Source organism: Roseateles chitinivorans (genome assembly GCF_050632235.1).
Taxonomy (GTDB): Bacteria; Pseudomonadota; Gammaproteobacteria; order Burkholderiales; family Burkholderiaceae_C; genus Roseateles; species Roseateles chitinivorans_A.
Genome location: NZ_CP192584.1, coordinates 1,644,960 through 1,701,079, shown reverse-complemented (window position 1 = coordinate 1,701,079; position 56,120 = coordinate 1,644,960). Strand labels below are relative to the sequence as shown.

The window sequence follows — 56,120 nt, the reverse complement described above, 5'->3', positions numbered from 1 at the left end:
AGTACCGCGGCGTCGGCCTGAACCTGGGCAGCGGCAACCGCTCCGGCTTCGTCGACACGACGTCCAACGTCGGCCTGTCGACCGACGTCAATCCGAAGACGGCGCCAGTCTGGCGCAACTGACGGGCTGATCGACTGAAGGGCCGGTCGGCCCTGTGCCCGCGACGGCGTCCTCGGGGGCGCCGTTGCCATGTCCGATCTGCCGTTTCTGCTGTCGGAGCGTTCCCCACTGGCTTGCGCTGCGCGGATAGGCGGCTTGGATGCGCTCGGGATCCGAGGCGCCAGCCACATGAACAATGATCAATTCGTTCAGTGGCGCAGCGGGATGACTGGCGCACCGAATGGCGAAGTCGAAAACCTCGCTCAGCGTCTCATCGTCATGCCAGGTCGTCAGGACGAGAGCACCTTCCGAGACCTGCGCGAAATCGGTCTTGGCGATGGCGGCCCAGTCGATCGCATCGTCCCAGCTGCTCGCGTTCACCCCCCATGCCATGGCGTAGAGACAGCCTTGCGCAACGAGCCAGTCGCTGATGCGATTCTGTTGGCTGTTGGTGACGGGAAGTTCTGCCACGATCACCGCGCGGAACGGTGCGGTCATCCCGAGCACGGGCAGCGCCGCGTCAGGATCGACATGCTGGTAGATCGGCGATCGGCCATCCATCGGAGAATCACGCATGTGTCGCAGTGTCGTGTCGTTGCATCCCGTCCGCGGAGCGATGACCTTCGACAGCAGTCGATCGCTTCGCGCGGCGGTCCAATGGTGACATGTCCCTGCTCAAGCCCGCTGTCGCCCTGTGCCTTGCCTTGACCGGCCATCAGATCCAGGCCTCGCCTGAGCCCTTCAGTTGCCCTGCCGGGTGGGCCGCCACCAGGCAGGAGGCCTCAGAGGTGCCGGAAGGCTTCGCCGTCGCCCGCGAGGCGCCCCAGGTCAGGCATGCGCTCGGCGGCTTCCAGATCACCCAAGGGGCCATCGACGAGCATCAAGGCGCGATCTACGACGACATGAAGACCCAGCGCGACGCCAAGGGTGGCGTCACCGAGACGCTGGTCTGGAACGTGACCGCGCTCGATCGACCGCTCGCGATCTGCAGCTACGCCGGCACCCGACTCGTGTTGACACGGCCGCTGGCCGGCTACGCCCGGTGCACGGCCATCATGCGCAGGGAACCCGGCGCGATGATGACCCTCCGATCGGTCGACTGCCGCTGAACGGCACGTCGACCGGGATCACGGCAGGCGCGCCAGCGCCTCCAGGTAACGCGGCGCCAGCATCAGCTCATCCCAGGTCAGCGGCGCCGACTGCGGCACCAGCGCCGCGCGGCGGGCCTCGCTGTCGATCGCGGGCGTCCACGCGCCCTTCGCCTGCGCGTCGGCCAGGCCGTCGAGCAGCTCGTCGATTGCGCGGCCACCCTGCTCCTGGCTCTGGTTGCAGAGCAGCACCAGGTCGCAGCCCGCGCCCAGCGCGGCGAGCGCCGCCTCGGTGTATCCCACCGGCCGGCCCTCGATCACACGCGCCGCGGCCATGCCGAGGTCGTCGCTGAACACCGCTCCGGCGAAGCCCAGGCGGTCGCGCAGGATGTCCTGCAGCCAGCGCTGGCTGAAACCCGCCGGCCGGCTGTCCACCTTGCGGTAGACCACGTGCGCGGGCATCACCGCCGACAGGCTCAGGCTCAGCCATTCGAACGGCCGCACGTCCTCCGCCAGGATCGCCTTCAGCGAACGCGTGTCCACCGGCACGCCAACGTGCGAATCGACGCTCACCGCGCCGTGTCCCGGGAAGTGCTTGCCGCAGCTCGCCATGCCCGCGAGCGCCAGGCCCTGCATCAGGCTCTGCGCCAGCAGGCTCACCACGCGCGGGTCGCTGTGGAAGCTGCGCGATCCGATCACCGCGCTGATCGACTGGCGGCCGGCATCCTGATGGTCCAGGTCCAGCACCGGCGCGAAGCTCATGTCGACGCCGCAGGCGCGCAGTTCCAGCGCCAGCACCAGGCCGGTCGCCGTCGCGGCCTGGACCGCGCGCATCGCGTCGTCCATCCACAGTTCGCCGAGCGCGCGCATCGCCGGCAGCGCCGTGAAACCGTCCGTGCGGAAACGCTGGACACGACCGCCTTCCTGGTCGACCGCGATCAGCAGGTCGGGACGGATGGCCTTGGCCTCGGCGCACAGCGAGGTCAGCTGCGCGCGGTTCTCGAAGTGGCGCGCGAACAGGATCATCCCGCCCGTCAGCGGATGCGCCAGCCGGCGGCGGTCGTCCGCCGTCAGCGTCGTGCCGGCGATGTCCAGGATCACGGGCGAATGCAGATGCTCGGTCATTGACTGTCTCTCTCGTTGGTCGCGCGCCTTTGCACGGTCGGGCACATTCAGGCGCGTTCAGATGTCGTTGGAATCATTCCCGGGTCTCGACGACGACGAACGCCGTCGCATAGTCGGTCTCGTCGCTCACGCTGACATGCGCGCTCAAGCCCTTGGCCTCGAACCACTCGGCCAGCGCGCCGTGCAGCTGGATGCCCGGCTTGCCGCTGCGCGCCTTGACGATCTCGCAGTCGCGCCAGGTCATCGGCATCCGCATGCCCATGCCGATCGCCTTCGAGAACGCCTCCTTGGCCGAGAAGCGCGTCGCCAGGTAGGCGATGCCCCGCGCCTCGACCTTGGCATGCCGCTCGCGGAACACCTCGAGCTCGTGCGGACCCAGCACCTTCTCGGCGAAGCGCTCGCCGCGCCGTTCGAACGTCTTGCGGATGCGCCGGATGTCGCAGACGTCCGTGCCGATGCCGTAGATCATCGCGACCCTTTCATGCGCCTGGCGTGCGCGTTTCGTGCCCGCCGTGTGGGCGTCCTGCGGGCGTCGTGTGGGTGTCTGGTGCGGAAATGCAATCAGACGTACGCGCGCTGGATGCAGCGCTGGTAGTCGCGCACCGCCTCGGTGTAGCCGAGCTCCAGCGCATCAGCGATCAGCGCGTGGCCGATCGAGACCTCAGCCACCCCCGGCACCTCGCGCAGGAAGCGCGTCAGGTTGTCGCGGTTCAGGTCGTGGCCGGCGTTGATGCCCAGGCCTTGTGCCAGCGCGGCGCGCGCCGTGGCCGCGAAGGCCGCGGCCACCTCGGCCTCGCGCGGCGTGCCGAAGGCGCTCGCCCAGGTCTCGGTGTAGAGCTCGATGCGGTCCGCGCCGACGGCGGCCACGTGCGCCATCGCCTCCGGCAGCGGATCCATGAACAGGCTCACCCGCACGCCCAGCGACTTGCACTCGGCGATCATCGGGCGCAGGCGTTCGGCATCCGCCGGCAGGTTCCAGCCGTGGTCGGAGGTGAACTGGTCCTCGCCGTCCGGCACGAAGGTCGCCTGATGCGGCTTCGTCTCGCGGATGAAGTCCATCAGGTTCTGCGTCGGGTTGCCCTCGATGTTGTACTCGGCCTGCGGCCACGACTTCATCAGCGCGGCGAGCTCGCGCACATCGTCGGCGCGGATGTGGCGCGCGTCGGGCCGCGGGTGCACCGTGATCCCCTGCGCGCCGGCCTCCAGGCACAGCTGCGCCGCGCGCGTCACGCTGGGGATGCCCAGGTGCCGGGTGTTGCGCAGCAGCGCGACCTTGTTGACGTTGACCGAGAGCGCGCATCGCGCATCGTGGCGGCCGGATTCGGGAGCGATCAGCGGATTCATGTGAGCAGCTTCTGGACGTCGAGCAGCACTTGCCGCGTCCGCAATGGACGATGCCCCAGATGATAGTGAAGCAATGCGCGCGACAGCGGCTTCAGCGCCGGCCCCGCGAGTTCGCAGGCCTGTTGCAGCGCCGCCTGGCTGCCGTGCAGCAGGGCAGCCTGGAGCTGGACGAACGCCTGGCCTGTCAGTTGCGGCGCATCGTGTGTCGGCACGATGACGCCGGACTCCGGCGCGAGCATGTACAGCCGCTCCGGATCCAGCGGCGCCTGCGTCGTCGAGAGGACACTCAGGTCCGGCAGCAGGCCGCAGATCGACAGCATCTTGAGTTCGAAGGCCCGCAGCGCCGCCTGCGCGTCGTCCACCGAGCGCAGTTGCGGCAGCAGGGCCGCGTAGGCGTCGAAGAGTTCCGGCTGAGCCTCCTGCCGGGGCAGGAACTTCAGCAGCAGCTCGTTGACGTAGTAGCCGCTGAACAGCGCCGCGCCGCTGGGCAGCGTCTGCCCGCCGACCCACTCCGCGCCGCGCAGCGACTGCACCTCGGCCGCGCCGTCCTCGTTCATCTTCGACGGCTTGGACAGCGTCACCTGCAGCCGCAGGAACGGCAGCAGCACCGATCTCAGCTGCGAATAGGGCCGCTTCGCCCCCTTGGCGATCACCGCCAGCCGGCCGTGCTCCCGGCTGAACAGGTCCAGCACGAGGCTGGTCTCGCTCCAGTCGTAGTGGTGCAAAACAAAAGCCGCCTGCGTGGCGGGCGGCTTCGGGGCGCGGGTGGCCATGGGCCTCACTCGTAGCCGTAGCTTCTCAGATGCTCTTCGGAATCGGCCCAGCCCGACCGCACCTTCACCCAGAGCTCCAGGAACACGCGCGCGTCCCACAGCTTCTCCAGCTCCTGGCGGGTCTCGGAACCGATGCGCTTCAGGCGCTCGCCGCCCTGGCCGATGATCATGCCCTTCTGCGCGTCGCGCTCGACCACGATGGTCGCGGCGATGCGGCGCAGGTTACCCTCCTCTTCCCAGCGATCGATGATCACCGTGGCTTCGTAGGGCAGCTCGTCGCCGGTCAGGCGGAAGAGCTTCTCGCGGATCATCTCCGCGGCCATGAACTTCTCGCTGCGGTCGGTCAGCGCGTCTTCCTCGTAGAACCATTCCTGGTTCGGCAGGTAGGGCTTCAGGATCTGGAACAGGCGCTGCACGTCGGAGTCCTTCTTGGCCGACAGCGGCACGAACTCGGTGAAGTTGCGTCGCTCCTGCATGCTCTTGAGCCAGGGCATCATCTCGGCGCGCCGGGTCACCGCGTCCAGCTTGTTGGCGACCAGCACGACCGGCTTGTTCTGCGGCAGCAGCGACAGCACCTTGGCGTCGTCCAGGCCGAAGCGGCCCGCCTCGACGACGAACAGCACCAGGTCCACGTCCGCCAGCACGCCCTGGACCGTGCGGTTCAGGTTGCGGTTCAGCGCGCTGCTGTGCTTGGTCTGGAAGCCGGGCGTGTCGACGAAGACGAACTGCGCCTCGTCGACGGTGCGCACGCCGGTGATGCGGTGGCGCGTGGTCTGCGCCTTCTTCGACGTGATCGAGACCTTCTGGCCGACCAGCGCGTTCAGCAGCGTCGACTTGCCGACGTTGGGCCGGCCCACGATCGCGATCAGGCCGCAGCGCAGGTCGCCCTCGTACGGCATCGCGCCGATGCCACCCTGAACCTCAGGCAGGTCCTCGCCTTCGTCGTCCTCGCCCTCGTCGAGCTCATCGTTCTCGACGTCGGCATTGGTGTCGGCGTCGGCGTCGTGGTCCAGCGACGTATCGGGGTCGTGCGGGGTGGCGGGGTCGTGCGGGGTGTTCAGATCGGGGTCCTCGGAAACAGGGGAAGGAGATTCAGAAAGGGAATCAGAAATGGCATCGGACGGGGACGTCGGTTTCGGCGTCCTCGGCGTTCTGGGTGCGTTCATCGCGGGCTCCGCGTCAGTCGCGCAGGCCGGTGCCGGGTCGATCGCCGGCGAGCAGTTCGTCCAGCACCTGTCGGGCTGCCTCCTGCTCCGCAATCCGGCGCGAGCGTCCTTCGCCGCGGCGCGACAGCGTCAGCGAGGCCACTTCGCATTCGACGGTGAACGTCTGCGCGTGGGCCTGGCCCCGCGTCTCGGCGATGCGGTAGGACGGCACCGGCAGCTTGCGCGCCTGGAGCCATTCCTGCAGCGCCGTCTTCGAATCCTTGGCCCACTGCTCGATGCCGCTCGCGGCGATCGTCTCGCCCAGCAGCCCGCGCACGATCTCGCGCGCGGCCTCGTAGCCGCCGTCCATGAACGCGGCGCCGATCACAGCCTCCAGCGCGTCCGCCAGGATCGACGGCCGCTGGCCGCCGCCGCCGCGGGCCTCGCCCTCGCTCATGCGCAGCGCCTCGGGCATCTGCAGCACCAGCGCCAGGCGGTGCAGGCTGTCTTCACGCACCAGGTGCGCGCGGATGCGGGTCAGGTCGCCCTCATCGGAACCGGCGAACCGGTCGAACAGCAGCGCCGACACCGTCAGGTTGAGCACCGCGTCGCCGAGGAACTCCAGACGCTCATTGTGCTGCTGACCGAAGCTGCGATGCGTCAGCGCGCGCTGCAGCAGTCCCGGCTGCTTGAAGCGGTAGCCGAGGCGTTGCTGGAGGGCGTCGAGCGCTTGCGGTGTCATGGACGGTCGGGCGGTGGTCAGTGCGACTCGCCTTTGTACTTGATCACCAGGAACACCGGGTTGAACATGGGCACTTCCTTGTCGTAGGAGAAGCTGATCTTCACCTTGTCATCGACCTTGGTGATGATCAAGTCCTTCGCCTCGACGCTGACGATCGAGTATTCGATGTCCTTGGTCCGCTGGAAGGCGTCGCGCGCCGCGGATACCGTCGGGGGTTGTCCCGGGCGATCCTGTCGACCGCCTTCTGGATCGTGTAGTACTCCATCACCGTCGGCACCACGCGCAGCAGGATCACCGACCCGCCGCCGATGATCACCCCCAGAACAGCAGTCCGAGCAGGCTGATGCCCCGTTGAATCTTCCGTGCCCTCATCACGTATCGCTCCGATGGTTGTCTTTGGAACAGAGTAGCCGATGGCGGACCGACCGTCGGTCAGCCAGTGTGTCGACCCGTATTACTGGATGCCGCCGATGCGCTTCAGGCTGCCGAAGTTCATCCAGACCACGAAGGCGCGGCCCACGATGTTCTCATCCGGCACGAAGCCCCAGAAACGCGAGTCCAGCGAATTGTCCCGGTTGTCGCCCATCATGAAGTAATGACCGGCCGGCACCTTGCAGGTCACGCCTTCCAGCGTGTACTTGCAGTTCTCGTTGTACGGGAAGTCGTATTGCTTCTGGATGCGCCCCTGCGGCTGCGCGTCCACGAGGATCTGGTGCTCGACCGCGCCCAGCTTCTCCGTGTAGCGGCTGCGGAAACGCATCGAGTTGGGATCCTCGTCGAAGAACTCGCCCTGCGACACCGTCTCCAGCAGCTTGCCGTTCACGTACAGCTTCTGGTTGAGGTAGGCGATCTCGTCGCCCGGCAGGCCGACGGCGCGCTTGATGTAGTCCACGCTCGTGTCGCGCGGGAAGCGGAACACGACCACGTCGCCGCGCTGGACGTCGTTGTTGCTGATGATCTTCTTGTTGATCACCGGCAGCCGCACGCCGTAGTGGTACTTGTTCACCAGGATCAGGTCGCCGATCAGCAGCGTCGGCACCATCGAGCCGGACGGGATCTTGAACGGCTCGAACATGAACGAGCGCAGCAGGAAGACGATCAGGATCACCGGGAACAGCCCGGCGGTCCAGTCCAGCCACCAGGGCTGGCGCAGGATCTCCTCACGGGCGCTTTCGACATCGCCGTCGACGCGCTGGATGCCTTGCGCGGCCAGCGCGGCGCGGCGCTGCGTGTCGGACTCGGTCAGCCGCGCGGCGGCGCGTTCACGCGAAGGCTGGAAGTGGAAGCGCTCGGCCAGCCAGTACGCCAGCGTCACCGTGGCCAGGATCAGCAGCAGCAGCGAGAAATTGCCGCTCCAGTAGCCCCGGTACCAGCCGCCCAGGTAGGCGATCAGGGTCACGTACAGCAACCCGGTCAATGCGCTCATGGCTTTCATGCGGAGACTTATTCTTCGACTTGGAGGATGGCCAGGAAGGCTTCTTGCGGCACCTCCACCGAACCGATTTGCTTCATGCGCTTCTTGCCGGCCTTCTGCTTCTCCAGCAGCTTGCGCTTGCGGCTGATGTCGCCGCCGTAGCATTTTGCCAGCACGTTCTTGCGCAGCGCCTTGATGTTCTCGCGCGAGATGATGTTGGCGCCGATGGCCGCCTGGATGGCCACGTCGTACATCTGGCGCGGGATGATCTCGCGCATCTTGGCCGCCACCTGGCGGCCGCGGAACTGCGACTGCGCCCGGTGCACGATCAGCGACAGCGCGTCGATGCGGTCGCCGTTGATCAGCATGTCGACCTTGACGACGTCGGAGGCGCGGTATTCCTTGAACTCGTAGTCCATCGAGGCGTAGCCGCGCGAGACCGACTTCAGCTTGTCGAAGAAGTCCAGCACGATCTCCGCCAGCGGGATCTCGTAGGTCAGCATCACCTGGCGGCCGTGGTAGGCCATGTTCAGCTGCACGCCGCGCTTCTGGTTGGCCAGCGTCATGACCGCGCCGACATACTCCTGCGGCATGTACAGGTGGACCGTCACGATCGGCTCGCGGATCTCGGCGATCTTGCTCTGCTCCGGCATCTTCGAGGGGTTCTCGACCTCGATCACCTCGCCGTCGCCGAGCTGGACCTCGTAGACCACGCTGGGCGCGGTCGTGATGAGATCCTGGTCGAATTCGCGCTCCAGGCGCTCCTGCACGATCTCCATGTGCAGCAGGCCGAGGAAGCCGCAGCGGAAGCCGAAGCCCAGCGCCTGCGAGACTTCCGGTTCGAAACGCAGCGACGCGTCGTTCAGCTTGAGCTTCTCCAGCGCGTCGCGCAGCTGGTCGTACTCGCTGGCCTCGGTCGGGTACAGGCCCGCGAAGACCTGCGGCTGGATCTCCTTGAAACCGGGCAGCGCCTCGGTGGCCGGACCCAGGTTGTTCGGGAGCTTCTTCTCCAGCGTGATGGTGTCGCCCACCTTCGCCGCGGACAGCTCCTTGATGCCGGCGATGATGAAGCCCACCTCGCCCGCGTTGAGCTGGTCGCGCTTCTCCGACTTGGGCGTGAACACGCCCAGGTGCTCCGCCGGATAGATGGCGTTGGTCGCCATCATGCGGATGCGTTCGTTCTTCTTCAGCGTGCCGTCCACCACGCGGACCAGCATCACGACGCCGACGTAGTTGTCGAACCAGGAGTCGATGATCATCGCGCGCAGCGGCGCCTCGACCGTGCCCTGCGGCGGCGGCATGCGGCTGATGACGGCCTCGAGGATCTCGTCGATGCCCATGCCGGTCTTGGCCGAGCACGGGATCGCGTCGGTGGCGTCGATGCCGATGACTTCCTCGATCTCCGCCTTCGCGCCATCGGGATTGGCCGAGGGGAGGTCCATCTTGTTCAGCACCGGGACGACTTCGACGCCGAGTTCCAGCGCGGTGTAGCAGTTGGCCACCGTCTGCGCCTCGACGCCCTGGCTGGCGTCGACCACCAGCAGCGCGCCTTCGCAGGCGGACAGCGATCTGCTCACCTCATACGAGAAGTCCACGTGTCCCGGCGTGTCGATCAGGTTCAGGTTGTAGACCTGCCCGTCCGCGGCCTTGTACTGCAGCGCGGCGGTCTGCGCCTTGATCGTGATGCCGCGCTCGCGCTCGATGTCCATCGAGTCCAGCACCTGCGCTTCCATCTCCCGGTCCGACAGCCCGCCGCAGCGCTGGATGATCCGGTCGGCCAACGTGCTCTTGCCGTGGTCGATGTGGGCAATGATGGAGAAATTGCGGATGTGGTTCATGGACTCGGACGGAGACCGCGCGCTTCGTCCGCCACTTCAACGGTGCTCGAGCGGAGCACGCGGAGACACGCTGGGGACGTCGGTCGGGGCGGTGATGCAGGGCCCTTCGCAGGACCTGAACGGGACATAAAAAAAGGCACGTCTAAACGGTGACGCGCCTTCCAACAAAACGTATGGCAACTGCTTGTTGGGCTTTCATTGTAGCCAAAAGCCCCGCCCTGGAAACCGCATGGATGCGAGCTTCTCGCGCGTTGCCCTTCGCCAACAGCGATTTTGTACACAGGTTATCCACAAAACGCGGGGACATCCTGTGGATCGCTGAGCCCATCAAAATGATGCCTTCCGATTCACCGTCGGAACAGCGACAAAGCTGCCCGAACGCGGCTTGATTGTAGCGGAGCGGGGCACCAATACCCCGCCTTGGTCACATCCGTTAGCAAGCACCAACCGACGTTGAGTTGTGCACCGGATCACGCGCCGCCGGCCAGATTTTCCGCATTACGGAAAGCCCCAGGCCGGCGGTGGGTTGACGTCGCCCGGCTCAGCCCTTGCCAGGCTTCAGCACGACGTAGGTCGCGACTTCGCCTCGGCGCACCAGCATCTGGAGCGACTTGCCCTTCTCGAGCTTGGCCAGCGCGGCCTGGAACTGCTTGACCGTCTTCACCTCGGCGTTGTTGGCCGAGAGGATCACGTCGCCGGTCTTCAGCCCGGCACGCGCGGCCGGACCGTCGACGGTGTCGATGCGCAGACCGCCGTCGACCTTGAGGTCCTTGCGTTGCGCGTCGGTCAGCTCGCTGACCGTCAGGCCCCAGGCCGACGCCCCGGTCGCGGCCGGCGCCTCGGCTTCCGGCGTCGCCGCGGCGCGGTCGTCCGGCAGCGCATCCAGCGTCGCGGTCAGGTCCTTGTAGGCGCCGCGGCGGAACACCTGCAGCGGCACCTTGGTGCCCGGCTTGGTCGCCGCGGCCAGACGACGCAGGTCGACGGCCTTCTCGACGGTCTTGCCATCGAACTTCGTGATCACGTCGCCGAGTTGCAGCCCGGCCTTCTCGCCAGGGCCCGCCGGCGTGATGCGGCTGATCAGCGCCCCTTGCGGCTTGCCCAGGCCGATGGCCTCGGCGACTTCCTTGCTGACGTCGTCCGGATAGACGCCCAGCATGCCGCGCGTCACGCGGCCGCCGGCGCGCAACTGATCGGCCACGCGCATCGCTTCGTCGATCGGGATCGCGAACGAGATGCCCATGAACCCGCCCGACTGGCTGTAGATCTGCGAGTTGATGCCCACCACCTCGCCGCGCAGGTTCAGCAGCGGACCGCCGGAATTGCCCGGGTTGATGGCGACGTCGGTCTGGATCAGCGGCAGCAGGTCGCCGGTGTCGCGCGCCTTGGCGCTGACGATGCCGGCCGTCACGGTGTTGTCGAAGCCGAACGGCGAGCCGATGGCCATCACCCACTCGCCGACCTTGAGCCGGCTCACATCGCCCATGCGCAGCATCGGCAGATTGTTCGCTTCGATCTTGAGCACCGCCACGTCGGTGCGACGGTCCAGGCCGACCACCTTGGCCTTGAACTCGCGCTTGTCGGTCAGCGTGACGGTCACCTCGTCGGCATCGTCGACGACGTGCGCGTTGGTCATCACGAAACCGTCCGCGCCGATCACGAAGCCGGAACCCAGTCCTCGACGCTGCGGCGCGTCCTCGTCGTCATCGTCGTCCGGGGTCGGCGCGGGTGCGGGCGCCGCGCCCGGAGGCGTGCGGCGCTGCTGCGGCACGGGGATGCCGAAGCGGCGCAGCAGTTCCCGCATCTGGTCGTCGATCTGCGCGTTGGCGACCTTCACCTTCTCCGAGGTCCGGATGTTGACGACGGCCGGACCGGCCTGTTCGACCAGGGCGCTGAAGTCGGGCAGCGCGCGCGCCAGATCGGGCGCAGCGACCGGCACCGCCGCCGGAGCGGCCGGCGCCGCGGTCGCGGCAGGCGTCGCGGGCTTGGTGGCAGCCTGAGCGGCCGCGCCCAGCGAGGCGCTCAGCAAGGTGGCACCGGCGAGCGCCAGGGCGAGACGTCGAGGGGAACAGGTGCGGTCGGAATTGAGCATGAACACTCGCAGGTGGCGATGCAAAAACGAAAGGCCCACATCATGCCCGGAATTCAGAAACGACATGGTGTCAGGCTGCAGCGAGAAAGAGGTGGAGCCGGAGCGACGCCCACTGCGCTTCGTGCGCGCGTCGCGACAGCGCGATCCAGCGCTCGGGCGGCGCGCGACCACGAACTCCGTCCGCATCCGTGGCGGCGTTCAGCCGCAGCAGCATCCATTGTTCGAGGTCGATGACGACGCCTGGCGTGACGGCAAGCGGCTCTCCCGCGCGCTGCCACCACCACTGCGCGCCGTCCCATCGCAGCAGGGCCCTCGCCGGCGTGCGCACGGGCAGTGCGGCACCCACGACAGCGGCGAGCGCGGTCGCTGCCCATATGCCGATGCCATCGGCGACACCGGCCTGGCGCAACGCCGCGACGATCGCCGCGGCCACGCCGCCGGACAGCGCCGCGCGCTGCACGCGCACCCAGCGCGCATCGTCCACCAATGAAAAACGCCGGGCAGTGGCCCGGCGTGATGTCGATCGGACCGGCGTCATGAGTCGCCGTCCGGATCGTGCTTCAAAAGCTTGCTGCGATCAGCAGATCAGATCCGCTTGAAGATCAGCGTGCCGTTCGTGCCGCCGAAACCGAAGTTGTTCTTCGCGGCGTACTCGATCGGCATCTTCCGCGCCTCGTTGGCGCAGTAGTCCAGGTCGCACTCGGGATCCTGGTTGAAGAGGTTGATCGTCGGCGGAGCGACCTGGTCGTGCAGCGACTTGACGGTGAAGACGGACTCGATGCCGCCCGCGCCGCCCAGCAGGTGGCCGGTCATCGACTTGGTCGACGACACCACCAGGCCGTTCTTCGCATGATCGCCGAAGGCCTTCTTGATCGCGTTGGTCTCGTTCGCATCGCCCAGGGGCGTGGACGTGCCATGCGCGTTCATGTACTGGATCTGGTCCGCATTCAATCCGGCGTTGCGCAGCGCATTGCGCATCGAGCGCGTCGGGCCGTCCACGTCGGGCGCGGTCATGTGGTACGCGTCCGCGCTCATGCCGAAGCCGACCAGCTCCGCATAGATCTTGGCGCCGCGCTTCTTGGCGTGTTCGTACTCTTCGAGCACCAGCACGCCGGCGCCCTCGCCCAGCACGAAGCCGTCGCGATCCTTGTCCCAGGGGCGGGACGCGGTCTTGGGGTCGTCGTTGCGGGTGGACAGCGCGCGGGCCGCGGCGAAACCGCCGACGCCCAGCGGCGACACCGTCGATTCCGAACCGCCGGCGACCATGACGTCGGCGTCGCCCGCCTCGATCATGCGTCCGGCGGTGCCGATGCTGTGCAGACCCGTCGTGCACGCCGTCACGATGGCCAGGTTCGGGCCCTTGAACCCGCACTTGATCGAGACGTGGCCCGAGATCATGTTGATGATCGAGGCCGGCACGAAGAACGGACTGACGCGGCGCGGGCCGCGGCTGGTCAGTTCCGCATGGGTCTCCTCGATCATCGGCAGGCCGCCGATGCCGGAGCCGACGAGCACGCCGATGCGCTCCGCCAGTTCCGGATCGAGCGCGTCGCCGGTGGGCAGACCCGCGTCGCGGATCGCCTGCAGCGAGGCCGCCAGCCCGTAATGGATGAAGGTATCCATGTGGCGGGCTTCCTTCGCGGGGATGTACTCATCCACCTTGAAGTCCTTGACCTCTCCCGCGAAATGGCAGGCGAGGATCGAGGCATCGAAACGGGTGATGGTGTCGATGCCGGACTTGCCAGCCACGATGTTGGCCCAGCCTTCCTCGACCGTGTTGCCCACGGGCGAGATCAGGCCGAGACCGGTGACGACGACGCGACGACGGCTCATGCTGCTTGCTTACGCCTTCTGGTGCTTGACCGCGTAGTCGATGGCCAGTTGCACGGTGGTGATCTTCTCGGCCTCTTCGTCCGGGATCTCGATGCCGAACTCGTCTTCGAGGGCCATCACCAGTTCCACGGTGTCCAGAGAATCAGCGCCCAGATCGGCGACGAAGGCCTTTTCATTGGTCACATCGGCTTCGGGCACGCCGAGCTGCTCGGCGATGATTTTCTTGACACGTGCTTCGATATCGCTCATGACTCCTCCAGGAGGGGGTGGTTTGCTAGAACAACCCGGGATTCTAAGGCCTTAGAGTGGCGCCCCTAGTCGGACCTCCCGAGGCGCGCCTTCCACGATGGCAACGGCGCGCGCTCGCACTCTATCAGCCCTACACCGGCCGGGTGAATCCGGTGGGTGGGCCGTCCACGCTGGCGGCGCGGGACGGGATCCACCTCAATTCATGTACATGCCGCCGTTGACGTGCAGTTCCACGCCCGTGATGTAGCCGGCTTCCGGGGAAGCCAGGAACGCCACGGCATGGGCGATCTCGGCGGGATCACCCAGGCGGCCCGCGGGGATCTGGGCGAGCAGCGCGGTCTTCTGCGCCTCCGGCAGCACCTCGGTCATGTCGGTGGCGATGAAGCCGGGCGCGACGCAGTTGACGGTGACCGAGCGGCTGCCGAGCTCCCGGGCCAGGGCACGCGTCATGCCCGCGACGCCGGCCTTGGCGGCCGCGTAGTTGGCCTGGCCGGCGTTGCCGGACGCCCCCACCACCGAGGTGATGTTGATGATGCGGCCGTAGCGCTGCTTCATCATCGGGCGCATCACGGCGCGGCTGGCGCGGAACACGGCCTTCAGGTTGGTGTCCAGGACGGCGTCCCAGTCCTCGTCCTTCATCCGCATGGACAGCTGGTCCTTGGTGATGCCGGCATTGTTGACCAGCACCTGGATGCCGCCGTCCTGGCCGACGATCGCGTCGATCAGCGCGTTGACGGCCGCGCCGTCGTTGACGTTCAGGACCGCGCCACGACCACCGTGCGGCGCGAGCGCTTCGGTGATGGCCTGCGCGCCGGACTCGCTGGTCGCGGTGCCGATCACGACGAAGCCCTTCTGGGCCAGCGTCAGCGCGATTGCACGGCCGATGCCACGGCTGGCGCCGGTCACGAGCGCCACTTGCTTGTTGTCGGACATGAAGAACCTCGGGATTCGGGATGAAGGGGGCGGTGGATCAGGCCAGCAGGGCCTTGGCCTCGGCCAGCGACGCCGGGTCCAGCACCGTGGCGCTGACCAGGTCCGCATCGATGCGCTTGGCCATGCCGGCCAGCACCTTGCCGGGGCCGCACTCGATGACGGTCGTCAGGCCCCGGGCCTTGAGCGCCTGCATGACCTCCACCCAGCGCACCGGGCCGAAGGCCTGGCGGAACAGTGCGTCGCGCAGCGCTTGGGCGTCGTCGGTCACGGCGACGTCGATGTTGTTGATCACCGGGAAGGCTGCCGCCTGGAACGACACCGCGGCGAGCTTCTCGCGCAGCCGTTCGGCGGCCGGCTTCATCAGGCTGGAGTGGAACGGCGCCGACACCGGCAGCGGCAGCGCGCGTTTCGCGCCGGCCGCCTTGAGCGCCTCGTTGGCCTTCTCGACGCCCGCCTTCGAGCCGGCGATCACCGTCTGCTTCGGATCGTTGAAGTTCACGGCCTCGACGACCTCGCCCGACTCGGCGGCGATCGTCTGGCAGATCTCGCGAACCACGGCGGCGTCCAGACCCAGGATGGCGGACATCGCACCGGTACCCACCGGCACGGCCTCCTGCATCGCCTGGGCGCGGAAGCGCACCAGCGGCAGCGCGTCGGCCAGGCTCAGCGCGCCAGCGGCCACCAGCGCGGTGTATTCGCCCAGCGAGTGGCCGGCCGCGGCGGACGGGACCAGGCCGGTCTCGGCGATCCACGCGCGGTAGTTGGCGATCCCGGCGGTCAGCATCACCGGCTGGGTGTTGGTGGTCAGGTCCAGCTGTTCCTTCGGGCCGTTCTTGATCAGCGCGCCGATGTCCTCGCCGAGCGCGGCCGAGGCTTCCGCCAGCGTGCGCACCACTTCCGGGTGATCGCCCCAGGCGTCCAGCATGCCGACCGACTGCGAGCCCTGTCCGGGGAAGACGATTGCGAAGTTCTTGCTCATGGTTCGAGTCCGAGACTATCTATGAGGAGGGAGAAGCGCGCGTGACAGCGGCGCGGCACTTCGAGTGCCGCCGCTGCGCGCGCGGGTCCGGCGGCCAGGATCAGGCACCGGACGGCGTCGGCCATCAGAAGTCCAGCAGCACCGCGCCCCAGGTGAAGCCGCCGCCGACGCCTTCCAGCATCACCGTGTCGCCGCGCTTGATCTTGCCGGCGCGCACCGCGACGTCGAAGGCCAGCGGGATCGAGGCGGCGGAGGTGTTGCCGTGCTCGTCGACGGTGGCGATCAGCTTGTCCAGCGGCATCTTCAGCTTCTTGGCCGTGCCCTGCATGATGCGGATGTTGGCCTGGTGCGGGATCAGCCAGTCGATGTCGGCATCGGTGCGGCCGGCCTTGTCGAGGACCGAACGCGCGACCTTCTCCAGCACGCCCACCGCCAGCTTGAACACCGCCTGGCCGTCCATCTTCAGCAGCGGATGGCCCAGGACCTCGCCGCCGGACACGGTGCCCGGGGTGCAGAGGATGTCGACATGGCGGCCGTCGGCATGCAGTTCGCTGGCGAGGATGCCGGGTTCGTCGCTGGCACCGACCACCACGGCGCCGGCGCCGTCGCCGAACAGCACGCAGGTCGTGCGGTCCTTGAAGTCGAGGATGCGCGAGAACACCTCGGCCCCCACCACCAGCGCCTTGGTCGCGGCACCGGTCTTGATCATCGAGTCGGCGACCGTCAGCGCGTAGACGAAGCCCGAGCACACGGCCTGCACATCGAAGGCGGCGCAGCCATGGATGCCGAGTTTCTGCTGCAGCAGGCAGGCGGTCGAGGGGAACACCATGTCCGGCGTGGACGTGGCGACGATGATCAGGTCGATCTCGTCGGCGCGCACGCCGGCGGATTCGAGCGCGGCCAGCGAGGCCGGCAGCGCCAGGTCGCTGGACGTGACGTGCGGGTCGGCGAAGTGGCGGGCATGGATGCCGGTCCGTTCGACGATCCAGTCGTGCGAGGTTTCAATCCCGTCGCGGGCGAGGCGTTCCGCCAGGGCCGAATTGGTGACGCGGTTCGCGGGCAGATGGCTGCCCGTACCGAGGATGCGGGCGTGGCGCGTGGAAGCAGTGGTCATGCAGCGTGGGCGGCGGTGGCCGCCGTGTCTCCTGCATCGCCGCCCTCCTCATTGGCAGACGCGGGAAGCGCCTGCAGCGTCGCGACGATGCGATCGTGAACCCGGTCTAGGAGCCGGTTGCGGGCCGCATCATACGCCCGGTTCAACGCCTGCTCGAAAGCGAAGGCATCGGCCGAACCGTGGCTCTTGAACACGAGACCGCGCAGGCCCAGCAGCGCCGCGCCGTTGAACCGGCGATGGTCGACGCGGTCCTTGAAACGCTGCAGCACCGGCATCGCCAGCAGCGCGATCGCCTTCGTCCACCAGTTGCGGGTGAACTCCGCACGGATGAAGCTGGAGATCATGCTGGCCAGCCCTTCGGCCGTCTTCAGCGCCACGTTGCCGACGAAACCGTCGCACACGACGATGTCCGTCGTGCCCTTGAAGATGTCGTTGCCTTCGACGTTGCCGTGGAAGTTCAGCTGGTCGTGCGAAGCGGCCTCGCGCAGCAGCTCGCCGGCGCGCTTGATCGTCTCGTTGCCCTTGATCATCTCTTCGCCGATGTTCAGCAGGCCGACCGTCGGGTTCTCCTTGCCGTCCACCGCCGACACCAGCGCGCTGCCCATCACGGCGAACTGCAGCAGGTGCTCCGGGCCGCAGTCGACGTTGGCGCCCAGGTCCAGCACCGTCGTGAAACCGCCGATCTGGTTGGGCATCACGGTGGCGATGGCGGGGCGGTCGATGCCCTCGAGCGTCTTCAGCAGGTACTTGGCGACCGCCATCAGCGCCCCGGTATTGCCCGCCGAGACACAGGCATGCGCCTGCGCCGGTGTGCCGTCCTTGGCCGCCTTCAACTGCGAGATCGCCACCCGCATCGACGAATCCTTCTTGCGCCGCAGGGCGATCTCGATCGGATCGTCCATGCTGACGACCTCGCTGGCCGCGACGATGCGCGCACGAGGCCAGTGTTCAGCGGTCTTGAGCGCGTCGGGCAGCCCGACCAGCAGGAGCTCCGCCTGCGGATGCGCGGCCAGGAAGGCCTTGCAAGCCGGGAGGGTGACGGCGGGGCCGTGGTCGCCGCCCATGCAGTCCACCGCCAGGCGGAGTGGCTCGGCGGAAGGCGATGAGCGGGTGGCGGGAATTGCGGTCATCGAAACCTGAGAAGAGCACCGGTCGAAGGTGCGACTGTAGCGACCCCGCAAGAAGCGTGCGCGACAGGGGAAGCCTTCCGGAAGAAGGGGGAAGCCTTCCAGGGGAAGGATCGGAAATGCGAAAGCCCGGCGACGCGTGATGCGGAACCGGGCTCTTCTTGCTTGTGCGACCAGGCGGAGGCTCCTGAGAGCGCTCCGGACCGGCTGATCGAATCGATCAGGCGGCGTCAGCCTTGGTCTTCAGCACCTTGCGGCCACGATAGAAGCCGTTGGGGCTGATGTGGTGACGCAGATGCACTTCACCGGTGGTCGGCTCGATCGCGGTACCCGGGGTGACCAGGGCGTTGTGCGAACGGTGCATGCCGCGCTTCGAGGGGGACTTCTTGTTTTGCTGAACGGCCATGGTTGATTCTCCTAAAGGCTTCGGCTGGCTGGTGATTCGAGGTTGCTCGGGCTCTCGAGAGAACTCGAGCTGTACCGCGGATCCGACAAGGATGTTCCGCTACCGACGCCTCGGTCCCGGCGCCGCATGCCCACACTGAACCCATTCAGGTGGACGCACTTCGATCCGGGAAAGCCGGAAACTATAGCACAGCACCTGGCAGGTGTCACGCCTTGCCGCCGGAGCCCTTCTTCAGCGCCGCCAGCGCCGCGAACGGGTTGGGGCGCTCTTCCGCCGGCAGCTCCTCCTCCTCGACGTTGGCGTGCGGCAGCGGCTCCGGGCACACCTCGTGGCGCGGCACGACCGGCAAGGTCAGCAGGAGCTCGTCCTCGACCAGTTCGCGCAGGTCCAGATGGCGCGGCAGCGCCAGGACATCGTCGTCGGAGTCCATGTCCATCTCCGCCGCCATGTCCTCGTCCTTGACGAAGCGGAACCAGCGCGACACCGCCAGGTCCTCGCGCACCGGCTGCAGGCAGCGCTGGCAGGTCACCGCGACCTGCGCCTCGGCGGTCAGCTCGAGCCACGCCTGCGGCTCGCCGCCCTTGGGCGTCCTCAGCTCGCCCCGGGTGGACCAGGACACGGGCGGCCACTGGGCCGGGTCGGACTCCGGCGCGGCAGCTTCGGCCAGGCGCGTCAGGCTGGTCGCGGGCCACTCGCCCTCCAGCGTGCCGCCCTCCCGGGCAAAGACTCCGACATCGAGCTTCAATGGATCGAACGAACGCGGTTTCATGGGTCGCAAGTGTACGAGCCGCCTCCGGCCCGATGGGAGAATCCGCCCCATGACCGATGCTTCCACGGCCTCCCGCCCGCTCATCCTGGGCTCCACCTCCCGCTACCGGCGCGAGCTGCTGGAACGCCTGCGGCTGCCGTTCGAGACGGCGGCACCCGAGGTCGACGAGACGCCGTTTGCGGGCGAAACGCCCGAGGCCCTCGCGCGCCGACTGGCCCTGGCCAAGGCCCGCGCGGTGGCGACGCGCTTCCCGCAGGCGCTGGTGATCGGATCGGACCAGGTCGCGGACCTGGACGGCCAGCCGATCGGCAAGCCGGGCACGCATGAGCGCGCCGTCGAGCAGCTGCGCGCGATGCGCGGCCACACCGTCGTGTTCCAGACGGCGCTGGCCGTGGTCTGCGAGGCGACCGGCTTCGTCGCGCAAGACCTGGCCCCGGTGCGCGTGCGCTTCCGCGACCTGAGCGACGCCGAGATCGAGCGTTACCTGCGCGCCGAGCAGCCCTACGACTGCGCGGGCAGCGCCAAGGCCGAAGGCCTGGGCATCGCGCTGCTGGACGCGATCGAGTCCGACGATCCGACGGCGCTGATCGGCCTGCCGCTGATCCGCACCGCCGCGTTGCTGCGCCAGGGCGGGCTGGACGTGCTGAGCCAGCTTCCTTGAACCAGCCTTCTTGAATCTGCTTTCTTGAACCCGTCCTTCCGAGAACAACAATGACCCGCGGCCGCCTCTTCCTCGTTCCCAACACCCTCGATTTCGGCATGAACGGCCAGGAGGTCGACCTGCGCGAGGTCCTGCCGGACGCGGTACTCACGCGCGCCGCCTCGATCACGCATTGGGCCGCCGAGAACGCCAAGACCACGCGCGCCTTCCTGAAACGCGTCGGGGTGATCCATCCATTGGCGGTGCCGCTGCAGGAACAGCACATCGAGGAACTTCCGCGCCCCGCCAAGGGACGCGGACCGTCGGCCGGCGCCGTCACGGCGTCGTCGAGCGAAGAGAAGCTCTGGCTGGCGCTGCTGGAGCCGGCGATGGCCGGTCACGACATCGGCCTGATCTCCGAGGCCGGCATGCCCGCCGTCGCGGACCCGGGCGCGAAGCTGGTCGCGGCGGCGCACGCGGCGAAGGTGCAGGTCGTGCCGCTGACCGGTCCGAGCTCGCTGCTGATGGCGCTCGCCGCCAGCGGACTGAACGGCCAGAGCTTCGCGTTCGTCGGCTACCTCCCGCTGGAGGCGGTCGAGCGCACTGCGCGCATCAAGGCGCTCGACAATTTCTCGGCCCGCGAGCAGCAGACGCAACTGATGATCGAGACACCCTATCGCAACGGCGCGCTGCTGCAGGCGCTGCTGGCCGCGCTGAAGCCGGGCTCGCTGCTGTCGGTCAGTTGTGGACTGAGCCTGAAGGACGCATGGACGCACACGGCCACGGTCGAACAATGGCGTCAGGCGCCGAAGACGCTGCCGGACAAGGTGCCGGCCGTGTTCGCGATCCTCGGCACCCGCTGATCAGGACTGATTGATCAGGACTGATTGATCAGGACTCGCTGTCCGCCGTCACCGGCGGGCGCTTGGCGCCGAACAGCGCCGCGACCTTCTTCTTCGGCTTGATGTTGGACGACAGGCCGCCGCGCGGCGCGTTCGCCGGGCCCTTCTCCCAGGCCGGCACGTCGCCGCCCTGCGTCGCCTCATACGGCTTGTCGAACAGCGGGTCGTAGGCCTGGCGCGGCGCGCGCGCTGGCGCATGCGAGTGCGAGCCGTGCGAGCCGTAGGCCTCGTCGCGACGGTCCTCGCGCTCACGACGGAAGTCGCGACGCTCGCCACCGCCCTCGCCTTGCGGCGCGCGGTCCGAGCGCTCACCGCGCTCCGGACGCTCGCCGCGCGGGGACGATCACCCCGCTCGCCGCGATCGCCATCGAAGCGACGACGTTCACCCTCGAGCTCGATCGGCTCCAGGTCCAGCTTCTTCTTGATCAGCTTCTCGATCTCGCCGACCAGGCGCGCGTCGCCCTTGGTCACCAGCGTGAAGGCCAGGCCCGACGCGCCCGCGCGGCCGGTACGGCCGATGCGGTGCACATAGTCCTCGGCGTTGAACGGCACGTCGAAGTTGAAGACGGCCGGCAGGTCGGCGATGTCCAGGCCGCGCGCGGCCACGTCGGTCGCGACCAGCAGGTCCACCTCGCCGCGCTTGAACGCTTCCAGCGACTTCAGGCGCTCGTCCTGGGACTTGTCGCCGTGCAGGGCGGCGGTGCGCAGGCCGTCGCGCTCGAAGGCGCGGGCCAGGCGCGCCGCGCCCAGCTTGGAATTCACGAACACGATCGCCTGGCGGATCTCGCGCTGGCGCAGCAGCTGCTTGACCGCGGCGCGCTTGTCGTCGTCGTCGACGCTGAAGAAGCGCTGCTCGACGGTCGAGGCCGTCGCGTTCGGGCGGGCGACTTCCACCAGCTCAGGTTCCTGCAGATAGCTCTGCGCCAGGCGCTTGATCTCGGGCGAGAAGGTCGCCGAGAACAGCAGCGTCTGCCGCGTCTTGGGCAGGTAGCTCAGGATGCGCTGCAGGTCGGGCAGGAAGCCGATGTCCAGCATCCGGTCGGCCTCGTCGAGCACGACGTACTCGACGTGGTTGAGCACGGCGTTCTTGGCTTCGATGTGGTCGAGCAGCCGGCCCGGCGTGGCGATCAGCACCTCGACGCCGGCCTTGAGCTGCAGCGTCTGGGGCTTCATGTCGATGCCGCCGAACACGCAGGCCACGCGCAGGTTGGTGTGCTTGGCGTAGGCCTTGACGTTGTTGGCGACCTGGTCGGCCAGTTCGCGGGTCGGGGCCAGCACCAGCGCGCGCACCGGGTGGCGGGCCGGGGACATCGAGGCGTTCTCGTGCTTGAGCATGCGCTGCAGCAGCGGGATGGAGAACGCGGCGGTCTTGCCGGTGCCGGTCTGGGCGGCGCCCATCACATCGCGGCCGGCGAGGACGATCGGGATCGCCTTGGCCTGGATGGGCGTCATCGTCGCGTAGCCCTGATCGGACACGGCGCGCAGCAGCTTGGGGTCCAGCGGCAGCGTGTCGAAGAGAGGGTTCGGCGTCGGGGTGGTGTCGGTCATGGGCGCGGATTATCCTCCAAGCCCTCGAAAGCCCCGGGAAACCACCGATCCGCGCCCGCGGACCGTTGTGGGATCACTGCGCGGAATGGTCCGTGAGCTTGCGCTGGTCGCCGCGGAAGACCATCCACTTCGGCGTCCGGAACCGCACGATGCGCCAGTACAGCGCGACGTAGGCGACCCCGAACAGCACCATGCAGGCGCCGATCATCAGGGTCGAGTCCCAGAACAGCAGCGCCGGTGCCAGCGACGACAGGCACAGCGTCCACAGGTACGGCGCGGTCATCGAGTTGCGGCGGGTCATCAGGCGCGCATCGCGTGCGCCAATCGCCCATCGCATCAGCCGGCGGTAGATCAGCGAATGCAGGTGGATGCCGTCCGGATCGCCCGGGCTGGTATTGCGCAGGAACCGGCGGCGGTAGATGGAGAACACCGTCTCGAACACCGGATAGATGCACACCATCAGCGCGAACAGCGGCGACACCTCCGGATGGCGGTGGATCAGCAGGATGGCGATCTCCGCCAGGTAGAAGCCCATGAAATACGCGCCGCCGTCGCCCAGGAAGATCAGGCCGGCGGGGTAATTCCAGACGAAGAAACCGAGGATGGCGCCGACGCCCGCGAGCGCCCAGAGCGCGAGCTCGGTGTCGCCGACCTGGTAGGCCACGTAGGCGAGGGTCAGCAGCATCAGGCTGACGCACATCGACGAGAGGCCGTTGAAGCCGTCGATGATGTTGACCGAGTTGGCCACGCCGGCCACCACGAAGATGGTGATGATGACCGCGCCGACCGTCGTCCCGACGACGAGGTCCAGGCCGGGAATGTCGGTGCGCGTGATCATGGCCTGGAGCAGCCAGCAGCCCAGGCCGGCGGAGATCGCGGTGGCGATGAGGCGTTCGCGCGGGGAGACCTTCTTGGTGAAGTCCTCGATCAGGCCGGCGCCGAAGGCGGGCAGCCCGCAGAGCAGCAGCAGCAGGCCGGTCTTGGCCTGCGGGTGCTTGAGGAAATAGGCGAGCGCGACCATGCCGCACAGGCCCGCGAAGATCCCGACGCCGCCGATGCGCGGGACGGGACGCGCATGGAACTTCTGCGGACCGGACAGGTCGTGGTCCGAGGACAGGTGACCGTGCACCGTCGACGAGTGCACGACGTAGAGCGTGATCGCCGCCGCCAGCGCGAACGGGATGAGCAAATACAACATGGGCGGCAGTGTAACGACCGGCTTCCGGACCGAGGCGGTTTTGGCGCAACAGTGCTGCCATAGAATGCGCCGCTGGTCGCTCCGACGCCCTGGTCATCAGGCCCGTCGCGGGCGGCCTCGTTCATCTGAGACGAGATCACGCATGGAATATCGCGCCCAACGCGCCCTTTCGCCGGCCGCCGCCACTCCGACGCTCCACTCCCGGACCTCCGCGCGCCTCGCGCTGGCGGTGCTGTCGGGCTGCCTGATGGCCACCCCGCTCTGGGCGCAGACCTCGACCTCGCAACCCCAGTCGATGTTCGATTCGACGGATGCGAGCGGCCCCGTGCGTCTGAACTCGACCAACCGGCAGACGACGCAGGACGCGTCCACGCAGAACGCTTCCCAGCAGGCCGAATCGCGGGTCAAGAAGAACAAGTACGTGCCGGGCGAGTTCGAGCTCTACGTCAACAAGCTGCTCGGCATCGACCTGAAGGATCCGGAGGTCGTCGACCAGTTGAAGCGGGCCGAGTTCGATGCGTACGACCCGACGCAGCGCTCCCAGCAACCGTCTTCGAGCTTCACGCAGGCCAAGACGTTCACGCCCGACATGGTCATCCGCCGCGTCGGCGCCGATCTGATGCTGGACGAGCAACGCGGCCCCAACGGTGAGGCCGACGGTCCCCGCCAGGCGCCGGCCGACTACCTGATCGGCGTCGGAGACGAGATCCAGGTCACCGCCTGGGGTTCGGTCGATGCCGACCTGCGCCTCACGGTGGACCGCGCCGGCCGCGTCACCATCCCGCGCGTTGGCCCGGTCCTGGTCGCCGGCGTCCGTTACGGCGACCTGAACGAGGTGGTCCGCGCCCGCATCGCGCAGGTCTTCAAGAACTTCCAGGTCAGCACCACGCTGGGCAAGCTGCGCACGATCCGCGTCTACGTCACCGGCTTCACCGCGAAGCCCGGCGCCTACACCGTCAGCAGCCTAGCCACGATCGTCAACGGCCTGATCCGCGCCGGCGGTCCGTCGGCGGCAGGCAGCTTCCGCCAGATCGAACTGCGCCGCAACGGCCAGGTCGTCGCCACCTTCGACGCCTACGACCTGCTGCTCAAGGGCGACAAGGCCAGTGACCGCGCGCTGCAGGCCGAGGACGTGATCCACATCGGCCCGATCGGCCCGCAGGTGGCTGTGCTGGGTAGCGTGAACAAGCAGTCCATCGTCGAGCTCAAGCCCGGCGAGACGGTGGACGACGTGCTGGCGATGGCCGGCGGCTTCAGCGCCGTCGCCGACCGCTCGCGCGTGTCGATCGAGCAGTTGAGCGAGCGCAACGACCGCCGCGTGCGTGAACTGGAACTGCCGGCACAGCAGAAGACCGTGGCCAGCAACGGGGACGTGATCCGCGTGTTCAGCAGCGTCAACGCGCTGCTGCCCCTGGGCAAGCAATACAAGCGCGTGACGGTCGAGGGCGAAGTCGCCCGACCCGGCGAATACGTGCTGCCCCCGACCAGCACGCTGCAGGACGCCATTGCGGCGGCCGGCGGGCTGACCTCGCAGGCCTACGTGTTCGGCACGGACTTCTCGCGGGAGAGCGTCCGCCAGTCCCAGCAGGAGAACTACGACCGGGCGCTGCGGGACCTGGAGACGGAATTCACCAAGAACAGCAGTACGCAGCGCGCGACGACGGCAGACGAGGCCGCCGGCAATGCCCAGCGCGCCGCCGGTACGGAACGCCTCGTGGCGCGGCTGCGCGCGGTACGTCCGACGGGTCGCGTGGTGCTGCAGCTCGAGTCCGATGCGCGGCAACTGCCCACCCTGACTGTCGAGGACGGCGATCGGCTGCTGATCCCGTCGAAGCCGACCACCGTCGGTGTCTTCGGCAGCGTGTTCAATGCGGGCAGCTTCCTGCTCCAGAACAGCGCCTCCGTCGATGACGTCATGAAGCTGGCCGGCGGCCCGACCCGCGGCGCGGATGCGAGTGGCGCCTTCGTGATCCGCGCCAATGGAACGGTCGTCAGCGCGCGCCAGTCCAGCAGCGGCTGGCTGGGCTTCGGCTCCAACCTCGCCGGTCTGCCGGCACTTCCGGGCGACACGGTGTTCGTGCCGGAGCAGATGAACAAGTCGACCTTCATCCAGGACGCCAAGGACTGGACGCAGATCCTGGCCAACTTCGGTCTGGGCATCGCCGCGCTGCAGACGATCAAGAACTGACGCCATGTCGACGAGCAATACTTCCGCCCACATCATCGCCACGGGTTCGCAGGACGACATGGATCAGGACGGAATCAGCGTCTCCGAGTTTGTCGCGATCATTCGCCCGCACTTTCGCAAAATCGCCGCGCTGGCCCTGGCCGGCGGAGCGATCGCCTACGGCATCTCGCACCTGATCGCCCCCACCTTCACTGCCCGCGCAGTCATCGTCAGTCCGCAGCAGCAACAGAATGCTGCCGCCGCCGCGCTCGCCTCGTTGGGCAACCTGGCCGGACTCGCAGGCGGATCCTCGGCGCTCAAGAGCCCCGCGGACCAGTACGTCTCGATCATGCAGAGCGTCACCGTCGGCAATCGGATCATCGACCGCTTCAAGCTGATGGATCTCTACGCCGCGAAGTTTCGCGTCGATGCGCTGAACGGCCTTTCAGACAACGTCCGGATCAGCACAGGAAAAAAGACAACCTGATCACGATCGAGGTCGACGACAAGGATCCCACGCGCGCGGCGCAGATGGCCAACGCCTATGTGGAAGAGCTACGCTGGGTGACCAACAACCTGGCGCTGACGGAAGCGCAACAGCGTCGGGCGTTTTTCCAGCAGCAGCTGCAGGAGACAAAGGGCGCGCTGCAGACTGCTCAACTGGCGGTGCAGAAGACCGGTTTCACGGCCGGGGCACTGAAGAGCGAGCCCAAGGCCGCGGCCGAGGCCTACGCGCGAACGAAGGCGGACATTGCAGCAGCGGAAGTCCGGCTGGGTGTCCTTCGCAAGAGCCTGGCAGACAGTGCGCCGGAAGTGCAACAGCAGGCGACCCTGCTGTCGGGCTTGCGCGCCCAGTTGGCCGCATCCGAACGTCCGCTGGATGCGGGCAGCAACCAGGACTACGTCTCCGCATACCGGGAGTTCAAGTATCAGGAAGCGCTGTTCGAGATCTACGCCAAGCAACTTGAACTTGCAAAGATGGATGAGGCGCGTGAGGGCACATTGATCCAGGTGTTGGACGCAGCGACGCCGCCTGAACGCAAGAGCAAACCTCGGCGTGCCGCGATTGCCGTCACAAGCACAATCGTGGTCGGACTTCTGCTCACGGCAATCTTCGGTATTCGCGGCCTGCGTCGCCGCTACTCATCCGTCTGAGGCGCTGTCGGCCTTCGCGCCGAGCGTGTTAGAGTGCCACCCGTTCAACGCCTGAACGGGTACTTTTTGACCGATCCCACGCCCTCCGAAAACGAGCTGGACTACGCCCTGCTGCGACAGCTCGAGACCAAGACCGACAGCAGTCAGCGCGACCTCGCCAAGCGGTTGGGCGTGAGCGTCGGCAAGGTCAATTTCTGCATGCGGGCGGTGATCGACCGCGGTTGGGTGAAGGTCAACAACTTCCGCCGCGCGGACAACAAGCTGGCCTATGCCTACTTGCTGACCCCGAGCGGCGCGGCCGCAAAGATGCGCATGGCCCGCAAGTTCCTGGCCATCAAGGAGCAGGAGTTCGAGCAGCTCCAACGGGAAATCGATGCGCTCCGGCACGAGGTGTCGGATGGCGATGGCGGCCAGGCCGCCTGAGCCCGCGACCAGAAGAATCACAGGCAGGAATCAGGGATGCACACCGTCACCATCAGCAGTGGCAAGTCGTACGAGGTCCAGGCGGGGAAGCCCTGCTGGACGCCGCGCTGCGTCAGGGCGTCGTGCTCGATTACAGCTGCCGCACGGGCCGGTGCAGTTCCTGCAAGGGGCGCGTGCGCTCCGGTGAAACGCGCGCCCTGCATGACGAACTCGGATTGAGCGCCGAGGACAAGTCCCACGGCTTCATCCTGACCTGCGTGCGCGAGGCCTGCGGCCCGGTCGAGCTGGAAATCGACGACCTCGGCGACATCGTCCTGCCCGAGGCCAAGACCCTGCCTTGCCGCATCCAGTCCATCGAGCGCCTGGCCCCGGACGTGGTCCGGGTCATGCTGCGCCTGCCGCCGACCGCCGCGCTCGACTTCCTGCCCGGCCAGTACATCGACGTCATCGGTGCCGAAGGCCTGCGCCGCAGCTACTCGGTCGCCAATGCGCCGCGCGCCGACAAGCAGATCGAACTCCACATCCGCGAGGTATCGGACGGCGCGATGAGCCGCTACTGGTTCCAGCACGCCAAGGTCAACGACCTGCTGCGCCTGCGCGGTCCGCTGGGCACCTTCTTCCTGCGCGGCCAGGCCGGCAAGGATCTGGTGCTGCTTGCCACGGGCACCGGCATCGCGCCGGTCAAGGCGATCCTCGAAGGACTGGCGACGCTGTCCGCCGACCTCCAGCCGCGCAGCGTCACCGTCTACTGGGGAGGCCGCCGTGCCGGGGATCTCTACTGGCCGGCACCGACCTATCCGGCGCTGCCCGCATTCCGCTTTGTTCCGGTCCTGTCACGCGCTGCGGAGGACTGGGCCGGCGCACGTGGTCATGTGCAGGACGTGATGCTGAGCGATCACGCCTATCTCGCCGACACGCTGGTCTACGCCTGCGGGTCGGACGCCATGATCCACGGTGCCCAAGCCAAGCTCCACGCCGCCGGGCTCCCGGACCGGCAATTCCATTCCGACGCCTTCGTGTGCTCGGCCGCGACCTGAGCGTCGACCTCCACGATCTAGCGATCCCGATCCGATAGGACCCCTTTCCATGAAAGCAGTGATTCTGGCCGGCGGCCTGGGCACCCGACTCAGCGAAGAGACCTCCACCCGTCCGAAGCCGATGGTCGAGATCGGCGGCAAGCCGATCCTGTGGCACATCCTCAAGATGTACTCGCAACACGGCGTGAACGACTTCGTGATCTGCTGCGGCTACAAGGGCTACGTGATCAAGGAGTACTTCGCCAACTACTTCCTGCACATGTCCGACGTCACCTTCGACATGCGCAACAACCGGATGGAAGTGCATCACAAGCGCGCCGAACCCTGGAACGTCACGCTGGTGGACACCGGCGACGAGTCGATGACCGGCGGCCGCCTGCGCCGCGTGGCGGACTACGTCCGCGACGAAGAGGCTTTCTGCTTCACCTACGGCGACGGGGTGGGCGACATCGACATCGGTGCCACGATCGAGTTCCACAAGTCGCACGGCAAAGCCGCCACACTGACCGCCACCTACCCGCCGGGCCGCTTCGGCGCGCTGGACATCCAGGGCCATCAGATCCGGCAGTTCATGGAGAAGCCCAAGGGCGACGGCGCCATGATCAACGGGGGCTTCTTCGTGCTGACGCCGCGCGTGCTGGACTACCTCGAGGACGACGCAACGGTCTGGGAACAGCAGCCGCTGCAACGTCTGGCCGCGGACGGTCAGCTGATGGCCTACGAGCATCACGGCTTCTGGCAACCGATGGACACGCTGCGCGACAAGCATCTGCTTGAAGACCTGTGGACCTCGGGCAAGGCGCCCTGGAAGACCTGGGCATGAGCCACCTCGCGCAGACCGATCCGGCGTTCTGGCAGGGCAAGCGCGTCCTGCTGACCGGCCACACCGGCTTCAAGGGCAGCTGGCTGAGCCTGTGGCTGCAGGCCATGGGCGCGACGCTGCGTGGCGTGTCGCTGACGCCGCCGACCGAACCCGCGCTGTTCGATGTCGCCCGCGTGGCCGAGGGCATGGAACACCGCATCGCCGACATCCGCGACTTCGCCGCGGTGAAGGCGCAGATGGACGAATTCCAGCCCGAGATCATCATTCACATGGCGGCGCAGCCGCTGGTGCGCCTGTCCTATCACCAGCCGATCGAGACTTACGCGACCAATGTGATGGGCACGGTGCATGTGCTCGAGGCCGCGCGCCACGCCGGCTCGGTCAAGGCCATCGTGAACATCACGACGGACAAGTGCTACGAGAACCGCGAATGGGTCTGGGGCTACCGTGAAGACGAGCCCATGGGCGGCCACGACCCCTACTCCAACAGCAAGGGCTGCGCGGAGCTGGTGAGCTCGGCCTATCGCAAATCCTTCCTGAAGGATGCCGGCATCGCGATGGCGACGGCCCGTGCGGGCAACGTCATCGGCGGCGGCGATTGGGCGCTGGACCGGCTGATCCCCGACATCCTGCGCGCGCTGCAGGACAAGCAGCCGGTGCTGATCCGCAACCCGCATGCGATCCGCCCGTGGCAGCACGTGCTGGAGCCGCTGTCGGGCTACCTGCTGCTGGCCGAGCGCCTCTACACGCACGGCCAGACCGACGCCGAAGGCTGGAACTTCGGTCCGCGCGACGAGGACGCCCGTCCCGTGCAGTGGATCGTCGAGCACCTGTGCGAGTCCTGGGGCGACGGCGCCTCCTGGACCCTGCAGCCGGGGAACCATCCCCATGAGGCCAGCTTCCTGAAGCTGGATATCTCCAAGGCGCGGCAGCGCCTGCGCTGGGCCCCGCGCTGGTCGCTCGAGACCACGCTGACCCGCATCACCGACTGGCATCACGCCTGGCTTGACGGCCAGGACATGCGTGCCGCCTGCCTGAATCAAATCTCTCAATACCGAGCCGACGCATGACCACTCCCATCAATTTCCAGCCGCAGCTCGACAAGCTTCGCAGCCAGATCAGCGAGCTGGTCCAGCAATACGCCGACATCGCGTACGCCCCCAAGCCTTTCGTGCCCGGTCAGACCCAGGTCCCGGTCTCCGGCAAGGTCATCGGCGCCGGCGAGCTCAAGATGATGGTCGACGCCTCGCTGGACGGCTGGCTGACCACTGGCCGCTTCAACGCCATGTTCGAGCAGCGTCTGGCGCAGTTCCTGGGCGTGAAGTACCTGATCACGGTGAACTCCGGCTCCTCGGCCAACCTGGTGGCGTTCTCGGCGCTGACCAGCCCGAAGCTGGGCGACCGCGCGATCAAGCAAGGTGACGAGGTCATCGGCGTGGCCGCCGGCTTCCCGACGACGGTGAACCCGATCGTGCAGTTCGGAGCGGTGCCGGTGTTCGTCGACGTCGACCTGGCCACGCACAACATCGACGCCTCGAAGATCGAAGCGGCGATCTCGCCCAAGACCAAGGCCATCATGCTGGCCCACAGCCTGGGCAACCCGTTCAACCTCGAGGTGGTCACGGCGCTGTGCAAGAAGCACAACCTCTGGCTGGTCGAGGACTGCTGCGACGCGCTGGGCGCGACCTACAACGGCCAGATGGTCGGCACCTTCGGCGACATCGGCACGCTGAGCTTCTACCCGGCGCACCACATCACGATGGGCGAAGGCGGCGCGGTGTTCACCAACAACGCCGAGCTGAAGCTGATCGCCGAGTCCTTCCGCGACTGGGGCCGCGACTGCTACTGCCCGCCCGGCAAGGACAACACCTGCGACAAGCGCTTCTGCTGGACCAAGGAGCAACTGGGCGGCGACCTGCCGGATGGTTACGACCACAAGTACACCTACAGCCACCTGGGCTACAACCTGAAGATCTCCGACATGCAGGCCGCCTGCGCGCTGGCGCAGATGGACCGGGTGGAGGAGTTCATCGCCAAGCGCCGCGCCAACTTCGCCTACCTGAAGGCCAAGCTGGCCAGCGTGGCCGACTTCCTGCACCTGCCGGAAGCGACGCCGAACTCCGAGCCGTCGTGGTTCGGCTTCCCGCTGATCGTCAAGGACACGGCGGGCGTGAAGCGCGCGGACCTGATCAACTTCCTCGAAGAGAACAAGATCGCCACGCGCCTGCTGTTCGCCGGCAACCTGACGAAGCAGCCCTACATGGCCGGTCGCAACTACCGCGTCAGCGGCGATCTGACCAACACCGACGTGGTGATGAACCAGACCTTCTGGCTGGGCACCTTCCCGGCGCTGGGCGAAGAGCAGTTGGACTACATCGCCGGCAAGCTGGAAGAGTTCTTCGGAGTGAACTTCTGATGTCTCCCCTCGCGTCCCCCCGCGCGGAGTCCGGTGCCGAACGCAAGTTCGCGCCGGCCCGCATGCGCCGCACCGTGCTCGAGATGGCCTACGCCGGCTCGACGGTGCACATCGCCTGCGCGTTCTCGATCATCGAGCTGGTCACGGTCCTGTATCGCGACCACCTGCGATATCCGGGCAACGATCCGCGCGCCGAGGGGCGCGACTACCTGGTCCTGAGCAAGGGCCACGGCGTGATGGCGCAGTACGCCTGCATGCGCGAACTGGGCTGGCTGCAGGACGCGCACGTCCAGGGCTACTTCAAGGACGGCAGCGAACTGAAGGGCCTGTCCGATTCACGCGTTCCCGGTCTGGAAGTGACCTCGGGCTCGCTAGGGCACGGCTTCTCGGTCGGCGTCGGCATCGCGATGGGCTTGCAGCGCAAAGGCACGGACCAGAAGGTCTATGCCATCGTCGGCGACGGCGAACTCAACGAAGGCCCGATCTGGGAAGGCGCGCTGGTCGCCGCGCACCACCGGATGGACAACCTGATGCTGATCGTCGACAAGAACGGCTTCCAGGCCATGGGCACGACTGACGACGTGCTGGCGCTGGGCGACCTGTCGGCCAAGTTCGCGAGCTTCGGCTTCGACACGCTGGAGGTCGACGGTCATGACGAGGCGGCGATCGACGCCGCCATCCGTCAGCTCTGGGCCACCGGCAGCGGCAAGCCCAAGGCCCTGATCGCGCGCACGGTCAAGGGCCAGGGCGTGCCCTTCATGGCATCCGACAACCGCTGGCACTACACGCGCCTGAACGCACAGACCTTCGCCGAAGCGATCGACGCCCTCGGCCTTCCCGGAGCATCGACGTGAGAGACGCCTTTTCGAACGCACTGGTCCGGCTGGCGCTCGCCGACCCGAAGGTGCTGCTGCTGACCGGCGATCACGGCTACGCGCTGTTCGACGAGTTCCGCAAGCGCTGCCCGGACCAGTACATCAACGCCGGCATCGCCGAACAGAACATGGTGGGCATGGCCGCGGGCCTGGCCCGCGTCGGATTCCGGCCGTTCGTCTACGGTCTGGCGGCCTTCGTGCCGATCCGCACCGTGGAGCAGATCAAGCTCGACATCGCACATGACGGCTTGCCGGTCGTGCTGCTCGGCGACGGCGCGGGCTTCGTCTACAGCCATCTGGGCACCAGTCACCAGTCGACCGAGGACATCGCCTGCACGCGGGCGATTCCGGGGCTAGAGGTGCTGTCGCCGTCGGACCGCTTCGAGATGACCGCCAGCATGGATTACGCCTATGCGGCCAACGGTCCGGTGTATCTGCGCATGGGAAAGTCCGACCGCGGCGACGTGCATGCGGGGCCGATCGACGCCCTGCGGGCGGGCGGCCTGGTGAAGGTCCGCGCCGGCCGTACTGATCGTCCCGGATTGATCGCCACCGGCTCGATGGTGCGCGCCGCCGTGGACATCGCGCAGGATCTGGACCTCGCGGTCTGGAGCGCGCCGGTGCTCAAGCCGCTGTCGATCGAGGACGTGTGCGCCGCGGCGCGCGTGACGGCGGGGTTCGTGACGCTGGAAGAGCATTCGGTGCTGGGCGGCCTGGGAGCCGCGGTGACCGAGATCACCAGCGAGCACGGACCCGTGCGCGTGCTGCGCATCGGGGTGCCGGACCGGTTCTCGGAGCATTGCGGCACCCATGCCTACCTGTTGCGCGAGCACGGCCTGGACACCGACAGCGTACGGGCCAAGGTGCAAGGATTCATTCGATGACGGCCAGCGCGGGCATCCGCGTGATCGAGGAGGACCTGCGCGCCGTCCTCGCCCGGGACCTGCCGTGGCAGGCACTGAGCGGGCGGCGGATCGTCGTCACCGGCGCGGGCGGATTCCTCGGCGGCTACTTGGTGCGGACCCTGCTGGCACTGCATCGCGCGGGCAAGGTCGACGTGCCGCTGCAGGTCGTCGCGCCGGTGCGCGACGTCGAACGGGCGAAGGCCAAGCTGGCCGACTGCGTGGACGATGCGCAGCTCACGCTGATGCGCTGGGACCTCAACGAGATCGCCGTGCCCGACCTGGGCGACGTGCACTACGTGATCCACAACGCGAGTCAGGCCAGCCCGAAGTACTACGGCTCGGACCCGATGGGCACGATGCTGCCGAACACCGTGGGCACCGCCGCGTTGCTGGAGGCGCTGCGCCGCGGCGGTGATCCGAAGGGCCTGCTGTTCGTCAGCAGCAGCGAGATCTACGGCGCGGTGTCCAGCGAGCACGGCCTGCGCGAGCAGGACTACGGCGTCGTCGACCCCATGGGGCTGCGCGCCTGTTACGCCGAGAGCAAGCGCGCGGGCGAGGCGCTGTGCGTCGCCTTCCACCACCAGCACCGGATCCCGACCTGGGTGGTCCGCCCGTTCCACACCTACGGTCCCGGCCTGACGCCGGACGATGGCCGGGTGTTCTCGGATTTCGCCTACAACGTGGCGCGAAACGAGCATATCGTCATGAACAGCGACGGTTCGGCCCGCCGCGCGTTCTGCTATGCCAGCGACGCGATCGCCGGATTCTTCACCGTGATGCTGCTCGGCAAGGCCGCGCAGGCCTACAACGTGGCCAACGAGGCCGCCGAGCTGTCGGTGATGGAGTTCGCCGACATGCTGGTGGGCCTGTTCCCCGACAAGGCGCTGCACGTGGAACGCCGCGTCGCCGTCGATCCGGCGGGCTATCTGCGCAGCACGGTGAACCGCATCGTGCCGGATACCGCCCGGCTTCAAGGTCTGGGCTGGCGCGCCGAGGTGACGCCGGAGCAAGGGTTCCGACGGATGATCGAGACCCTGGCATGAGTCGCCTGCTGACCATCATCGTCCCCACCTACAACCGCGCCGCCTGCCTGCGGATGCTGCTGGACGCGCTGAGCGTGGAACTCCGGGGCCTGGAAGACCGCGTCGACGTGGTCATCGGGGACAACGCGTCGGCGGACGACACGCCGGCGGCGACCGCCGCGTTCGCAGGCCGCTGGCCGGCGACACGCGTGCTGCGGCACCCCCAGAACCTGGGCCCGGACGAAAACTTCTGCCGATGCGTCGAGGCCGTGCGAACGTCCTATTTCTGGATCATCGGCGACGACGACCTGCCGCGAGCGGGCGCCATCCCCGCGCTGCTCGCGATGCTGGACACACACCAGCCCGATCTGGTCTACCTGAGCAGCCGCTGGACCCAGACGCTGACCAGCCACGACGAGGCCGGGTCGCTGGGCGCCCTGGGCGCGACGCGACTGGACCGGCGTGACTTCGCCCGTCGCGTCCACGTCTGGACCACCTTCATCTCCGGATCCATCGTCAAGCGCAGCCTGGCTCCCGACGCCTCGCTCCGCCAGTTCACCGGCTCGCTGCTGGTGCAGCTGGGATGGATCCTCGGCGCCCTGCGCCAGGGGCGACACTTCATCCACGTGGCGTCGCCCTGCGTGCTCGCGACCTCGGGCAACTCCGGCGGTTACGGCGTACTCAAGGTTTTCGGCAACAACTTCCAGCGCGTGACGCGCGAGGCGCTGTCCGCGGACGACGATCAACGCGCCATGGCCGAAGACATCATCCGTCGCGCCTCGATCGCCTTCCTGCCCGACTTGGTGTGGGGTTTCCGCCAAGCCAAGGCGGGGAACTTCGATCAGAAGGAAGGCATCGCGGCCAGTCTCGAGCCACAACTGGGCTCGACCTTCGCCTACCGCTGCCTGATTCGCCCCCTGAGCACGGCGACGCCGCGCACGGCGAGACTGCTGCTGAGGGCGGCTCATGCGATCACGCGCCTCACCGCGATCGGTGACCGTCTTCGCGCGCGGCTGGGCGCCGGCGTGACAACCCTATGACCGTGGTGACAAGCCCGTCCGTGATCGCACGCCTGAAGACGCTGGCCGGGCTGGACTTCCACGTCTTCCTGACGCTGCTCCTGCGCGGCTGGGGCATCCTGGCGGGTGGCGCCACGACCCTGCTGCTGCCCTTCTGGCTCACGCCTGGGCAGCAGGGCTTCTATTACACCTTCGGCAGCCTGCTGGCGCTGCAGGTCTTCTTCGAGCTCGGCCTCAACCAGGTGATCATCCAACTGGTCAGCCACGAAGCCGCCCACCTGCAACTGCACGACGACGGCACGATCACCGGTGACGCGGAACGCATCCACCGGCTCAGCGCGATCCGCCGACTGGTCCAGCGCTGGTACCTGATCGCTGCGGCGCTGTTCGCGGTGATCACCGGCCTGGCCGGCCATGTCTTCTTCGAACGCAGGGGTGGCCTGCCGACCGAGGACTGGCTGCCAGTCTGGGCCTGCCTGGTGGCATTCACCGCTGTCAATCTCTACATGAGCCCGCGGCTCGCGATCGTCGAGGGCACCGGCCACATCGGCCAGGTCGCGCGGCTGCGCCTGATCCAGTCCGTGCTCGGTTACGGCACGCTCTGGGCGCTGCTGCTCGCGGGCGCAGGCCTGTGGGTGGCGGCGGTGGTTCCCGCAGTCTCGGCACTGACAACCTGGGTCTGGATCCGCATCCGGGCGGACGGGCTGCGACACGCCCCGTCCACCGCCTCCGGTCCGGGCTTCAGTTGGCGACGCGACATCTTTCCGCTGCAATGGCGCCTGGCGGTCAGTTGGGCAAGCGGGTATTTCATCTTCAATCTCTTCACGCCCATCATCTTCGCCCACCACGGTGCGAAGGAAGCGGGCCGTTTCGGCATGGCGATGGCCATCTTCAATGCCGTCACGACCGTCGGGCTAAGCTGGATCAACGCCAAGGCCCCGACCTTGACGATGCACATCTCGCGCGGCGAGTCCACCGATCTGAACCGCGTGTTCCGTGGCGTACTGATCCGTTCAGTCGCGTTCACGGGCATTCTGTCGACCGCTGTCGTCGCGACGGCCGCCGTCGCGACCCAGATCGGGTGGTCGGCCATCGGGCGCATCGCCGACCTGAAGTCGCTCCTCGCGATCGCCGTGGCCACGACGATCAACGTGCTCGTCTACGCTTGTGCCAGCTACATGCGAGCACATCGGGAAGAACCGATGGTGCCTGTGTCGGTGGTCTCCGCCGGATGCACGATCGCGGCGGTCGTGCTCACCGCCACGATGCCGGTGGCCTGGATGATGGCTCTGTACGCGGCAATCGGGGGACTGGTCACGCTGCCGTGGACCGTTGCGCTGCTGCGCGGCTACCAGGCGCGACACGCCACACTGTCTGCAAAGCATCTCGCCGCATGAGGATGCCCGAATGACCGACATCATCTTCAAGCTCGTCGACCGCCTGGGGCGCATCGGACTGCGGATCATGAGCCGCTGGCACGCCGCGCGCTTCGCCGGGGGTGCGTCGGGCGCATTGATCCGATCGCCGCGGATGATCTACGGCGGCCGCTTCATCCACATCGGCGCCGACTTCGACGCCTTCCCCGGCCTGCGCATCGAAGCCTTCGACCGTCATCTGGACAAGCGTTTCACCCCCCGCATCACCATCGGTGATCGCGTCAGCATCAACTACGACTGCCACATCGGCTGCGTCGACAGGGTCACGATCGGCAACGACGTCCTGCTGGCCAGCCGTGTCTACATCTCCGACCACAGCCACGGCGCGCCGGACTATCACGACATCGATACACCGCCGTCCGCGCGCAAGGTGTTCTCGAAGGGCCCCGTGGTCATCGAGGACGGCGCCTGGATCGGTGAAGGCGCCTGCATCCTGCCCGGCGTACGCGTTGGCCGCCACGCCATCGTCGGCGCCAATGCCGTGGTGACGCGCGACGTCCCCCTACACCATCGTCGGCGGTGTCCCCGCCCGCCCCCTCAAGACACTGTCCCCCGGCGACCGCCCCGCGACGTCGACCACGCCATGATCCATATCTTCACGATCACCGCCAGGAACTATCTCAGCCTGGCGCTGACCCTCGGCGATTCCATCGCGCGCCACCATCCTGAAGCGGACTTCACGGTCTGCGTCGCGGACGGTCTCGACCAACTGGACGGTCTCCTCCCGGCCTCTCCGCATCGAGGACATCGCCTGGTGTCCGCGCCGGACCTCCTGCCGCGCGAGCAGCTCGACGACCTCGCGTTCAAGTACAACATCACCGAGTACTGCACGGCGATTAAGCCGCTGATGTTCAAGACCCTGTTTGCCGACCCGTCGGTGGACCTCGTCTACTACATGGACCCGGACACCCACCTGTACCAGCGGCTCGATCCGATCACTGCGGGCACGCCGGACAAGACGCTGTACCTGGCCCCTCACCTGATCGACTGCCGCCTGGCCGACGACCATCCCTATCCGGAGTTCCGCCACCTCTGGGAAGGCATCTTCAACCTCGGCTTCTGCGCGATCCGCCGCACCGGCGCCACCGCCCGCATCCTCGACTGGTGGGACGCCCGTCTGCGCGACTACTGCTTTGCCGATCATGTCGACGGCCTGCATACCGACCAGAAGTGGATGGACTACGCGCCGGTCTTCTTCCAGGATGAACTGCAGGTCGTGCGTCACTACGGCGTGAACGCCGCCCACTGGAACCTCGGCGAGCGTCCGATCGAGAAACGCGACGAGACCTATTTCGCAGGCCGGGATCCCTTGATCTTCTTCCACTTCTCCGGCTTCGAGTTCCGGGGGAATTCGCTCACCAAGCACACGCCCGCCCACCATCAGGGCAGCTATACCACGCCCACCCTGCTCGCCTTCGCCCAGCAGTACCGCGAGGCGGTCCATGCCAACGGCTACGAGCGGCTGCTGGCCGTGCCCTACGCATTTGCCGCATTTGACGATGGCACGCCCATCACGCAGCCACACCGCCGCCTGTACCGGGTACGCATCAAGGAGGCTGCCATCGCGACACCTTTCTCGGCCGGCGGCACCTTCTACGCAGCGCTCGCGTCGGCCGGACTGCTCGACCGCAGCCCCGCCGCGAAGGCGAACTATTCGAAGGCCACGGTGGGCGACATGGCAGGGAAGATCCGCACCGTCGAACGCGCCATGCGCCTGCTGCTCAAGGTCGTCGGCGTGCGCCGCTATGCGCAGCTGGTGAAGCTCGCCGCCTGGCTGGGCCGCTTCGAGCATCACCGTTTCCTCCTCGACAAGCACGGCTGAGCGAGCCCATGGTGAAGCGTCCCGTCCCGTCCAAACTCCACCTGCTGGTGGACGCGCGCCCGCTCAACGGCGCGCGCAACGGCATCACGCGATTCGTCGAACAGCTGATCGCGACGTGGCCCGCAACCGGCGCCTTCCAGACGACGCTGATCTCCAACAAGCCCATCCTGAGCAACGCCGCGCTACCCGCCGGGATCCGATGCCTGCACGACACGCATGCGTCCTCCCGCCTGCCCGGCACGCTGTGGATGACCTTGCGCGTGCCCGCACTGGCCCGCAGGCTCGGCGCGACCCACTTTCTCGGCACGCAGCACGTCCTGCCACTCTGGCGCACCGGGGGGCTTGAACAGGGCGTCATCGTCCACGACCTCGTGTTCGAACTGTTCCCCGACACCATGGCGCGCACGAACCGGCTGCTCACCGGTTTCTTCGCACCTCGTTCGATCCGCCGGGCCAATCACCAATTCTGTGTATCCCGGACGACCCGCGACGACATGGTGTCGGAATTGGGAATCACGCCCGCGCGAGCGACGGTGTGCTATCCCGGACGCACGCCTGACCTGGGCGGCGCAGACACGGCGCGTGCCGTGCCCCCGGCGCCGGGCAGCCTCTCGCTGCTCGTGGTCGGCTCCATGGAGCCTCGCAAGAATGTTCCGCGTTTCCTTCAGGCCTTCCTCATCGCCGCCGAGCATGACACGCGCTTGACGCTCGACCTCGTCAGTGGCGACGCCTGGGGCGACGTGCTCGGGGACGCCGTCTGGACGAAGATCCGTCAGCATCCTCGCATCCGCATCCACCAGCGCATTTCGGACGAGGCCTTGCGCGCGCTCTACGATGCCGCCGACTACCTGATCTTCCCCAGCCTGTATGAGGGATTCGGCCTGCCGATCCTGGAGGCCGTGGGGCACTGCGCGGTGATCGCGAATGACATTCCCGTGTTCCGCGAGCTCGCGGACGCCATCGATGGCGTCCATCTCATGGATTTTCAGGCTCCCCCGCCGATGTCGCCGCCGGACTGGCACGCCTGCTGGCCACAGCCGACCGGTCGATGGTGGCCGACGACCATGGCCAGTTCTCCTGGCAGGTCTGCGCGAACCGGATCGTCGCGGCCATGGGTCTGAATGCCGCCACCGAGGTGACCGACGCACAATCGAGCCCCACGCTCCCGCTGCACACATGAACGCTCCTGCTCCCAAGCGTCCCCACGGCATCGACCGTGCGCCAGCGATGGCGCCCAGCGTCGCGCTGCTGTCCTGGACCTTCCCGCGCGTCGGACCGTTCAAGTTCACCGAGGTGCTGGCGCTGATCAGCCTGGCCAGTGCGATGACCTCGCCCCGGACGCTCCAGCGCATCTTCAGGTGCTACGGCTTCTTCCTGCTGGCGACGCTCCTGGCTTGCCTGCCCGCGATGTTCACGCTGGGCACCGGCGACAACACCATTACCAGCGACAAGGGGCTGTATTCCTCCCCAGAGGCCTCCGTGCTGATGACCGTGGTGCGCACCCTGGCCTACCTGCTGGTGGTGACAGGCTTGACCCACTTCTTCCGGACCGCGTCCGACGCCCTGATGCGCAGGACGCTGGATTGGTGCTACCTGCTGACGCTGCTGCCGGGACTCCTGCAGATGCTCCGGATGTACTCGGGCGTCTATTTCGACCTGCCGTACTTTGAACGCGCGGGCCTCGGCCCGTTCAGCGGCGTCTACGACTCCGGGTATCTGCGCCTGATGGGCTTCGAATTCGAGCCGCTCGGCTACGGCACCAGCCTGATGGTGGTCTGCTGCCTTCGCGTGTTCGCCCGCAATCGCTGGCCGTTGCTCGGACTCGTCGTGCTGGGTCATACCTTCAGCGCGGGGGCGATCGTCGCGTCCGCCGTAGCGCTGCTGATCGGTTACCCGCATCGGCTGCGCCGATTCGTCACGCCCCTGTACGCGCTGCTGTTCACGGTGCTGTGCATCGTCGTCTGGGCCAACCTGGACGAACTGCTGACCCTGTTGTCGTTCCAGCGCTCGGCGTCGGAACGCGTCAATGCCCTGGGCATCTGCATCAACATGTGGTTGGACCATCCGTTCGGCGTCGGTCCCGGTCTGTACGGTTATTTCATGAACCTCTACGACTTGGCCAGCTTCCCTGCGCCACAGTTGGACTGGTATCCCAACAACGACCCCGCCATGTTCCTGGCCTACGGCGGCATCCTGTACCTGCTCGCCTACTTCTGGGTCTTCCATTACGCGCTGTCATCCACGCCCTCGCGCTGGATCCGCATTGCGCTCGTCGGCCTGCTGGTCCAGTCCATCAGTTCCTACATGTTCTTCAATCCTGCCGCGGCCGTGATCATCGCGATCGCACTGTCCGGCAGATCGCCGCCCCCACCCCTGCTGAAAAAGGGAAGGCGCGCCGTCCGACAACACCCCGGGTTGCAGGCGTCTGCAACCATCGCTTGATATCCCCGAATGATCTTCATCAACGGCAAGTTCCTCGCCCAATCCCTGACCGGCGTCCAACGCTACGCGATCGAGCTGCTGCAGGCCTTCGATGCGCTGCTGGCCGACGGCGCGTGGACCGCCCCCGGCCCCGTGGTGCTGCTGGTGCCCTCGACGCGCATCCAGCCGTTGCCGGCACTGCGCCACATCCAGATCCGCGAGATCCCGTCCGGCAACCTGCACGTCTGGGAGCAGGTCCGCCTGCCCTGGGCCGCGCGCGGCGCGATGCTGATCAACCTGGCCGGCAGCACGCCGCTGGTCAAGTTCGGGCAGGTCTGCACCTTCCATGACACCGCCGTCTTCGACGTGCCGTCCTCGTTCAGCGCCAACTTCGTGCGCTGGTACCGGCTGCTGTTCAACGCGCAGGGGCGGCTGAGCCGGCGCGTCCTCACGGTGTCGGAGTTCTCCAGGGGACGGCTCGTCCACCATCTGGGCATCGACGCGGACAAGGTCGCCGTCGTCCACTGCGGCGCGGACCACATGCGACGCCAGCCGGCCGATCCCGCGGTGCTCGGCAAGCTCGGCGTCGACGCCGGCCGTTACTTCCTGGCCGTCGGCAGCGCCAATCCCAACAAGAACTTCTCCCGCCTCATCGAAGCCTTCGCCGGCCTCGAGGACCCGGCTGCACGCCTGGTCGTGGTGGGGGGCAGCAATGCCACCGTGTTCGCCGACAGCTCCGATGCGGCCCGGGAGGATCCGCGCATCGTCCGCGCCGGACGTCTGACCGACGACGAGATCAAGGCGCTCTACAGCCACGCCCGCGTCTATGTGTTCCCGTCCATCTACGAAGGCTTCGGGCTGCCCCCGGTCGAAGCGATGTTCTGCGACTGCCCCGTCCTGGCCGCGCGCGCCGCGTCGATTCCCGAGATCTGCGGCAACGGCGCCGCGTTCTTCGATCCCTACGACGTGGCCGACATCCGTGCGTCGATGCGACGCGCCCTGCATGACGACGCCTGGCTGGAGGACCTGCGCCGGGCCGGCGGCGTCCGCGCCGAGACCTTCACCTGGCACAACGCCGCGCTGAGCCTCGTCCGCACGCTGTCCGACCTCGGCGTGATGCAACCGCGCCAGGCGCGCGCCTGACCCATCCGGATCCGGCCTTCATGACCTCTCGCAAGAAGATCGTCCACCTGCAACTGCTGCCGCTGATGAGCGGCGTGCAGAAGGTGTCCCTCGATGAACTGTCCCACCTGGACCCGGCGCGCTATGAACGCATCGCCGTCTGCAAGTGCGAGGGCGAGTTCACCGAACAGCTCCGCCAGATCGGCGTGCGCGTGCACCTGGTCCCGGAACTCGAGCGCGCCATCTCGCCCAAGCGGGACGTCCAGGCCTACGTCGCCTTGAGGGACTTCTTCCGTGCGGAGCGTCCCGACATCGTCCACACGCATTCCTCCAAGACCGGCATCCTGGGGCGCCTCGCCGCCAAGGCCGCCGGCGTCCCGACCATCGTCCACACGGTGCACGGCTACGCCTTCCCGGCCGAGTCACGTCCCGCCATCAAGGCCATCTTCAAGTTCCTGGAACGGCGCGCGGGCAAGGCCACCGACCGGATGATCGTGCTCAACGACACCGACGCCGCCATCGCCCGAGACCTGCTCGGCGTCCCCGACGCCCGCCTGGCACTGCTGCCCAACGGCGTGGATGTCGACACGTACGCGCCCGCCGCGCCCGAGTCACGTCGCGCGCTCCGCCGATCGGCGTTCGGCATCGACTCGGACGACCACGTCCTCGTCGGCATGGTCGGCCGGCTGTGGCTCCAGAAGAATCCGCAATGCTTCGTGCGTGCCGCGATCCGGGTCGCGGCGCAACGCGGCAAGGTCAGCTTCTTCATGATCGGCGACGGCGAGTACCGCGCCGAACTCGATGCGGCCATCCTCGCTTCCGGCCACGCGGACCGCATCCGCATCCTGGGCTGGCGCAGCGACGTGCCCGCGCTCCTGAAAGCGCTGGACCTGATGGTGCTGCCGTCGCGATGGGAAGGCATGCCACTGGCGATCCTCGAGGCGATGTCTTCCGGCGTGCCCGTCCTCGCCAGCGACATTCCCGGCAACCACCATCTCGTGCAGGACGGCAGCGACGGGCGACTGTTCCCACTGGACGACGACCAGGCGCTGGCTTCGGCGTTGATCGATCTCGTCGACGACCACGCCCTGCGTTCGCGCTTCTCCGCGCAGGCGCGGGCCAAGGTGCTGAGGCACTACAGGCTGTCCGACCGCATGGACAGGATCACCGCGATCTACGAGGGTCGACGCTGACGGACGGCCCGGACCGGCCCGCTGTTCCGCCCCTCAGCGGGGCGTCATCACGAACATCGGCACCCGATGTGCCGAGAACGACTCGCGGTTGACGGTCTCGCTGAAGGGCGGCATGTGATCGCCGACGACGACGAGGAACGGCGTCGCCTGCGATGCCGCCAGTGTCGATTCCAGACGCGCCAGCACCTCTCCCAGCTCGTGCACCATCCGGCAGGCCTGCTCCGGTGTCGATGACGCCGCACAAGCGGTCTGTAGCGCTGCTGGCAGCGGTGCCGCGTGACGAAGGTCCAGAGGCAGGTGGGTGTCCAGCGTCAGGGCATACACGAAACGCCCGGGCGTCTGCGCCTGCTTCACGGCTTCCCCAGCACCGCGCTGTCGCAGACACCGGGGAAGGCCTGGTTGCAGTTCATCGGCACAGACGGGTCGCGCTCGGCCCACCGCCAGGGTTGCAGGCCGGCGCGTGGCCACCATTCGCTGCGATCGAACATCCGCAGGCCGAAACCATGGATGCCGGTGCTGGTCACACCCTGGTCCGCGAGGCGCCGCGGCAGACAGCCGGCGGCGATGTCGTTGCTCAACCGGGTGTAGTGGCCTTGCAGGCCGCACAGCGTGCGCAGTTCCCCCGACGTCGTCGAGCCGACAAACTCCTCATCCGCGATCTGGATCGACCACCGGGCCGCCAGACGTGGCGTCGCCAGGCGCTGCGCCATCCAGTCGCGGAGCGCAGGATCGCGCGGCAGGCCCATCGATTCGACCAGCACCAGCATCGAGCTCTGTCCAGGATGCGCCGACTGCCATGCCTGCAGCGCCTGGAAAGTGGCCGGATCGCGCATCGGCGACGGCGGCCCGGACACCGACAGACTCTGCCGTTCCGCACGCCACACGTTCCATGCCGGACTCCCGGCGAAGTTCATGTTGACGATTCGGCTGTCCTTGTCCAGGCCAAAAATATGGAAGGATCCGTTGGCGGCGTCGCCCCCGCAGCCAGCAGGGCCAGGCCCAGCAATGGCAAGGCGAGCGTGCGCGAACGACGTGTCAGACGCAGCGTCAGCCAGAGACAGATCGCGAAGCCCGTCACCGCGCCCAGCAGCGACGGGGACAGGAAGGTCCGCAGGTTGAGCATGTCGACGAAACGCGCCGCATCGACGAAGTCGAAGGTCGACATGAAGTGGTAGTTCTTGGCCGCGGCCCGGATGATGTCCGCCGACCAGGCCAGGACCAGCGCGACACCGCCCGCCAGCGTCGACACACAGGCCAGCGCCGCAGCGACCAGCAGGTCGAGGTTGAACAGCGGCCGCTCCTCGGCCAAGGGTGTCTGGAAGATCCAGACGCTCAGCCACGACGGTGCATGCAACGCCACGACGATGCAGACGAAACGGACGACCAGCCATCCCCGCGGGACCGCACGCGCCGCGGGGCGCGCCCCGATCGCCCGACGGCTGTGAAAAATGGAACTCATCGAGACCCCAATGAGGACGGCGCGCCGCAATGCAGCGACGACAGCAGGTAGGCACCATCGGCGAAACGTCTCGCGTCCGCCCAGGCCGCGCAATTGTGAACGGGATGCACCAGCACGGCCGCGCCGGCGGGCCGAGCCGTCAGCGCCGGCATCCTGTCCATCGGCAGTGTGAACGCGCGGACCCCGATCCTTCCGGCCTCCGCGGCCACGTGATCGATGCGGCGATGCGCGAGATACGCCGTCAATATCGGCCCTGGCAGCGACGCCTGCGCTTGCCAGCGATTGAACAGCGCGAAGTCCCCGGGGCGATACAGCTGGAACACGACGCGCTTCGCATAGGCGGTGTCCGTCACGCGATCAACGATGCGGCGGCCCACGACCTCGAAATCCGTCTTGATGTCGAGCACGACCCAGGCGTCCGGCGGCAGCTCGGCCATGAGGGTCTCGAAGGTGCAGCCGTCTTGCACCAGGTCTCCCTGCGGCCCCGGGTCATGCTGGCAGCGCAGCACGCCCGCCTCGTCGACGAGATCGACCTCCAGCACCCGGAAGCCGGCCGCGTACGCGCGGCGCGCCGCGGCCAGCGTGTTGGCCGTGGCCGATCCCGACTCCCCCAGTGCATGGGCGATGCGCACCGGCGGCGCACCACCGGCCTGGAGCCAGGCGTAGTCCTGATCCGGCCGCAACGCCGCGGCCATGGACCAGTCCTCGTCCGTGCGCAATCGCGCCATCGTGTCCATCGCGCGTTCGCCGAGCAGTGCCGCGTCGGCACGGTGCAGCCATTGGCGCCCGCCGGCCGTCGCGGCCAGCCCGATCGCCGCAATGAACCCGAACCCCGTCAGGGCGATCACCATCGCCAACGCACGCCTCATCCCGCAGCCTCGTCGGGCGCTCGCGCCGCCACGGACGCGACTCGATCGCCGCCTCCCGGTGCCGCGGTACCCGCCTCGCGCGCGGCGCCAGGTGCGCCGTACTCGACGACCCAGCGCTTGAGGCCCGCCACCACGATGTCCCGCGCGGACTGCGCCTGATCGACAGAACCGGTGACCCAGTCGATGAGCCCGCCATCGGCCCCCACCTGCCCCAGCTTGGCGATCCTCACCCGCGCGATGCGCGTCGGCACCGTCCTGTCCGAGTCCGCGATCAGCTCCTCATAGAGCTTCTCACCCGGCCTGAGCCCGGTGAACCGGATCCCGATCTCCTGCTCCGAGCGCCCCGCCATCCGGATCATCGTCCTGGCCAGATCGACGATCTTCACCGGATCGCCCATGTCCAGCACCAGCACCTGCCCGCTCTCGCCGATCGCGCCGGCCTGCAGCACCAGCCGGGCCGCCTCGGGGATCGTCATGAAGTAGCGGATGATGTCCGGGTGCGTGACCGTCACCGGCCCGCCCCTGGCGATCTGCTCCTTGAACTTCGGGATCACGCTGCCGCTCGAGCCGAGCACATTCCCGAACCGCACCGCCATGAACTTCGTCGCATGCCCCTGCCCGGCCATGTGGCTGATGACCAGCTCTGCCGCCCGCTTCGTCGCGCCCATCACGTTGGTCGGATTCACCGCCTTGTCCGTCGAGATCAGCACGAAGCGCTCCGCGCCGGACTCCGCCGCCGCCAGGGACGCCTGATACGTCCCCAGCGTGTTGTTCCGCAGCGCCGCCCAGGCGTTCTCCTCCTCCATCAGCGGCACATGCTTGTAAGCCGCCGCATGGAAGACGATCTGCGGCCGGTACTTCCCGAACGTGAACCGCAGGTGCTCCAGATCCTTCACATCCCCGATCAGCCGCACCAGCGGGATGTGAGGGAACTTCTCCGACAGCTCCTGCTCGATCCGGTACAGCGCGAACTCGCTCAGCTCGTACAGCACGATCCTCGACGGCCCGTAGCGCGCCACCTGGCGGCACAGCTCCGAGCCGATCGACCCGCCCGCGCCGGTGATCAGCACCACCTTGCCGCCGATGCATTCGCTGATGCCGCCTTCGTCGAGCTCCACCGGCTCGCGCCCCAGCAGGTCCTCCGGCTCGATGTCGCGCACCTGGTTCACCGCGCGCCCCGCCAGCAGCTCCTGGCTGCTCGGCACCGTCAGCACCGCCAGGCCGGTCTTGCCCGCCAGATCCAGCGCGCGGCGCCGCTCCGGCGTCGTCGCCGCCGGCATCGCCACGATCACGTGCGTGATGCCGTGCAGGTCCGCCTGCCGCGTCGCGTCCTGCAGCGTGCCGATCACCGGCACGCCGGCCACGCGCGCGCCGCGTTTCTCCGGCGCATCGTCCAGGTAGCCGACAACCACCCAGCCCTGCTGGTGCTGGATCCCCGCCACCAGCAGTCGGCCGGCGTCGCCCGCACCCATCACCAGCGCGCGGCGCTGCTCCAGCGCGCTGCCGCTGATGCGGCTGCGCATGTGCTCGTACAGCATGCGGTAGCCCATGCGCATCATCGCCAGCACCATCAGCGTGAACACCGGGTGCAGCGCCAGCACGGCGCGCGGGACCTTGGTCAGCTGCGCCATCAGCACCGCCACGGCCGCGATCAGGCCGGCGGCGACGCAGACCGCCGCCAGCCGCTTGACCTCGCCGAAGCCGCTGAAGCGCCACATCCCCTTGGGCACCTGGAACGCCTTCAGCAGCAGCCCGTACAGCGCCACGATGCCCAGCATCACCCAGTGGTCGTAGTCGGGCCGGGCCTCGAACCAGCGCTCGAAACCGAGACGGAACAGATAGGTCGCCTGCCACGCGAGCGCCACCGCCGCCATGTCCAGCGCGAGCGCCGCCGCCTCGCGGTACGGGCGGATGCGCGTCAGGAATGCGTCCAGGGACAACCAGTTCATCGTGTTCTCTTGTTCTCTCAAGCCCTGATCGCGCCCAGCGTCGCCAGGATCAGCCGGATGTCACCGCCCAGGCTGGCGTTGCGCACGTAGTCGGCGGCCAGCCCCAGCTTCATCGGCATGACGACCTCGACGTACTCGCGCTCCGGATCCTCGGCCCGCGCCAGCAGTTCGCTCTCGTTGCGGAAGCTCAGCGACGCCGGATCGGTGATGCCCGGCCGCACCGACAGCACCAGCTCGCGCAGTTCCGCCGGGTACATCGCCACGTAGCGCGGCACCTCGGGCCGCGGGCCCACCAGGCTCATCGCGCCGCGCAGCACGTCCCACAGCTGGGGCAGCTCGTCGACCTTGCTCGCGCGCAGCCAGCGGCCGCTGCGCGTGATGCGCGCGTCGTCGCCGATGGTGATCTGCGGACCGAGACGGGGGGCGTCCACGCGCATCGTCCGGAACTTGTGGATGCGGAAGGTCCGGCCGAAACGCCCCACCCGCTCCTGCCGGAACATCACCGGCCCGCGCGAATCCAGCTTGATCCACACCGCCACCGCCAGCAGCAGCGGGCTCAGCAGCAGCAGCCCGAGCCCCGCGCAGACGATGTCGAAGAGCCGCTTGGCCATCTCGCGCTCAGAAGCCCAGACTGCGGCGCACCGCGGCGATCACGCGCTCGACCTGGTCGTCGGTCATCGCCGTGTACAGCGGGATCGTCACCGTGCGCTCGTAGGCCTTCTGCGACTCGGGGAACATCTCCGGCGTCAGGCCGTAGAGTTCCTGCCAGTACGGATGCTGGTGCAGCGGCACGTAGTGGACGCTACAGCCGATGCCCTGCTCGAACATGCGCTCGATGAACAGGTCGCGCGACACGCCGGCCGCCACGGCCGCATCGGACAGGCGCAGCACGTAGAGGTGCCAGCTGTGCACGTCCTCGTTGGGCGCCTTGGGCGGCAGGATCAGCGGCAGGTCCGCGAGCGCCTCGAAGTAGCGCGCGGCGATCTGCTCGCGCCGCTTCTGGAAGGCCGGCAGCCGCTTGAGCTGGTGCAGCCCCAGCGCCGCGGCGATGTCGGTCAGGTTGTACTTGAAGCCGGGCGCCACGATCTCGTAGTACCAGCTCGGCACCTTCGCGGTGAAGCGGTCGAACGCGTCGCGGTTGATGCCGTGCAGCCGCATCACGCGGGCGCGCTTGGCCAGCTCGGGATCGCGCGTGACGAGCATGCCGCCCTCGCCCGTCGTCATCGTCTTGTTGGCGTAGAAGCTGAACACGGTGGCGTTGCTGCCCATCGTGCCGATCAGTTCCTTCTCCAGCGTCGTCGGCAGCGCGTGCGCGGCGTCCTCGACGACCTTCAGGCCGTGCTTGCGGGCGATGTCCAGCAGCGTCAGCATGTCCACCGCCAGCCCGGCGTAGTGCACCGGGATGATCGCCTTCGTGCGCGGCGTGATCGCGGCCTCGATCTGGTCGATCGCGATGTTCATCGTCGCCGGGTCGATGTCGACCAGCTTCACGTCGGCGCCCAGGTAGCGCACCACTTCCGCCGTCGCGGTGAAGGTATGCGTCGTCGTGATCACCTCGTCGCCGGGGCCGATGCCCAGGGCCTCCAGCGCCAGGTGCAGGCCGGCGGTGGCGGAGTTCACCGCGATGCACTCGATCTGCGGCTCGGCCAGGAACTCGGCGAAGGCCTGCTCGAAGCGGCGGGCCTTGGGGCCGGTCGTGATCCAGCCGCTCTTGAGCGTGTCGACGACCTCGGCGATCTCCTCGTCGCCCAGCTCGGGCAGCGCGAAGGGGAGGAACGGCAGCTTGGCCTCGGACTTCGGATCGGTGGTGCTCATGGTGTCTTGGTGATCAGCGCCAGCACGTGGCTGCGCAGGAAGGGGATCGTGTTGAGGACGCGGTAGGCGCCGGGGTGCACGCGACAGGCGGCGCGCGCGATCGGCGGGGCCAGCGTGACGCGGCGCACCGCCATCCGGCCCTCGGGGAACAGCGCGCGCACGCGTCTCAGCGGCACGCCCCGGACATCGGGATTGCGCGGATTGTCGACGATGAAGTCGTACCAGAGCACCGCCCCGCCCGGCGTCAGCCAGCGCCACATCGCGTCGGCCAGCCGGCGTTGCAGGCCGTCGTCCAGGATCGACGAGAACACCGTCGACTGCAGCACCAGGTCCTGGCTGCCGGGCTCGACGTCCGCCTGCGACGCGTCGCCGGCCAGCAGCCGCACCTGCTGCGGCAGCGCGCCACGCGCGGCCTCCAGGCGCTCGGGCAGCAGTTCGATGCCGGTCAGGTGCTGCGGCAGCAGGCCCAGCCGGAGCATGTCCATCAGGTTGCCGCCCGCGCCACAGCCGACCTCGGCCATGCGCCAGCCGCTCAACGGCGCGGCGGGGTCCGCCAGCGACGCGCGGTGCGCCGCCAGCAGCCGCAGCATCGCCGCCTGGCGCTCGTGCAGCATCTGCCAGACCTCCGGGCGCAGCAGGCTGTAGCGCTCCAGCCCGGCCAGCCGCTGGTCGCGGCGGGCGTAACGCTGGGCGATGGCCTGGAGTTCTCGGTCCTGGGTCATGTCGTCGTCGGCCGGAGCCGCGGTGAAGACTGCGTTGATCGGGACTGCAGGGACGGGGGAGAAAGACAGGGGAAGGACGTTTCAGGACACCGCGTCGATGAAACGCTGCGCCAGGACAGGATAGGTGTGATTCGCCAGCACGAACTCGCGGCCGCGACGGCCCATGGCGGCGCGCTCCTCGGCCGGGACGGCGGCGAGCTTGAGCAGGCCCTCCGCGACCGCCTTCGCATCCTGCGGCGGCACCGTCAGCCCGGCACCGGCCTCGGCCACCGGGTCGTTGCCCGCCTCGACCGAATGCAGCACCGGCCGCTGCGCCATCATGTAGTCCATCAGCTTGTTGGGCGCGATGCCGAAACGGTAGATCGGCGTGCGCTGCCAGCCGATGTAGGCGATGTCGAAACCCTTCAGCAGCGACGGGATCTGCGCCTTCGGGATCGCGGGGAACATCGCGACGTTCGTCAGGCCCTCGTCGCGCACGCGCGCTTCGAGCCGTTCCCGCAGATGGCCGCCGCCGACGAGGACGAAGCGCAACGCCGGGGCCGAGTCGCGGGTCAGCTTCGCCGCATCCAGCAGTACGTCCAGCGCGTTGGGCTCGCCCATCGAGCCGGCGTAGCCGACGACGGTGCGCCCCGCCGCCCGCTCGGCGTCCAGGTGCGCCTGGATCGTGGCGTCCAGCGGCTCACCGTGCTCGGACCACTCGTCCAGCGTGATGCCGTTGGGCACGATGTGCAGCTTCTTCAGGTCGAGGCCGTGCGCGGCCATGTGCTGGTGCACCTTCGGCAGCATCGACACGACGACGTCCGCATCGCGGTAGGCGTCGTTCTCCGCCTTCTGGCAGAGCATCGCGAACGGATGCCACTTCGACATGCCCGACAGTTCGATCGGCGACAGCGGCCAGAGGTCGTGCACCTCGTAGACCAGCTTGGCCTTGGCGAGCTTCGCGACGCGGCGCGCGACCCAGATGTCCATCGGGTAGGTGCTGGAGGCGATCACGACGTCCGGCGCGAACTCGCGCGCCAGGATGTCGGCGTCCTTCCAGACCTGGCGGCAGAAGGACCAGATGTTCTTGACCCGGCCGGTGCCGTTGCCCTGGTACTCGGGCGTGTCGTAGAACAGGTAGTTCACGCCGCTCATCGCCGCCATGCCGGGCTCGGGCTGGGTGGTGCGGACATGCGAGTAGGACGCGCCCAGGATCAGCGCCTGGTGGCCCGTCCGGACCCACTCGCGGGCCAGGTAGAACGGGCGGAATTCCATGCCGTGCTTCGGCGAGCCGGCGTAGTGGTTGATCAGCAGCAGCTTCATGGGGAATGGACAGGCTCAGAGGCGCTTCAGGCGCTCGATGAAAGTCTTGACGGCGGGGGCGAACATCGCGTGTTCGGCGACCCAGGCCCGGTTGGCGGCGCCGAGGCGGTCGGCGTCGACCGAATGGCCCGCGACGTCGCTCTGGCCGACCATCAGCTGCAGCCGGTCGGCCAGCGTGGCGAGGTCGTCGCCGTCCTTCAGGATCAGGCCGTGACGGCCCAGCAGCTTCGCGTTCGGGTGCATCGCCGCATCGATGCTGGCGATGCCCCCGGTGCCCAGTACCTCGTCGTTGGCGGGCAGGTCGGACAGGATGGGCAGGCACTCGTGCGCCATCGCCTCCAGCACGGAGACGGACACCGAGTCGCTCTGCGGCAGGCTGAGGAACCAGCGGGCCGGCGCATAACGGCGGCCCTGCGAGGTCGCGTCGAGGCGACCGACGAACTCGACGCGGTCCGCCAGGCCGAGCGACGCCACCTGCGCTTCCATCGCGCCACGCAGGGAGCCGTCGTTCGCGACGACCAGTCGCGCCTCGGGCTGCTTCGCGGCGATCGCGGCGAAGACCTCGATCACGCGATGCGGCCGGTAGATCGGCTCCAGCCCGCGGTTGGCGTAGAAGAGCCAGGGCTGCTTGCGGACGTTCTGCTTGGGCAGTTGCTCCAGCCCGAACGGGAAGGTCATCACCTCGGCCGCGCCCAGCTCGCGCATGCGGGCGCTCATGTGTTCGGAGTCGGAGGTCGTGATCGCGCAGGCCTTCAGCACCTTCGTCGTCAGCCAGCGGTAGGCCCAGCCCTGGTCCGGCGTGACGAGGATGTCGCTGCCCCAGGCGGAGCCGGCGATCTTCGCGCGCAGCTTCCAACCGCGGCGCGCGGCCCAGGCCAGCGTGCCGTGCGAGGTCAGGTAGTGCGCATGCAGCCAATCGGCGTCGACCCGCTTGAGCCAGGCACCGAGCGCCGGCAGCTGCTTCAGCACCGCGATGTTGCCGCCGGCGTGCGCGGGATCGGTGTCCAGCGCGAGGCGGCGGTCCTCGGGGATCAGGAACTGGAACTCCGGCGCGAAGCCGCGCGTGGACGCGGCCCACAGTTCGAGCTCGCGCTGCTGCGACAGCGCGCGCGCCCATTTCAGGAGGTGGGGACTTTCGCCGTCACCGATCAGGACCAGTCTCATGCAGGGGCTCCGTGCAGGGCAGGACGCGGCGCGGAGCCGCGCACCAGCCACGCCAGATAGATCGCGAAATAGACCGGCAGCAGCACCGCGATGGCGGCCAGCGCCGTCGTCAGCGCACCGCCGGTACTCAGCACCAGCGCGACCGGCAGCACATACAGCGCGTTACCGACCAGGCTGAAGACCAGCGCGCCGCGCTGGCGGCCGGTGACCATGGGCGTGACCGTCAGCGGCGCCGCGATGAAATGCGCCGCGACATACGGGGCAAGCCAGCGTCCATACTCGCCGGCACGGGCCCAGTCGTCGCCCAGCAACCAGCCGAACAGCGCCGGCCCGATCGCGATCAGCACGACCATGCAGGGCAGCGCGACCATCGCCAGCAGCCGGATGCCGCGCAGCAGGCGCGGACGGAGATCGACGCCGCGCTGCCAGTCGCGGGCGAGCTCGCCGAGCAGCGCCTCGGACAGCGCGCCGCCGACCAGCGTCGCCGGCGCCTTCACGAGACGCACCATCAGCGCGTAGTAGCCGGCCGTCGCGGCGTCGGCCCAGGCGGCGATCATCGCGAGCACCAGGGTTTCCTGCGCCGCGTTGACGAAGGCATGCGGGCTGTTCAGCAACGGGAACTGCTTGTAGCGCCAGGCCAGGCGCCGCAGATGGCGCCAGTGCCAGGTCTTGCCGGCCCGGTCCAGCCGTGTCGCACGGCGCCAGCGGGCCCCGCGCCGCAGCAGCCACAGCGGCGCGAGCAGCGCGGCCAGGCTCTGCGACAGCACCAGCGCCGCGACGCCGGCGAAGCCGCCCAGCGCGGCGGCGGCCTGGGCGGCGGCCATCACGGTCTGCTGCAGCACGCGGGCCTGAGCGATCACGTCGATGCGGCCCTGGCGGTTGTTCCACAGGCTCAGCGCCTGCTGCATGCCAGCCAGCGCGACCACCGGGGCGAGCATCAGCAGCCAGGGGTCCAGCTGGTCGAGCGCCACCCAGCGCCCGCCGAGCTTCGCGTGATGCGCCATCACCAGGTGCCAGCCCGTGGCCCCGACCGCCGTGAGCAGGCCCATGCCGAGCGCGATCCACAGCGCCAGCTGCAGCACCAGCGCGGCCTCGCCGTCGCGGCGGGGCAGGACGATGGCGAACTCGTAGCGCGCGTTGGCGATCGTCGCGAGGTTCGCGGCCAGCGCCACGAACAGCGCCCAGTGGCCGAGCGCCTCCGCGCCATACCAGCGCGTCAGCAGCGGCGCGATCAGCATCGGGATCGCCTGCGTGAACATGGACGCGCCGGCGAGCTGGGCGAAACGGCGGCGGACGGTCATCGGACCTTGCCCCCGTGGCGTTCCGCGATCGCGCGCAGGTCGGCGCGTTGCGACGGGCGCAGCCGCGCATGCCGTCCCAGCGGCAGGTTGAGCACGGTGCGCGCGGCGCGCTCGCCGTTCAGGCACTCGCCTTCGGTATAGCCGAAGCGCCGGCTGCCGCGCGGATGGACGACGTCGTCGAACCAGGTGCCGCCGACGATGCCGACGTCCTCGAGCGCCGCGATCGCCGCGTCGCGCGTCGCGGCGTCCGGCAGCAGCAGCGGATAGCGCAAGAGCACGGCACCGGGCGCGCGCACGGGCCATTCCCAGCCCGGCAGATTCGCCAGCAGCGCGTCGTAGTCCTGGGCCTGCGCGCGGCGCAGCGCGTGGACCTCGTCACAGCGTCGCGCCTGCATCAACCCCACCGCCGCGCTCAGCGGATGCAGGCCGGCGCGGTAGTCGGGCGCCGTCTCTCCGGCGACCTCGCTGTCCGGCGTCTTCGCGACGACCCCCAGCATCCGCGACGGCGCCCGCAGCAGCGCGGTGAGCGCCTGCAGCGCCGGGCGCGGCAGGCTCATCGTCAGGCGGTGCCAGCACAGGGTCAGCAGCTGCTTGACCACGGTCGACGTCGCTGGCGCCCGCAGCGCGGGCATGCGCGCCGCGAAGCGCTGGCGCAATGCGGCGTCGTGGATGACCAGCGCGCCGCCGATGCCGGTGGTCAGCGGCTTCGAATACTCGAAGCTGAAGAACGCCGCGTGCCCCAGGGTGCCGACCGTGCGGCCGATCGCATCGGTGCTGCCCCAGGCGTGGGCGGCGTCCTCGACGAACACCACGTCCGGATGCTTCGCGCGCAGCGCGTCCAGGCCCTCGGTGACGAGGCCGAAGTTGTGCGGCACGACGACGAGCCGGGTGTCCGTGGAAATCTCGTTGGAGATGGCGTCGGGCGTCGGGTTGAAGTCGTCCCGCGCGATGTCGACGTAGCGCACCGCGAGTCCCAGGTGCATGAACACGTTGGGCACGACGACGCAGGTGTAGCCCGGCAGCAGCACCTCCGAGCCGATCGGCAGGTCCAGCGATGCGACGAACGCGTGCAGCGCCGCGCGCCCCGTGCCGAACAGGCGGACCTCCCCGGCCTCTGCCGGATCGAGGCCGAGGGAACGGGCGAAGGCGGCGCGGAAATCCTCGACGCCGGCCTCGCCGCGGCGGAGCCAGTGCCGGAGCGCGCCGGGCAGGTCGCGCCAGCGCAGCGCGCCGGCGACGTGACCCTTCACGGGCCGGTCGACGGCGGACGGGCCCCGTCGATCCGGTGGAGCGGCCGCGCCGGCACGCCGCCGTAGACCCAGCCGCTGGGCAGGTGGCCTCGCACCACCGCATGCGCCGCGACGACGACGCCGTCGTCGATGAAGCTGCCCGGCAGCACCGTCACGCGGGCGCCGATGAACACGTTGCTGCCGATGCGGATCTCGCCGCGCCGGTAGTGGTCGCGGAACAGGCCGTCGGCCGTCACGGCGTTGGACTCGCAGAACAGCATCAGGCCGGGACCGATGGCGACGTCGTCGCCGATCGACAGCGCCTGGTCGCCCACCAGCAGGTAACCGCCCGGGGCGATGTGGCTGCGCGCGCCGATCGTGAAGCGGCCCTCGCCCGTGGCGAGGATCTGGACGTCGCGGTACAGGATCGAGCCCGCACCCAGCGCGCTGCCCGCACCGCAGCGCACGCGCGTGCCGGGGTGGATCTGCGCGCGCACGCCCACGTCCAGTCCCAGCCACGCCGCGACCCGCGCGCGCATCCGGGCGCGCACCGCATCCAGCGTGTAGCCGATCAGCATCGGGGCGGTCAGGTCAACGCCGCCCGCAGCGCGGCGACGACCTGGTCCTGCTGCGCCTCGCTCAGGTCGGGGCTCATCGGCAGGCTCATCACGCGCTGGGCGGCGGCTTCCGAGTTCGGCAGCGGCGTCGCGACGCGGCAGCGCTGCTCATAGGCGGGTTGGCGGTGCAGCGGCTTCGGGTAATGGACCGCGGTCGGGATGCCGGCCTGCTTCAGCGCCTCGGCCACCGCGTCGCGGCGGTCGACCTGCACGGTGAACTGTGCCCACACGCAATCGCGGTCCTCGCGCACCGCCAGGCGCTGCAGCGGCAGCCCGGCGATCAGGCGCTGGTAGCGCTCGCCGAGGGCCAGGCGCTGCGCGATCTCCCAGTCGAAGCGCTCCAGCTTGCCCAGCACCACCGCGCACTGCAGCGTGTCCATGCGGCCGCCGACGCCCACCCGCGTGTGCGTGTAGCGCTGGCTCTGGCCGTGCACGCGGATCTCGCGCGCGGCCTGCGCCAGCGCGTCGTCGTCGGTGAACAGCGCGCCGCCGTCGCCGTAGC

57 protein-coding genes and 1 pseudogene (2 of these 58 cut by a window edge) are annotated in these 56,120 nt (G+C 68.2%); 22 read left to right on the top strand and 36 right to left on the bottom strand.

Annotation, left to right across the window (positions count from 1 at the left end; all coding sequences use genetic code 11):
- On the top strand, positions 1–122 hold the 3' portion of the coding sequence (locus ACQ859_RS07670; protein WP_431265279.1) for a DUF6055 domain-containing protein. Its footprint begins 2,089 nt before the window's first position; the window shows 122 of its 2,211 coding nt (coding positions 2,090–2,211); its start codon lies off the left edge, out of view; the stop codon is at positions 120–122.
- On the opposite strand, the gene ACQ859_RS07665 is transcribed toward ACQ859_RS07670, so the two are convergent.
- Positions 88–675 carry a DUF7684 family protein gene (locus ACQ859_RS07665; RefSeq protein ID WP_431265278.1) on the bottom strand — a complete coding sequence of 196 codons (588 nt, stop codon included), beginning with the start codon at positions 673–675 and terminating at the stop codon, positions 88–90. The genes ACQ859_RS07670 and ACQ859_RS07665 overlap by 35 nt on opposite strands.
- 89 nt (positions 676–764) lie before the next feature.
- Here ACQ859_RS07665 and ACQ859_RS07660 point away from each other — a divergent pair, with 89 nt between their 5' ends.
- Positions 765–1,208, top strand: a complete 444-nt coding sequence (locus ACQ859_RS07660) for an STY0301 family protein (protein WP_431265277.1) — start codon at positions 765–767, stop codon at positions 1,206–1,208.
- A gap of 18 nt (positions 1,209–1,226) precedes the next feature.
- On the opposite strand, the gene nagZ is transcribed toward ACQ859_RS07660, so the two are convergent.
- The 19 genes from nagZ to ACQ859_RS07565 all read right to left on the bottom strand — a co-directional run bounded on the left by nagZ (position 1,227) and on the right by ACQ859_RS07565 (position 19,067).
- A complete protein-coding gene (nagZ, locus tag ACQ859_RS07655) occupies positions 1,227–2,312 on the bottom strand; it encodes a beta-N-acetylhexosaminidase (RefSeq protein WP_431265276.1) in 1,086 nt (361 codons plus the stop codon).
- 73 nt (positions 2,313–2,385) lie between these two features.
- The gene (gene acpS, locus ACQ859_RS07650) at positions 2,386–2,781 is read right to left on the bottom strand and encodes a holo-ACP synthase (RefSeq protein WP_431265275.1); all 396 of its coding nucleotides are present in this window, start codon (positions 2,779–2,781) and stop codon (positions 2,386–2,388) included.
- 92 nt (positions 2,782–2,873) lie between these two features.
- The gene (locus ACQ859_RS07645) at positions 2,874–3,656 is read right to left on the bottom strand and encodes a pyridoxine 5'-phosphate synthase (RefSeq protein WP_431265274.1); all 783 of its coding nucleotides are present in this window, start codon (positions 3,654–3,656) and stop codon (positions 2,874–2,876) included.
- Positions 3,653–4,429: a DNA repair protein RecO gene (gene recO / locus ACQ859_RS07640; RefSeq protein WP_431265273.1), complete on the bottom strand. Its 777-nt coding sequence runs from the start codon at positions 4,427–4,429 to the stop codon at positions 3,653–3,655. Before recO ends, ACQ859_RS07645 begins: the two co-directional genes overlap by 4 nt.
- A gap of 5 nt (positions 4,430–4,434) precedes the next feature.
- Positions 4,435–5,328, bottom strand: coding sequence for a GTPase Era (gene era, locus ACQ859_RS07635; RefSeq protein ID WP_377161555.1), 894 nt, complete (start codon positions 5,326–5,328; stop codon positions 4,435–4,437).
- Positions 5,329–5,608: 280 nt separating this feature from the next.
- A complete protein-coding gene (gene rnc, locus ACQ859_RS07630) occupies positions 5,609–6,316 on the bottom strand; it encodes a ribonuclease III (protein WP_431265272.1) in 708 nt (235 codons plus the stop codon).
- Positions 6,317–6,333: 17 nt separating this feature from the next.
- Complete coding sequence (locus ACQ859_RS07625; RefSeq protein WP_431266486.1) at positions 6,334–6,483, bottom strand: DUF4845 domain-containing protein; 150 nt, start codon at positions 6,481–6,483, stop codon at positions 6,334–6,336.
- Positions 6,484–6,770: 287 nt separating this feature from the next.
- A complete protein-coding gene (gene lepB / locus ACQ859_RS07620) occupies positions 6,771–7,742 on the bottom strand; it encodes a signal peptidase I (protein WP_431265271.1) in 972 nt (323 codons plus the stop codon).
- 17 nt (positions 7,743–7,759) lie between these two features.
- Positions 7,760–9,568 carry a translation elongation factor 4 gene (lepA, locus tag ACQ859_RS07615; RefSeq protein WP_431265270.1) on the bottom strand — a complete coding sequence of 603 codons (1,809 nt, stop codon included), beginning with the start codon at positions 9,566–9,568 and terminating at the stop codon, positions 7,760–7,762.
- Between the two features lie 541 nt (positions 9,569–10,109).
- A complete protein-coding gene (locus ACQ859_RS07610) occupies positions 10,110–11,657 on the bottom strand; it encodes a DegQ family serine endoprotease (RefSeq protein WP_431265269.1) in 1,548 nt (515 codons plus the stop codon).
- A gap of 70 nt (positions 11,658–11,727) precedes the next feature.
- On the bottom strand, positions 11,728–12,195 hold the full coding sequence (locus tag ACQ859_RS07605) for a hypothetical protein (protein ID WP_431265268.1): 468 nt from the start codon (positions 12,193–12,195) through the stop codon (positions 11,728–11,730).
- Positions 12,196–12,242: 47 nt separating this feature from the next.
- Positions 12,243–13,490 (bottom strand): beta-ketoacyl-ACP synthase II, encoded by a 1,248-nt coding sequence (gene fabF, locus ACQ859_RS07600; RefSeq protein WP_431265267.1) that lies wholly within the window; start codon positions 13,488–13,490, stop codon positions 12,243–12,245.
- A gap of 9 nt (positions 13,491–13,499) precedes the next feature.
- Positions 13,500–13,739, bottom strand: a complete 240-nt coding sequence (gene acpP / locus ACQ859_RS07595) for an acyl carrier protein (protein WP_058936430.1) — start codon at positions 13,737–13,739, stop codon at positions 13,500–13,502.
- 195 nt (positions 13,740–13,934) lie between these two features.
- Positions 13,935–14,672, bottom strand: coding sequence for a 3-oxoacyl-ACP reductase FabG (fabG, locus tag ACQ859_RS07590; protein WP_431265266.1), 738 nt, complete (start codon positions 14,670–14,672; stop codon positions 13,935–13,937).
- A gap of 37 nt (positions 14,673–14,709) precedes the next feature.
- Positions 14,710–15,651 (bottom strand): ACP S-malonyltransferase, encoded by a 942-nt coding sequence (gene fabD, locus ACQ859_RS07585; RefSeq protein WP_431265265.1) that lies wholly within the window; start codon positions 15,649–15,651, stop codon positions 14,710–14,712.
- A gap of 124 nt (positions 15,652–15,775) precedes the next feature.
- The gene (locus ACQ859_RS07580) at positions 15,776–16,765 is read right to left on the bottom strand and encodes a beta-ketoacyl-ACP synthase III (protein WP_431265264.1); all 990 of its coding nucleotides are present in this window, start codon (positions 16,763–16,765) and stop codon (positions 15,776–15,778) included.
- Complete coding sequence (plsX, locus tag ACQ859_RS07575; protein WP_431265263.1) at positions 16,762–17,895, bottom strand: phosphate acyltransferase PlsX; 1,134 nt, start codon at positions 17,893–17,895, stop codon at positions 16,762–16,764. Before plsX ends, ACQ859_RS07580 begins: the two co-directional genes overlap by 4 nt.
- Before the next feature lie 217 nt (positions 17,896–18,112).
- The gene (gene rpmF, locus ACQ859_RS07570) at positions 18,113–18,298 is read right to left on the bottom strand and encodes a 50S ribosomal protein L32 (RefSeq protein WP_067065736.1); all 186 of its coding nucleotides are present in this window, start codon (positions 18,296–18,298) and stop codon (positions 18,113–18,115) included.
- Between the two features lie 205 nt (positions 18,299–18,503).
- A complete protein-coding gene (locus tag ACQ859_RS07565; RefSeq protein ID WP_431265262.1) occupies positions 18,504–19,067 on the bottom strand; it encodes a YceD family protein in 564 nt (187 codons plus the stop codon).
- Positions 19,068–19,116: 49 nt separating this feature from the next.
- Between ACQ859_RS07565 and ACQ859_RS07560 the strand changes: the two genes are divergently transcribed.
- Positions 19,117–19,728 (top strand): Maf family nucleotide pyrophosphatase, encoded by a 612-nt coding sequence (locus ACQ859_RS07560; protein ID WP_431265261.1) that lies wholly within the window; start codon positions 19,117–19,119, stop codon positions 19,726–19,728.
- A gap of 50 nt (positions 19,729–19,778) precedes the next feature.
- Positions 19,779–20,570: an SAM-dependent methyltransferase gene (locus ACQ859_RS07555; RefSeq protein WP_431265260.1), complete on the top strand. Its 792-nt coding sequence runs from the start codon at positions 19,779–19,781 to the stop codon at positions 20,568–20,570.
- A gap of 28 nt (positions 20,571–20,598) precedes the next feature.
- Here ACQ859_RS07555 and ACQ859_RS07550 read toward each other — a convergent pair.
- Positions 20,599–22,157 (bottom strand): annotated as a pseudogene (locus ACQ859_RS07550) (DEAD/DEAH box helicase).
- Positions 22,158–22,230: 73 nt separating this feature from the next.
- Positions 22,231–23,355 carry an MraY family glycosyltransferase gene (locus ACQ859_RS07545; RefSeq protein ID WP_431265259.1) on the bottom strand — a complete coding sequence of 375 codons (1,125 nt, stop codon included), beginning with the start codon at positions 23,353–23,355 and terminating at the stop codon, positions 22,231–22,233.
- A gap of 142 nt (positions 23,356–23,497) precedes the next feature.
- Between ACQ859_RS07545 and ACQ859_RS07540 the strand changes: the two genes are divergently transcribed.
- From ACQ859_RS07540 to ACQ859_RS07455, 18 genes are all read left to right on the top strand, one after another.
- A complete protein-coding gene (locus ACQ859_RS07540; RefSeq protein ID WP_431265258.1) occupies positions 23,498–25,543 on the top strand; it encodes an SLBB domain-containing protein in 2,046 nt (681 codons plus the stop codon).
- A 4-nt stretch (positions 25,544–25,547) separates the two neighbouring features.
- Positions 25,548–26,009: a Wzz/FepE/Etk N-terminal domain-containing protein gene (locus tag ACQ859_RS07535; protein WP_431265257.1), complete on the top strand. Its 462-nt coding sequence runs from the start codon at positions 25,548–25,550 to the stop codon at positions 26,007–26,009.
- A 44-nt stretch (positions 26,010–26,053) separates the two neighbouring features.
- Positions 26,054–26,677, top strand: a complete 624-nt coding sequence (locus tag ACQ859_RS07530; protein WP_431265256.1) for a hypothetical protein — start codon at positions 26,054–26,056, stop codon at positions 26,675–26,677.
- A 66-nt stretch (positions 26,678–26,743) separates the two neighbouring features.
- On the top strand, positions 26,744–27,100 hold the full coding sequence (locus ACQ859_RS07525; protein WP_431265255.1) for a MarR family EPS-associated transcriptional regulator: 357 nt from the start codon (positions 26,744–26,746) through the stop codon (positions 27,098–27,100).
- A complete protein-coding gene (locus ACQ859_RS07520; protein WP_431266485.1) occupies positions 27,097–28,137 on the top strand; it encodes an FAD-binding oxidoreductase in 1,041 nt (346 codons plus the stop codon). Before ACQ859_RS07525 ends, ACQ859_RS07520 begins: the two co-directional genes overlap by 4 nt.
- 49 nt (positions 28,138–28,186) lie before the next feature.
- Positions 28,187–28,960 (top strand): glucose-1-phosphate cytidylyltransferase, encoded by a 774-nt coding sequence (gene rfbF, locus ACQ859_RS07515; RefSeq protein WP_431265254.1) that lies wholly within the window; start codon positions 28,187–28,189, stop codon positions 28,958–28,960.
- Complete coding sequence (gene rfbG / locus ACQ859_RS07510) at positions 28,957–30,030, top strand: CDP-glucose 4,6-dehydratase (RefSeq protein ID WP_431265253.1); 1,074 nt, start codon at positions 28,957–28,959, stop codon at positions 30,028–30,030. The genes rfbF and rfbG overlap by 4 nt, the downstream gene beginning before the upstream one ends.
- Entirely contained in the window at positions 30,027–31,376 is a 1,350-nt protein-coding gene (rfbH, locus tag ACQ859_RS07505; protein WP_431265252.1) for a lipopolysaccharide biosynthesis protein RfbH, read from the top strand. Before rfbG ends, rfbH begins: the two co-directional genes overlap by 4 nt.
- Positions 31,376–32,230 carry a transketolase gene (locus ACQ859_RS07500; RefSeq protein WP_431265251.1) on the top strand — a complete coding sequence of 285 codons (855 nt, stop codon included), beginning with the start codon at positions 31,376–31,378 and terminating at the stop codon, positions 32,228–32,230. The genes rfbH and ACQ859_RS07500 overlap by 1 nt, the downstream gene beginning before the upstream one ends.
- The gene (locus tag ACQ859_RS07495) at positions 32,227–33,135 is read left to right on the top strand and encodes a transketolase family protein (protein ID WP_431265250.1); all 909 of its coding nucleotides are present in this window, start codon (positions 32,227–32,229) and stop codon (positions 33,133–33,135) included. Before ACQ859_RS07500 ends, ACQ859_RS07495 begins: the two co-directional genes overlap by 4 nt.
- Entirely contained in the window at positions 33,132–34,199 is a 1,068-nt protein-coding gene (locus tag ACQ859_RS07490) for an NAD-dependent epimerase/dehydratase family protein (RefSeq protein ID WP_431265249.1), read from the top strand. Before ACQ859_RS07495 ends, ACQ859_RS07490 begins: the two co-directional genes overlap by 4 nt.
- A complete protein-coding gene (locus ACQ859_RS07485) occupies positions 34,196–35,218 on the top strand; it encodes a glycosyltransferase family 2 protein (RefSeq protein ID WP_431265248.1) in 1,023 nt (340 codons plus the stop codon). Before ACQ859_RS07490 ends, ACQ859_RS07485 begins: the two co-directional genes overlap by 4 nt.
- Before the next feature lie 20 nt (positions 35,219–35,238).
- Entirely contained in the window at positions 35,239–36,594 is a 1,356-nt protein-coding gene (locus ACQ859_RS07480; RefSeq protein ID WP_431265247.1) for a hypothetical protein, read from the top strand.
- 10 nt (positions 36,595–36,604) lie between these two features.
- Positions 36,605–38,455, top strand: a complete 1,851-nt coding sequence (locus tag ACQ859_RS07475; RefSeq protein ID WP_431265246.1) for an acyltransferase — start codon at positions 36,605–36,607, stop codon at positions 38,453–38,455.
- An 8-nt stretch (positions 38,456–38,463) separates the two neighbouring features.
- Positions 38,464–39,576 (top strand): glycosyltransferase family 4 protein, encoded by a 1,113-nt coding sequence (locus ACQ859_RS07470; RefSeq protein ID WP_431265245.1) that lies wholly within the window; start codon positions 38,464–38,466, stop codon positions 39,574–39,576.
- A 55-nt stretch (positions 39,577–39,631) separates the two neighbouring features.
- On the top strand, positions 39,632–40,897 hold the full coding sequence (locus ACQ859_RS07465) for an O-antigen ligase family protein (protein WP_431265244.1): 1,266 nt from the start codon (positions 39,632–39,634) through the stop codon (positions 40,895–40,897).
- Between the two features lie 9 nt (positions 40,898–40,906).
- On the top strand, positions 40,907–42,019 hold the full coding sequence (locus tag ACQ859_RS07460) for a glycosyltransferase family 4 protein (protein WP_431265243.1): 1,113 nt from the start codon (positions 40,907–40,909) through the stop codon (positions 42,017–42,019).
- 20 nt (positions 42,020–42,039) lie between these two features.
- Positions 42,040–43,191, top strand: coding sequence for a glycosyltransferase family 4 protein (locus ACQ859_RS07455; protein ID WP_431265242.1), 1,152 nt, complete (start codon positions 42,040–42,042; stop codon positions 43,189–43,191).
- 33 nt (positions 43,192–43,224) lie between these two features.
- Here the strand turns inward: ACQ859_RS07455 and ACQ859_RS07450 are convergent, their stop codons facing one another.
- The 14 genes from ACQ859_RS07450 to ACQ859_RS07385 form a co-directional block, all read right to left on the bottom strand.
- Positions 43,225–43,545 carry a hypothetical protein gene (locus ACQ859_RS07450; protein WP_431265241.1) on the bottom strand — a complete coding sequence of 107 codons (321 nt, stop codon included), beginning with the start codon at positions 43,543–43,545 and terminating at the stop codon, positions 43,225–43,227.
- Positions 43,542–44,105: a hypothetical protein gene (locus ACQ859_RS07445; RefSeq protein ID WP_431265240.1), complete on the bottom strand. Its 564-nt coding sequence runs from the start codon at positions 44,103–44,105 to the stop codon at positions 43,542–43,544. Before ACQ859_RS07445 ends, ACQ859_RS07450 begins: the two co-directional genes overlap by 4 nt.
- The gene (locus ACQ859_RS07440) at positions 44,102–44,650 is read right to left on the bottom strand and encodes a hypothetical protein (RefSeq protein WP_431265239.1); all 549 of its coding nucleotides are present in this window, start codon (positions 44,648–44,650) and stop codon (positions 44,102–44,104) included. Before ACQ859_RS07440 ends, ACQ859_RS07445 begins: the two co-directional genes overlap by 4 nt.
- A complete protein-coding gene (locus ACQ859_RS07435) occupies positions 44,647–45,519 on the bottom strand; it encodes a hypothetical protein (RefSeq protein ID WP_431265238.1) in 873 nt (290 codons plus the stop codon). Before ACQ859_RS07435 ends, ACQ859_RS07440 begins: the two co-directional genes overlap by 4 nt.
- Complete coding sequence (locus ACQ859_RS07430) at positions 45,516–47,468, bottom strand: polysaccharide biosynthesis protein (protein WP_431265237.1); 1,953 nt, start codon at positions 47,466–47,468, stop codon at positions 45,516–45,518. The genes ACQ859_RS07435 and ACQ859_RS07430 overlap by 4 nt, the downstream gene beginning before the upstream one ends.
- A gap of 17 nt (positions 47,469–47,485) precedes the next feature.
- Positions 47,486–48,079, bottom strand: a complete 594-nt coding sequence (locus ACQ859_RS07425) for a sugar transferase (protein ID WP_431265236.1) — start codon at positions 48,077–48,079, stop codon at positions 47,486–47,488.
- Between the two features lie 7 nt (positions 48,080–48,086).
- Positions 48,087–49,283, bottom strand: coding sequence for a DegT/DnrJ/EryC1/StrS family aminotransferase (locus ACQ859_RS07420; protein ID WP_431265235.1), 1,197 nt, complete (start codon positions 49,281–49,283; stop codon positions 48,087–48,089).
- Positions 49,280–50,005, bottom strand: a complete 726-nt coding sequence (locus ACQ859_RS07415) for a class I SAM-dependent methyltransferase (protein WP_431265234.1) — start codon at positions 50,003–50,005, stop codon at positions 49,280–49,282. The genes ACQ859_RS07420 and ACQ859_RS07415 overlap by 4 nt, the downstream gene beginning before the upstream one ends.
- A gap of 81 nt (positions 50,006–50,086) precedes the next feature.
- Positions 50,087–51,307: a glycosyltransferase family 4 protein gene (locus tag ACQ859_RS07410; protein WP_431265233.1), complete on the bottom strand. Its 1,221-nt coding sequence runs from the start codon at positions 51,305–51,307 to the stop codon at positions 50,087–50,089.
- 15 nt (positions 51,308–51,322) lie between these two features.
- Entirely contained in the window at positions 51,323–52,471 is a 1,149-nt protein-coding gene (locus tag ACQ859_RS07405) for a glycosyltransferase family 4 protein (RefSeq protein WP_431265232.1), read from the bottom strand.
- The gene (locus tag ACQ859_RS07400) at positions 52,468–53,772 is read right to left on the bottom strand and encodes a lipopolysaccharide biosynthesis protein (protein ID WP_431265231.1); all 1,305 of its coding nucleotides are present in this window, start codon (positions 53,770–53,772) and stop codon (positions 52,468–52,470) included. The genes ACQ859_RS07405 and ACQ859_RS07400 overlap by 4 nt, the downstream gene beginning before the upstream one ends.
- Positions 53,769–55,022 (bottom strand): DegT/DnrJ/EryC1/StrS family aminotransferase, encoded by a 1,254-nt coding sequence (locus tag ACQ859_RS07395; RefSeq protein ID WP_431265230.1) that lies wholly within the window; start codon positions 55,020–55,022, stop codon positions 53,769–53,771. Before ACQ859_RS07395 ends, ACQ859_RS07400 begins: the two co-directional genes overlap by 4 nt.
- Positions 55,019–55,579 carry an acyltransferase gene (locus ACQ859_RS07390; RefSeq protein WP_431265229.1) on the bottom strand — a complete coding sequence of 187 codons (561 nt, stop codon included), beginning with the start codon at positions 55,577–55,579 and terminating at the stop codon, positions 55,019–55,021. Before ACQ859_RS07390 ends, ACQ859_RS07395 begins: the two co-directional genes overlap by 4 nt.
- An 8-nt stretch (positions 55,580–55,587) precedes the next feature.
- On the bottom strand, positions 55,588–56,120 hold the end of the coding sequence (locus tag ACQ859_RS07385) for a DegT/DnrJ/EryC1/StrS family aminotransferase (protein WP_431265228.1). Its footprint extends 571 nt past the window's final position; only the last 533 of its 1,104 coding nucleotides appear in the window; its start codon lies beyond the right edge, outside the window; it ends in the stop codon at positions 55,588–55,590.

Bases quoted from the DNA above. Each gene is read 5' to 3' on its own strand.
- ACQ859_RS07665 (WP_431265278.1), bottom strand. From the start codon at position 675: ATGCGTGATTCTCCGATGGATGGCCGATCGCCGATCTACCAGCATGTC.
- ACQ859_RS07660 (WP_431265277.1), top strand. From the start codon at position 765: ATGTCCCTGCTCAAGCCCGCTGTCGCCCTGTGCCTTGCCTTGACCGGC.
- nagZ (WP_431265276.1), bottom strand. From the start codon at position 2,312: ATGACCGAGCATCTGCATTCGCCCGTGATCCTGGACATCGCCGGCACG.
- acpS (WP_431265275.1), bottom strand. From the start codon at position 2,781: ATGATCTACGGCATCGGCACGGACGTCTGCGACATCCGGCGCATCCGC.
- ACQ859_RS07645 (WP_431265274.1), bottom strand. From the start codon at position 3,656: ATGAATCCGCTGATCGCTCCCGAATCCGGCCGCCACGATGCGCGATGC.
- recO (WP_431265273.1), bottom strand. From the start codon at position 4,429: ATGGCCACCCGCGCCCCGAAGCCGCCCGCCACGCAGGCGGCTTTTGTT.
- era (WP_377161555.1), bottom strand. From the start codon at position 5,328: ATGCCGTACGAGGGCGACCTGCGCTGCGGCCTGATCGCGATCGTGGGC.
- rnc (WP_431265272.1), bottom strand. From the start codon at position 6,316: ATGACACCGCAAGCGCTCGACGCCCTCCAGCAACGCCTCGGCTACCGC.
- lepB (WP_431265271.1), bottom strand. From the start codon at position 7,742: ATGAGCGCATTGACCGGGTTGCTGTACGTGACCCTGATCGCCTACCTG.
- lepA (WP_431265270.1), bottom strand. From the start codon at position 9,568: ATGAACCACATCCGCAATTTCTCCATCATTGCCCACATCGACCACGGC.
- ACQ859_RS07610 (WP_431265269.1), bottom strand. From the start codon at position 11,657: ATGCTCAATTCCGACCGCACCTGTTCCCCTCGACGTCTCGCCCTGGCG.
- ACQ859_RS07605 (WP_431265268.1), bottom strand. From the start codon at position 12,195: ATGACGCCGGTCCGATCGACATCACGCCGGGCCACTGCCCGGCGTTTT.
- fabF (WP_431265267.1), bottom strand. From the start codon at position 13,490: ATGAGCCGTCGTCGCGTCGTCGTCACCGGTCTCGGCCTGATCTCGCCC.
- acpP (WP_058936430.1), bottom strand. From the start codon at position 13,739: ATGAGCGATATCGAAGCACGTGTCAAGAAAATCATCGCCGAGCAGCTC.
- fabG (WP_431265266.1), bottom strand. From the start codon at position 14,672: ATGTCCGACAACAAGCAAGTGGCGCTCGTGACCGGCGCCAGCCGTGGC.
- fabD (WP_431265265.1), bottom strand. From the start codon at position 15,651: ATGAGCAAGAACTTCGCAATCGTCTTCCCCGGACAGGGCTCGCAGTCG.
- ACQ859_RS07580 (WP_431265264.1), bottom strand. From the start codon at position 16,765: ATGACCACTGCTTCCACGCGCCACGCCCGCATCCTCGGTACGGGCAGC.
- plsX (WP_431265263.1), bottom strand. From the start codon at position 17,895: ATGACCGCAATTCCCGCCACCCGCTCATCGCCTTCCGCCGAGCCACTC.
- rpmF (WP_067065736.1), bottom strand. From the start codon at position 18,298: ATGGCCGTTCAGCAAAACAAGAAGTCCCCCTCGAAGCGCGGCATGCAC.
- ACQ859_RS07565 (WP_431265262.1), bottom strand. From the start codon at position 19,067: ATGAAACCGCGTTCGTTCGATCCATTGAAGCTCGATGTCGGAGTCTTT.
- ACQ859_RS07560 (WP_431265261.1), top strand. From the start codon at position 19,117: ATGACCGATGCTTCCACGGCCTCCCGCCCGCTCATCCTGGGCTCCACC.
- ACQ859_RS07555 (WP_431265260.1), top strand. From the start codon at position 19,779: ATGACCCGCGGCCGCCTCTTCCTCGTTCCCAACACCCTCGATTTCGGC.
- ACQ859_RS07545 (WP_431265259.1), bottom strand. From the start codon at position 23,355: ATGTTGTATTTGCTCATCCCGTTCGCGCTGGCGGCGGCGATCACGCTC.
- ACQ859_RS07540 (WP_431265258.1), top strand. From the start codon at position 23,498: ATGGAATATCGCGCCCAACGCGCCCTTTCGCCGGCCGCCGCCACTCCG.
- ACQ859_RS07535 (WP_431265257.1), top strand. From the start codon at position 25,548: ATGTCGACGAGCAATACTTCCGCCCACATCATCGCCACGGGTTCGCAG.
- ACQ859_RS07530 (WP_431265256.1), top strand. From the start codon at position 26,054: ATGGCCAACGCCTATGTGGAAGAGCTACGCTGGGTGACCAACAACCTG.
- rfbF (WP_431265254.1), top strand. From the start codon at position 28,187: ATGAAAGCAGTGATTCTGGCCGGCGGCCTGGGCACCCGACTCAGCGAA.
- rfbG (WP_431265253.1), top strand. From the start codon at position 28,957: ATGAGCCACCTCGCGCAGACCGATCCGGCGTTCTGGCAGGGCAAGCGC.
- rfbH (WP_431265252.1), top strand. From the start codon at position 30,027: ATGACCACTCCCATCAATTTCCAGCCGCAGCTCGACAAGCTTCGCAGC.
- ACQ859_RS07500 (WP_431265251.1), top strand. From the start codon at position 31,376: ATGTCTCCCCTCGCGTCCCCCCGCGCGGAGTCCGGTGCCGAACGCAAG.
- ACQ859_RS07490 (WP_431265249.1), top strand. From the start codon at position 33,132: ATGACGGCCAGCGCGGGCATCCGCGTGATCGAGGAGGACCTGCGCGCC.
- ACQ859_RS07485 (WP_431265248.1), top strand. From the start codon at position 34,196: ATGAGTCGCCTGCTGACCATCATCGTCCCCACCTACAACCGCGCCGCC.
- ACQ859_RS07475 (WP_431265246.1), top strand. From the start codon at position 36,605: ATGACCGACATCATCTTCAAGCTCGTCGACCGCCTGGGGCGCATCGGA.
- ACQ859_RS07470 (WP_431265245.1), top strand. From the start codon at position 38,464: ATGGTGAAGCGTCCCGTCCCGTCCAAACTCCACCTGCTGGTGGACGCG.
- ACQ859_RS07465 (WP_431265244.1), top strand. From the start codon at position 39,632: ATGAACGCTCCTGCTCCCAAGCGTCCCCACGGCATCGACCGTGCGCCA.
- ACQ859_RS07460 (WP_431265243.1), top strand. From the start codon at position 40,907: ATGATCTTCATCAACGGCAAGTTCCTCGCCCAATCCCTGACCGGCGTC.
- ACQ859_RS07455 (WP_431265242.1), top strand. From the start codon at position 42,040: ATGACCTCTCGCAAGAAGATCGTCCACCTGCAACTGCTGCCGCTGATG.
- ACQ859_RS07445 (WP_431265240.1), bottom strand. From the start codon at position 44,105: ATGAACTTCGCCGGGAGTCCGGCATGGAACGTGTGGCGTGCGGAACGG.
- ACQ859_RS07440 (WP_431265239.1), bottom strand. From the start codon at position 44,650: ATGAGTTCCATTTTTCACAGCCGTCGGGCGATCGGGGCGCGCCCCGCG.
- ACQ859_RS07435 (WP_431265238.1), bottom strand. From the start codon at position 45,519: ATGAGGCGTGCGTTGGCGATGGTGATCGCCCTGACGGGGTTCGGGTTC.
- ACQ859_RS07430 (WP_431265237.1), bottom strand. From the start codon at position 47,468: ATGAACTGGTTGTCCCTGGACGCATTCCTGACGCGCATCCGCCCGTAC.
- ACQ859_RS07425 (WP_431265236.1), bottom strand. From the start codon at position 48,079: ATGGCCAAGCGGCTCTTCGACATCGTCTGCGCGGGGCTCGGGCTGCTG.
- ACQ859_RS07420 (WP_431265235.1), bottom strand. From the start codon at position 49,283: ATGAGCACCACCGATCCGAAGTCCGAGGCCAAGCTGCCGTTCCTCCCC.
- ACQ859_RS07415 (WP_431265234.1), bottom strand. From the start codon at position 50,005: ATGACCCAGGACCGAGAACTCCAGGCCATCGCCCAGCGTTACGCCCGC.
- ACQ859_RS07410 (WP_431265233.1), bottom strand. From the start codon at position 51,307: ATGAAGCTGCTGCTGATCAACCACTACGCCGGCTCGCCGAAGCACGGC.
- ACQ859_RS07405 (WP_431265232.1), bottom strand. From the start codon at position 52,471: ATGAGACTGGTCCTGATCGGTGACGGCGAAAGTCCCCACCTCCTGAAA.
- ACQ859_RS07400 (WP_431265231.1), bottom strand. From the start codon at position 53,772: ATGACCGTCCGCCGCCGTTTCGCCCAGCTCGCCGGCGCGTCCATGTTC.
- ACQ859_RS07390 (WP_431265229.1), bottom strand. From the start codon at position 55,579: ATGCTGATCGGCTACACGCTGGATGCGGTGCGCGCCCGGATGCGCGCG.